Origin of the sequence: Parachryseolinea silvisoli (assembly GCF_021190955.1) — a bacterium.
Lineage (GTDB): Bacteria > Bacteroidota > Bacteroidia > Cytophagales > Cyclobacteriaceae > Ohtaekwangia > Ohtaekwangia silvisoli.
This window is the reverse complement of record NZ_JAIOAO010000001.1, coordinates 576,717-634,387: the sequence shown is the minus strand read 5'-3', so window position 1 is coordinate 634,387 and position 57,671 is coordinate 576,717. Positions and strand designations below refer to the sequence as shown.

Sequence of the window (57,671 nt, the reverse complement as noted above, 5' to 3'; positions counted from 1 at the left end):
TTTTTTTGCACGAAATATTTTGACTGATGACTGATGCACAATTACTGATTGTTTCAATTATTGGGATAATTGCCTTCTATTTTTTGACTCGATACATCAATAAACTGGCGACAGGGACAGCGCAAGAATTGAAAGTAAAAAAGGGAATAAGGAGAATCTCAATTATTTATGGAGCCGTGATGACAATCCAAATCATTTCAATACTTGGCAGACTCTTGGACAAAGGAAATTAATGACTTCGGTCTTTGGTTACGAGAGAAATTTGCGGAGTAGACAAAGAGTTGTGTCTGCCGATAATTTCGAATAAGAAATACAAACAAAGACGGACCATGCCACGACAAACACTTATCATACTGACGATTTTGATATCTTTATTTGGCTGCGACTTTAGGAAAGAGGTAAAGGAAAGAATAGACAACGGAGTAAAAGACGTTAAATCAAAAATGGAGTATGATATTTCACTAGCTAAGTCAGACTTAGCGAAATCATACAACCAAATGTTACAAGAGTCAAGCGACAGTGTTTTATCAATGAAGGCTACTGCCGTCTATTTGAGTTTAGTCAAGACATCAACGTATATTGATAGCTTAAGAGGCGAGATGAATAAACTTGATGACATGGACATAAGGAATGTGGAATTAGTAAAGAATATGTTTATAAATAATGGGCTTGGTGACAGCCTGTTTAATCAGGTGAGGAAATCATATTCGTTGGCCGTGGACATTGCACCTGCTGATACATTAAAATCAAGGCTTAAGAATGTAAGAGAAACATATTCAGAGGAGACAAAGAAACAATTCTTTGGATCGAATGGTCCTCTCGGAGTCAATATGGTTCTTTATGGAATTGAATCGGAATTAATCAAAGATGGATCAAGAAGTTTATCCGGATATTTGGAAAAATAGACTGCCGCCAAGATGCGCATCACCTCCGCCCTTAGGTCACATGTCAACCGAACGGTGCCGGGAGCTGACCTTGGGAACCTTTAAGATTACTGTTCATCTGGTCAGGTGTATGACAGGATGGCTAAAGCCTACGACAAAATTGGAATTGACGCGAAAATCTTACGCCAAAAAAGGGTGAATTTAGCCCACCGCGGATGTGAGAAGCCACTCTTTTATGCCGAAAAGACTACCTTAACCACCCGCGGGACGCTTCTAAGTATTCATGTACTATGGACAAAGAAACAGCCAACTATATTATAAATTATTTCAGCAACTTAATGACTGACGATGAAAAGCTAGCACTGAAGTATCACATGTATACTTACAAAACGGAGGACAACCCAAAAATGAGAAAATTGATGGTTGAGAAGGGTTGGATTAGTGAACAGCCTGAAATACAAAATTTTCTGAAGGATGGTTATGATGACTTTGAATTAAAAACTGCACTTCGAATAATTACGGTGAGTGCAGACAAAGTTTTCTTCAATAATTGTCCGAAATGTAAAAGGCTTGCAAGGACTCCGTATGCAAGACAATGCCGACATTGTGGGCATGCTTGGCACGAGTTGACAGCGGCTCAATTTAAAATTAAGAGTGCTTTTCAATTAACGAACAGAGAATTCTTTCTCTTGGGACAAATAACTAAAGGAGAAATTATAGAAGGCCAATTCATTGATTTAACAATGGTGGGACTAAATAAAAAATCTAAGATCGAAACAATTGAATTTGCACTTAAAAGGCAAAGCGGAAAAGTTTGGGAAGATATCGCACTTGGCACCAATGACCTAACAGAACAAGAGAAAGATTATTTGAAAAGAATTGGGACCTTTGAGACACCAATTGACATACTAAAAGAAAGATGGGACGGCAGCTACTAACAATGCATTATAAATCATGCCGGAAGAGTTAATGATTAATTATTAATTTGGATTGCCGGCACGCTTTATGCGAACTTTATAGCAATTTTTTTAAGGACGACAGTGCGAACTCGAACAAGAATGAAAAGAAATAGAGAACTAACCGATACTCCACATATTAAGGAAACCAAAAAGGGACAATGAGAATAAGCGAATTTGAATTCACTTCCGATAATCATTTTGTGGCAATGGAGTACTACTGGTTGATTTTAAACAGGACTTTTTTGGTCTTGATAACGGACGACCAATTGATTGGAATTAAAGTACACGGACTAATAGGTGCTGAAAGCAGTGACGCCTTGGCAAATTTGTTGCCGTTGACAGTTGACGGGGATCTTCAAAATCCCTATTCCTACATCAGCGCGAAATACATTGAGAGAATTAAGGGCATAGATTTGAAATCTCATGACTTTCTAAAAGCTAACGACTCCAATTTCAGAATTAACAAGTCGGACATTGTTGAGATCACGTATGACAAAAATAAAAAGTGGGGGATGGGACATTATCCACATGACGGCAAGGTTTATGTTAAGACGCGAGATAATAAGAAAAGAGAATTTATAATCCTGGGAGCGCAGTCGGGACAAGACATTAAAAGCAGATTGAGATAAAAAACTACGCATTCTGGGAAAAATACCATCGACCGAGACTTGGACTACAGAATTTGATAAAAACAAAAGAGAGATTAGAATGTCTAACGTTGTGCGACGAAGAATTCCCCTTCCGCGTCAGATAAAAAATATAAGATTAATAGCGAACACATGACAATTCAAGTAAACACTCACCATTCAGAAAAGGACAGAGTAGAAAAGGTGGATGGCGTTCCTCTTTACAGCGACAATTTGTAAGCGATTTTTTCGACTTTCTTAACACCTTTTCTTAACAGAACCTATTAAAACGAAAAAAAGGCAGCCACATTTATATGTAACTGCCTGATTTTCAGTGTGGGCCCCGCCGGGCACGATCCGGCGACCCTCTGATTATGAGTCAGATGCTCTAACCAGCTGAGCTAGGGGCCCTTACTTCCTGGTTGTTCTCAACCTCGAAAGGGGCTCAAAAATAAGTTTTTTTTCTATTTCACCATAGTGCATGCCCATCATTTGCGCGCGTCGCGCAGGAGATTGGTCGCAGACGCAAGCCTTGAGGACTCATTGTTTCTCGATAATCGGTGTCTGACCGATGGGACCATTCCACGGAATTGTCTGCGTGTAATACGGCAGACGCGCGCCGCTAACCCCTGAGTAAACCATCATCTTATCATTGCCGGGGAGCAGGACGCCGAAGTAGTCGATTAAGAGTGCGTTCGTTTCGTCGAAGCCCCGCATAATAACCATCGCACGCTTTTTCTGGTAAGCTGATTTTGCCAGGTTTCCGGGTGTTTGCGGCGTCATTTCAAATAGACGACCACCCCGACCATAATATGTATCGAACTGATCAAACACGATGGTACTTAGATCAGGATACGCAACCATGCCGGCGGTTGGACCCAGACCCGTCATAACGGGACCGCTCCAGACGGAGCCTGACAACGAAGCAAGCGGCGTGTCGTATAACTCCAACGTAAAAGGTACGGGCTTGTTTGCGTTGGTGGATATCGCCGTCAGTGTTCGTTTGTCCTTGATGGTCATCGTCACCTCACCGTAATGTTCGATGTTGGCCCTCACATCAATCGTGGCGTCGTCGACTTCAGTGATACTCGTAAGGCGTCCATTGACGCTATCGGGTCTGATCACATTTCCGTCTTCTACAAAGAAATGCGGTGCATAGACCACCAACTTATCATTTTCTTTAAACCGGAGGTATGCCGGAGGTGGATATTGGTAGCCGTTGCGGTCCAATACGCCTACCCATTCGGTATCCTGCGGGAATTCTTTAGCGCCCTGAGGCGCGTTGGCATCATCATCACTGCTGCAGGCTGCCAGCACAACGGCTAGGCAGAGGCTACATAGGGTCAATTTTTTCATGAGGTTATCTTTATCAATAGCACAGAAAAGGTTGTGCAATTTTCGGAGAAACGGGATAATAGCGCAATTACCCTTTTGGGTCATATCGCAGGTAACAGGTAAATTTGGCGAAGCGCTAAAATGTACGTCAACCTCAGTTCTCGTCTTACCGGGTCGATTTGGACGGCTTTTTTGATGCTTTGGCTTTCTTGTTAAATTCAAGGCACAGCGTTAGCCAGTATTCAAAGTTTGCTTTCGACTTGTACCCATCTTCGCTAACATAACAATATCCGCGGAGCTGTTTTCCTTTCATAATCATGGGCTGAAAGCCCGTTCTTTCGGCCACTTCCTCATCGTGAACAGGATCGTAGCGACACATCAGCTCTTCGCCACTCACATTTACGCACATTTTTCCATTCACTAAAAACGCAAGGCCCCTGAACATTTCCTTTTCCTCAATTTTAATCTTCGGAATACCGGCGAGGTAGGTTCTGATGCGATCGGCGAGTTTTGTACTATAGGCCATCTGAATCGACTTTACGTTTGTTATGAAAGTTACTGTATCGAAGTACAAAATCAATGATGGAAGCTTGCCATTTTTTACCGTGCATTATTATCGTTAATTTTCATTGACTGACGTAAGGGAGAATTTATGAATGATACATCAGAAGAAGCCGCCGCGCATTATGATCAATTTTTCGGCCCCTTATACTTTGAGCCCTATGCCATAGAAGTTGTAAAACGAATTAACCCCGCCCCGGATGCTATTGTCCTGGAAATTGCTGCCGGAACAGGCCGTGTTACCCGCCATATTCGGGAACGTATTTCACCCTCGGCAAAACTAATCGCTTCCGATATCAGCAAGGAGATGTTGGCCGTGGCCCAAAAGAAATTAAATCACCTGGATATTGACTGGCAAACGATAGATGCCCAGCAACTTCCTTTTCGTGACAATAGTATCGGGCTGGTTGTGTGTTGCTTTGGATACATGTTTGTTCCGGATAAGCCGAAAGCATTTGCGGAGGTATACCGGGTTCTAAAACCGGGTGGCTTATTTTTATTTACAACCTGGGATACGTTGGAGCGTAACGCTGCCTCCTATACCGCCAAATCGATAGCAAAGAATTATTTGGAAGAGCCGTTGCCGGAGTCCTATAATCTGGCGACCTCGATGAGTGATGAAGCGGTCATCACACCCTTATTAGAAGGGGCTGGGTTTGCAAAAATAGCAATTGAAAAAGTAGGACTTTTTGCCGTCAGTCCAACCGCGCAGGAAGCGGCATACAGTCTTGTCGCGGGGGGAATGTATGAGGAGATCAAAAAGCGTAATCCCGCCTGGATAGACGAAATAAGAACGAAGGTGGAGAAAGCGCTTGCCGAAAAATTCGGAGCTGCTCCCATGGTTGCTCCAATAAGCGCTGTCATCAGTCAGGCGTGGAAATAAATCGCTGGCATGTGGTTAAAGTGGTCCGCGTGAGTCGCGGTAGCACGTTGAAAGCGGAGTGATACCTGCACGTACGATCGCACGGACATTAAAATGCCTCTCCAATAAATATATAAACTCCGGTACCTTCACGTGTAAAGGCGAGGTCTAAGCGGGTATAAATATCCTTTTTAGGGAATAGCAAAAACCGTACTCCGGCGCCGCCCGACCAAACCAGATTGCTGGCCTTCAGCTGACGGAAATCATTGAACACGGATCCTGCACCGGCGAACACAGCGGCGCCCAATCGTTTTGTAAAACCGAGCGGCAAGGGTAGAAACCTGTATTCAGTTTGAAAAGCGACTTGGTTATTATCACGGTAACGCCCTAAATAGTAGCCGCGCATAATACTTTCACCGCCCAGCATGGCCAGTTGATGGAAGGGCGCGCCGCCGATGTTAAATTGTCCGATCAGCTGCATGGCCAGCACGTCACGTGCATTGATGGCACGGTATAGGCGCGTATCGGATAGGATGGAGGTAAATGAATGGTCACTGCCCCAGGCGTGGTGGTAGTTTAGAAAGGCGAGCTCTGAGAAGAATCCCTTGCGTACATTGAGTATGTTATGCCGGTTGTCAAACAAAATGCCGGCCCCAACACCCAGGTTCTGGGAGCCTTCACTCCCAAGCGGGTATTCCGCGACCTCGTGCTCGCGAGGTATGAACTCGACGGAGCTCAAATGCTGGTAATCGAGCTCAAGGCCCGTGTAAATGCTGCCGTGGACCTTGCGTAAGACCCTCTCTTTGATTTGGAGCAACGTAGCGTTTACCTGCGCCAGATGTTCTTCAGGGGACTCTGGACCTATACCATGATAGAGAAGTGGAAAGCTCTGAAACCGCACCCGCCCCAAAGAAAACCACCGGTTGTTCTGCGAATACAACGCATGATCGATCCAAATGCCATATTGCCGCTCCAGGGTCAGGAAGGTAAACGCGCTTACTTCACTCAGGCGGTTTGCAGTATCGCGGTTCGCATAGAACACAAAGACGCTGCTGGCTCCAAACTCCCAGCTTGTCTCGGGTGCGTAGGCCACGGTAGGGTAGACGAGTAATTGCGGTCTGGAGATGTCTGTAGTGTCGTAAAGTAAATGGTTGACATATCGCCTCAGGAAGCTGGGGTTATGTTTTTGCGCGGCCGACGGAAGCCAGGGGAGAAGCAAAAGCAGCGCTGTCAGCGTCGACAAACATCGATAAACAACACCTCGGCGAGGCTGACTGGGCATTCGTTGCATTTAGTAGAGGGTTTTTCGATAGCGCCGTGACGATTCGTTAGTCGTTCGCTGGTACGTCAGAGCACATGCGTAGAACGAAGCATTAAAAACATGTGCCCGAGATGCCCGGTGGACGCAACGCCCGGATTCCTTCAATTATGGTTGACCACTTGCCATTGCCTGAAAAGTGAGATGTACCGTCTACAAAAGGGCCTTCACGAAAAGCCTTGCCCATCAGTCTGTCAATCCTGCAGTGGGTGATCATCCAGAATTTTCATTTCCTGAATGCCTCGACATCGAATGGGTAATAGTAGATATCCTCGATCATTCGGGTGCCCTCTTTTTTCTGACGTGCGAAATATAGCCGTTTTTGTTTCAGGTGGAAGAATGGGCAAAATTCCGCGAGGGGCGTGTTGACCGGTCCGCCCAGGTTTTGAGGTTCCGTCCATTTTCCATTCTTTCTAAAGGTGATATACAGGTCGACATCGCCGGCGCCTGTGGGATCGGACGAAAAATAGAGCAGCGAGCTTTCATCGGGCAGGATATAGGGGTTGGATTCACGTTCGTCTGTATTGACAGGCAGTCCAATATTTTCGGGAACCTGGTACTCGCCGTTTACCAGTCTGGAGACATAAATATCCGAACGCCCCGTGCCGTTTTCATTCTCTTTCATGAAATATATATGCCCGCGGGTGGTGATGGAAGCGTATGACTCCGAGGCGTCGGAATTGATGGTGTTGCCAAGGTGATAAGGAGCTCCCCACGTATCTTTGGTTTTTTTGACGGCCCAAATATCAAAGCCTGTCCGGCCTGGCTTGCTTTCTACCGGGCGGGTGGATTGAAACAAGATCATGTCGCCGTCCGGCGAGAAGACCGGGTCGATGTCTTTCCATGCACCATTGCCTGAAAATGGCGCCGGGTGCGGCGTCTGCCACTGCCCCTTAACGAAGCGCGCGTGCAGAATGATCAACGTGTCGCGCTTCCCTTTCGACTGGACCCAGAACGCTTCCGTGCCATCGGGTGACAAGGTGAACCCAAAGACACCGCCGTTTGAAATGACGTCAGGTGCTAACATGATGGGGGCATCTTGTGCCAGGGATGATAAACTTCCAAGGAAGAATAGCAGGGTAAGACGGTACATAGGGACTTGGTTTAGTGCTTATACGGCGTCTTGTTTTGTATGTTTAGTGTTAACAAGTTTTTAACAGCGCCGCTGGACACGGAGGGTCCAACGCGCCACTACCGGACTAATGACCAGAATAGCCGCAATCAGAAAGTTGTACTTGTAACGCGGATTCCCCACCGAGGAGACAATCGACAGCCCTACGCCGATCAGAATAAACAGATTAATCAGATACTCCTCCCGGCGCCCCTTCGTCCGGATAAGCCGATACAATTGATAGAGGAAGATCACCATGATAACTGCATACAGCGCCTGCTGCCAGATGTTAAACACCCAGAACTTGACCTGCGTGAGCACCGGCAGCTGCTGAAACTCCTGCTTCACCGTTGCGCCGCCCTTCAGGTAGGTATTCAAATTCCAGTCAGACGAACCAAGCAGGTATTCCACCGCCCAACCATCAAACACAAACGTCGCGTAAATCTTCCGCGGCATCAGGCCAACCCATTCCAGGGGATGCTCGGCAATGTATTGCTTCGACCGCTTCATAAGATACGCATCCCGCTCGGGGTAGGTCTTGATGGCCCGGTAGGTGCTGTCGGTTTTAAAGAACTGCCCGTAGAACACGCCGTTGGCTTCCGGTATCGCCGACATGATAAGATTGGACGGACCCGTCGTGGAGGTATATTCGAATTGACCGATGTTGCGCTTACTCAGCATTCCCATCGCGAGGCAATAACAAGCCACTCCGGCCAGTATGAGCACGATCTGCTTGTGCTCATACTGGCGGGTATACACGTCATACAGGTAGATCAGGATGTAGACCAGGACCAGTGCCATGGCCGTTGGCCGGACCCCCAGCGCCAGGCCCGTCAATAGCCCGCAGAGAATAGCATTCGAAGTTTTCTTTTCGCCTGTGTAGTAATAGATCGACGCAAGCATAAAGACCCCAAACATCAGCTCCGTAACGTTCTGCATAACGATGCCGAGGTTGTTCAAATACAGCATATACAGGAACGCCGCGACGTAACCGGCGACGTCGCCGTACCACCGCCGCACAATGAACACTACCAGCGCAAGCTGGGTCAGATTCAGCACGATGTTAAACCAAAGTATAGCGTACGTGTCCTCAAAGACTTCCAGAATAACAGCCGTATAGTTGATGTACACCGGTGCCACAATCCAGGCGCTATACAGGCTCTGCGGATTCGGATAGTACGTATGCTCCTCCAGCGCCAGCCGCGCATAGCGAACGTAGTTAGCCGAGTCGGAAAGAAAAGGAATGGGGGAGGACACCAGCCACACCTGAATGCCAATGTATAGCACCAGGGATACAATGAACAGTGTCTTTAAACGCCGCGCACTGCGGTCAGGAGCAGATAACATAGTATTGCGCGCCAATCGGCACTTTAGTCAAAAATTTTTCCAGGGGCACAAACGCCTGAAGGGCCTTTGGAAAGAACAGTATAAAATTCGTTTTGATCTTCGTAAAGCCGCCCGCCCGCGCCTTTTTCCGAAAGGCAGGCGCCGGGATCATGATACATCCCTGGTCAAACTCGCACGTATTGAACGCGTGGCTCGTGAGTGGATTCCAGGGATTGTGCTCGAATACAAAAAGCTTCCCCCGTGGGGACAGCAATGATTTGAGCTTCGCCAGGGTTGCCACATGCTCCGTTGCCGGAATATGGTGAAACACATTCGCCACAAAGATGATGTCGAACGAAATGCCCGGGTTGAATTGCGCCGTCTCCGTAAAATGATGGTAGGTAACATTCACACCCTTGTTCTTTTCGGCCGCCTGCTTGAGCGATTCCTCGGAAGGATCAGCCCCATGGATCACAGCCTCGGGAAAGTACTTCCGGATATGCGGCTCACTTTTTCCAATGCCACACCCAAAATCCAGGAAGTTGATCTTCCCGGAATACTCTTTCCCGGCTACCCGGTGTAGCTCGCGTATTTTCTGCTGGTCGAAATAGGACGGATCATAGCCGGAGGCCTTGATGTTGGAGGCGTGAAGCTCCTGGTAGGACCTGGCGTATTGATCGAATTCAGCTGACATTTTTCTGATAGATTTTGTCGATGATGTAAAGGGGCCGGTTTTTTGATTCTTCGCTGATGCGGCCGATGTATTGACCAATAACCCCGAGCGTGATGAGGTTGATGCCCGACATAATGAGCGTAACGATCATAACCGATGCCCAGCCCTGGATCGTCTCGTTGGTAAAGATCTTGGCGTAGATGACATACAGACAATACAGAAATCCTACGGTGGCAATGGTAAACCCCAGGTAGGACACCATGCGCAGCGGCGACGTCGAGAATGCCGTGATGCCATCCCAGGCAAACCGCATCATTTTGATGAGGGGATATTTGGATTGTCCCGCAAAACGTTCTTTGCGATGATACAGCAGGCCTGTTTGTTTAAAGCCGACCCACGTCACCATGCCGCGGATGAACCGGTGTTTCTCTTTCATCGAATTGATCACATCCACTACGTTCCGGCCCATGATCCGGAAATCACCGGTGTCCAGCGGAATGTTCATGTTCGTGATGCGCTGCATGAGGCGGTAGAACATTTTGGCCGTGGCCAGTTTGAAGAAGTTCTCACCCTCGCGCCGTTGGCGAACGGCATAGACGACATCGTAGCCTTCTTTATATTTTGCGTACAGGTCGATGATAAACTCCGGCGGATCCTGCAGGTCGGCGTCGATCAGGACCACCGCATTCCCCACGGCCATTTCGATGCCGGCCGTGACCGCGATCTGGTGACCGAAGTTGCGCGAGAGGTTGATCACTTTGAAAGAGGCATGCTGTTGCGTAACGGAGATGAGGGATTGTAAAGTGTTGTCTTTCGAGCCGTCGTTGACAAAGATAAATTCTACGTTGTCGTTCGGAACGGCAAATTTTTCATGCAATAGCGTGAGCAATCCCAACAAACGTGTATACAGTTCGGGAATCGTCTCTTCCTCGTTATAGACGGGGATTACTATCGATATCTCGGTCATAACCGTGCCTCTTAATGTTGGGTTTACAGCTGTAAAACTATGATTTTTCGTCAAAGAAACGCTAGTCGGCACGGGTACTGGCCGCGTTCGTGCCGTGAATTCCGGGGGAGGGCCGCAGATCATCGGTCGGCCCTTTGAAAAGGGGGGCTATTATCACATCTTTGGGCATTGGAATAGTTAAAACGGTATTTGTGGCGCAGGAATCTTCAGTTAAAAACCTCATTTTCGATCTGGGTGGTGTTATCCTGGATCTTTCAGTCGATCATACACTCCAGGCATTTGCCGATATCTCGGGCTTAGACAAATCGGAAGTGACGAAGCGTTTCGTCACCGCCGAGGGCTTCCTGGCGTACGAGAAGGGCCTGATCAATGACGCCGGCTTCCGCGCCTTTGTACGCGACACCTACCCGGTGCAAGCGACCGACAACGCGCTGGATACCGCCTGGAACGCCATGTTGCGCGGACTGCCGCTGAACAAGCTGCAGTTGCTGCTCCGCCTCAAAGGCCAATACCAGGTCGTGCTGCTCAGCAACACCAACAACATTCACCTGGAGTATATCAACACGCAGCTGTTGCCGCCCGGCGACACATCCCTCGATCCCTACTTCCACCGCACGTACTATTCGCACCGCATGCACAAGCGCAAGCCCGATGCCGACATCTTTGAGCAGGTGCTGCAAGAGAATAACTTCCAACCGCACGAAACGTTGTTCCTGGACGACAACGCCGACAATATTGCCGGCGCGCGAACGCTGGGCATTCAAACCGTGCACGTAACAACTCCGGATCTGATAATCGATTACTTCCATGCCTGAGGAACGCCGCAGAATTCTGACCCAGATCGGATTGTTTATCGCCACTTTCGTGACCACCACCCTGGCAGGAACGGAATGGGTATACGGCAAATCTATCTGGCTGGGCAATTTCGCCTGGAACGATCAATACCGCTGGACCGATTTTGTAAACGGCATGTATTTCTCCGTGCCCTTTCTCCTGATTCTCACGGTGCACGAGTTCGGTCATTACTTTACAGCGATGTATCACAAGATCCGGTCGACGCTGCCCTACTATATTCCTTTTCCCCCGGGGATCTTCCTGTCACCGGGTACCATGGGCGCAGTTATTCGGATCAAAGACAGGGTGCGGAGCAATCGGCAACATTTCGACATTGGCATTGCCGGACCACTGGCCGGATTTGTGGTGGCCGTGGCCGTCATCGTCTACGGGTTTGCCACGCTGCCACCGGCGGAGTATGTGTATCAGTTTCATCCCGAGTATGAAAAATTCGGTCTGAACTATGCCGATAGCGTTTATACCAGGAGCTACGCCTTGAAATATACCCGCGAGCAGCTCGAGCTGCACAAAGACGAGCTGAACCTGACGGACGAGCAATTCGAAAAAGCAAAAGAGGAGCCCATAGGAATGGACGTGCAGGTGGGATCAACACTGCTCTTCGAAATCTGCAAGGTATTCGTAGCGGACAAATCGCGTATTCCCAACCCGCACGAGATGATGCACTATCCCTTATTGCTGGCGGGTTTCTTTGCACTGTTCTTCACAAGCCTTAACCTGTTGCCGATCGGGCAGCTGGATGGCGGCCATATTCTATACGGCCTTTTTGGCTGGCGCACGCACCGGCGCATCGCTTCCGTGGCCTTCGTGTTGCTGCTGTTTTATGCCGGCCTGGGCACAGTGCGTATAGGCACTCCGAAAGAGGGGCTTCCGCTCGTCGCCCTCTCCAGTCTGGGTATTATCGTGTTTTATTATCTGTGTTTCGGAGCCTTAGGCGGAAGCAGACGGGACCGGGGCATGTACGCCGTGCTGATGTTTGCCGTACAAGTATTATTGACGTGGGTATTTCCCGCGGTGGACGGTTATCCCGGCTGGATGTTGTTTGCGTTTGTGGTGGGTCGCTTCGTGGGCGTGCCGCATCCTCATTCCGATATTGAGCAGCCGCTGGATACCAAACGTGTAATACTCGGGTGGATTTCGCTACTCGTATTTATCCTGTCGTTTACCCCGGCTCCCTTACGCTTGGAGATCCTGGGCGGATAAGCGGTTCAACGTACTAAGACCTTTTGAGACCAGAAGCTATCGCCGCGGCGCAGCTGGAGAATGTACAGGCCCGGCACCGGCTGGCGTAATGTAATCTGCTGACCGTCGCCTTTGACTTCTGTTTCAAAGCTGATCGGCTGGCCGGTGATGCTGATCACGCGCACGACCTGGTAGTGGCGGCTGTCGATGTAGAATGAACCGTTGCTGGGGTTCGGATAGCAATGTACCGGCGTGACGGTCTCTTCGGGCGTAACGCCGACAACGCCTTCAATGCCCTTGCCAAAAATAGGCCGGATCATCAGGCTTCCCGTAATACGATCGTTGGGTTCCCAGATCTGATTGACGTAGTCAAAGATCTTGTCGTGGGTGTCCTGGCTCACGTCAAGGCCGAGTCCAGCGGCGGTGTTGCCGAAGGCTATGTAAAAGCGGTCGCGGACCAGGACCACCTCGGGTATATCGATGCGTTGAAATTGGTTTACCTCCCGGCGTTGGAGGGTCTTGCCGGTAATGGCATACAAAATCTTGTTGTTATCGGGTAAGCCGTCGGTCTCACCATAAATCGTAAAATCGGCCGAGCGGTTGCCGGTGAGGCCGGCGATGGGAAAGTAGGCATAGAAGCCCGCCAGTGTATCGGTCTGGCCCGGCGCCATGTCGAATGCATAGGCTACCTTGTTTTCGGGCGCTGCCATTCGGGCGGAATATTCCGCGGTACCATCGTCGTACGCATAGTAGTCTTTCAGCCAATAAACAACAGACAGGGTATCGTTGGCGGTGAAGTCTACCGGCGCAAAGCTGGGCGCTTGCGGGTCGTCGGTATCGCCGGTCACGCTCATGGTGAGCTTGATTCGAATCGAATCTGCGGCCGGGTCGAACATGCTGGTGTTGGTCGTATCGGGCAGATTCTCGTAGGGCACATTGACACGCACCCGCTCAAAAGGATCCATAAAACCACCGAGCTCGCCTTTGATGGTGGCCTGGCCCACGAGCGTGCTATACGGCGTCGTCGCGCCGCCGATATAATTCGAGAACGTACCGTTCACCACGTAGCTGATGGAAATAGCGTTCGCCTGGTTCTTCATGTTCTTGACATCGAACTGCACCGGACCAATGGTCTTATCGTACTCCCAGAAATGCTGGATCGGCACGGCATAATACTGACCAAACAGTTGTGTCGCGGGCGAAGCAATGGCCCGTTCGGGGAACGAGTTGTCGTTTAGCGCACGGTTTTTATTGAGGTATATATAGTCGATGTTCCAGGTATCAAACGGACCGGACTTGCGGCCATAGTTCAGGAAGCGAAATTGAAACTCGTCGTGGTAATACTTCGCGGCGGAGATCGGGATGATGGTGTCGTAGAACACATCCGGTTGGAAGGACTCTTTGGGCATGATGCGCATGACGTTCTCCCAGATACTGTCGCTGTTTAGGAATTGCAGCTGCAGGTAGTCGTTGGGATCGGGCGGCTCGCCGTGTCCCTGCCACTGGTAAAAGAAGCTTAAGAATACCGTGTTGCGTTGCGCTTCGGGCACCTCCGTCATCGCGAAGGCATGCGACATAAGCGTGTCGCGAAAACCATTCAGCATGTTGTCGTTGGAGTAGGGGATGCCCAGCACATCAAGACCGTCCAGGGTGGCGACGTTCACGCTCGGCGCGTTCCAGCCGCCGTTGCTGATCCGGACGCTCTTGCTGTTGTACCACATGGAGTCGAGCGGGTAGTCTGATATGTAGTCGTAGTGGCTGGTGTCGTTGATGACCGTAAACGAGAAGTCCTCCCAGAAAGGCAGTGAGCGCGTTTCGAGCACCTGCGGCGACACCCGGGCAGCCTGCAGGTTGCGCGGCGTAAGGGGCAAAGGCTGGCGGGTAAGCTGGGCCATGGACGCGGTGGTCAGTAAACACACCAACAGCAGGGCCAGGCCGGCGCCCGTGCGCAGGGTACGAAAAGGCCGCTCAGGCCGTGGGAATACGGTACATCGTTTTGTCATGCTTAGTCTTCGTCTTCAGGCGGTTCAGTTCCGGCTTTGCCTATCCATAGCGTAACGACGTCACCTACCTTTACATTTTCCCCGCCCTCTGGTTTTTGTTTTAGCACAATCGGTTTATAACCGACCGTATCGCCACCGACCAGTTCCACATCGCCCAGGTTGAGGTTAGCGCCAAGGATATACAGTTTGCCATCTTCAAATTCCTGGCCAACCAGGTCGTCAATTGGAAAGGGCCTGCCATTGTTTCCACTCTCCACCACCAGGTCGATCACCGATCCTTTGGGAACCCGTACGTCCGGCTCGATGTGGGCGCCTTTGTACTTCATTTCTTTTACGACGTTAAAAGGTCCCGGCACCTGCACAATGCGACCGCGCTTCAGCTCATTGCTTTGCAACACAGCCTCCGCATTCACGATCGAGCCATCGACCAGGTTGGGTACCGGCACCGTGGGCGGATTGATCCGGTTCACCGAGATAAAGATCTTGCGACCTTCTTTCACCTTGGCGCCCGCGTGTGGGTATTGTTTTAATACCGCCAGCGGTGGATGTTCCGATGAATACGAAGAATCGTTCACTTCAAACCGCAGATCCTTGGAACCGAGGAAACTCTCCAACTGGTTGATCTGCATCCCTTCGATGTTGGGCACCGTAATGGTCTCTCCATGATTGGTAGCACGGGGCAGATAGCTGAAGAAAAATATAACGATCAGCACCACAATGATGATCAGCGCCAGCAGGATGCTGAGTAAAATGCCCCCCAGGGTGTTGCGACCGTACTTTTTATAAATGAAATTCATGTATGCAGGAATATAAATAAACGGCGACTAGAATTTGAGCGACGACTTGAAATCGCGTTCAATACGCTTGCCGCGATCGTACCGTTCTTGCGCCAGTGTCAGCAGGCGGGTAATGAGCTTCGCAAAGCTTACGCCGCGCTCTTTCCACATCACCGGGAACATGCTGGAGTTGGTAAAGCCGGGGATCGTGTTGATCTCGTTGACATATACCTTGCCTTTTTTGTCGAGGAACAGGTCGACGCGCGAGAAGTCCTCGCAGTTCAGAGCCTCAAATGCTTTCACAGAAGCCTTGCGGATTTTTTCGGCCACAGGCTTTGAAAGCTTGGCGGGCACGTCGATGCGCACGGCATCCGGATCCACGTACTTGGCGTCGAAGGTATAGAACTCGTACTTGTCGCTGATCACCACCTCGCCCGGGTACGACGCTTCCGGCGGATAGTTGCCCAGGATGGCACACTCGATCTCACGGCCCGTGATATATTCTTCGACAATCACCTCGTTGTCGTAGCGGAAGGCATCGTCCAGCGCCTTCTTAAAGTCGTTGCGCGTCTTTACTTTCGAAACGCCCACCGACGAACCCAGGTTGGCAGCTTTCACCATGAAGGGCGCGCCCAGCTTTTTGGCAATGCTGTTGAACGTATACTTGTCTTTCTCGTCGTAGCGGAAGGTAAGGAAGTTGGTCACCGGCAGACCGGCCTCTTTTAATAGGCGTTTGGAAACGATCTTGCTCATCGACATGGCCGAGCCGGTCACACCCGTACCAACCATGGGAAGGTCCATGGCTTTCACCAGACCCTGAATGCTGCCGTCTTCGCCGTCGGTGCCGTGCAGCACCGGGAACACGATGTCGGCCTGAAAGCGCTCGCCGGTCTTCAGCACGATAAATTCCGGCTTGCCCGGGTTCAGCGAAAGTGCCAACGGCTGACCATCCTTCTGGATGTCTTTGCTGACACCGCTTGTCAGGAACCACTGTCCGGCAGTGTTGATACCGATGGGAAGAGGCTCGTATTTGTTCTTATCAATGAATTCAAAAATGTTGCGGGCTGAATTGATGGAGACGCCGTGCTCAACGGACCGGCCGCCATAGAGAATGGCTACTTTCTTCTTTTTAGGCATTCAAAAAATGTTTATTGCCGAAAGATAATGAAACCCTGCGCATAATGGCTCACAGAAAGCCAGAACCAGCAGTTTTCTCGCCTTTTTACCGGGGCATTGGATTATTGACCGCCGCGCACAAAACGCGTGCTCCACACCTGGGTGGAGGTACGGACACGCACGACATAAACACCCGGGCGAAGGGCATCTACCGGTACGGCGTGGTTCTGGTTGCGGGCATCACCCAACGACTCCTGGCGCACCAGCTTGCCCATGGCATCGATCACTTCAATGGAAGCGCTGGTCTCGTCCTGGAAGTTAAAGGCAATGTAGAAATTGTCGCTGGCAGGATTGGGATACAGCGTGAAGGGCTGGGGCACAAAGAAGTTGAGGTTGTCGAGGTAGAAGTTATTGCCGTTGCCATTGGTAAAGACAAACGCTATGCGCACCTGCTCCTGGCCGCCGTAGGCATCCAGGGTAACGGATTGGTTATTACTCCAGGCGCTGGCCGCCGTGGGCTTCCACTCCGTCGCTTGACTATCCCCGCTGTTTAAGGGCAGGGTATATAGCGTGGTAAAGGTCGTGCCGCAGTCGGAAGATGCCATGACCACCACGTTGTCGGAGAACCCCGGGCGGCGGCGGTACGACCAATCGAAGAACAACGTGGATTTGGCGGTCTGCGAAAAATCCAGCACCGGGCTTACGTACCATGCCTGGTCCGACAGCAGCGGGTCGTCGAAGCCGTTGAAATACACTGCTTGGTTGTCATTTGTCAGGTCGACTTTGCCGCTGTTGGTTTTTACATGTTCCCATACGTGCTGGCTGACCGGGTTCACCGTAGTCCAGAGAAGCGAATCCTGGTTCTCGAATGTTACCTGCATCGGTATGCTGCCGCGGGTATCGTCCCAATAGGTTGTCTGCGACCGGTCGTTGTCAAAGGGACTTTCGTCGTCCAGACCGTTAGGCTCCGTCAAGGTAAAAGATAGCTCGTTATGTAGTCGGGAAAAGGTGATGCCCGTGATGGTAATATCCAGGTGTTCTCCGGTAGCCAGGTTGAGATCCGAAAATGATCGGACGATCGGCGTGCCGCCATTGACGGTATAAGACAGGTTGAAAGAGGTAAGCGGCAGCGTACCGAGATTTGTCGCGCGCAGCTTCGGCGTGGGGGTGGCGTTGCAGGAGATGACGGGTAAGTCGAGGATGGACGTGATGGCAACGTCGTTCGGAACAGGATCGTGCGGCATCAGCCCATGCGATGTCAGCAGCGACTTCCGGCGCGGACTGTTTTCCAACACGGTCACCATGCGGCTGATTTGCCCCTGCGTAAACAGGTTCATGCAGGCGTCGTCGGTATAGTCCATGTAGTTTTGAAACATGGGCGCTTTGCTGTTACACCATTTGCCCGCGGGCGACAAGGGATGGCTGGGACAGTCATACGTCTCCGTACGTTGGGCCGGTGTATCGTCCACATAGTCGGTGCCGGCACAATTGTCAATATCGCCCCAGATATGGCGCAATCCTAAAAAGTGGCCGATCTCGTGCGTGGCCGTACGGCCGCGGTTATACTTTGTGTCGAGCCCGGGAAAAGTACCGTAGCCTTCGAAGGATGAGCCAAAGTCTTTGTAGCTGAAAACGACACCATCGGTGGCGGCTAATTCCTGTTGATAATCTTCCAGGCCGGCCAGATCAGAGATGGGGAATTGCGCATATCCCAGGTATCCCGATAATCGGCATACCCAAATGTTGAGATAGTCTTCCGACGGCCAATAGCTTTGCGCTTTGAGCTGCGTGTTGTCGTTGATGGACCAGGTGGCTTTCGAGCCTTTTACGCGCACGATGCCGTTGGTGGGGCCACCGTTCGGTGTTTGACGGGCTAATACAAATTCAACAGCGATACTTCCGGCCACGCCGGCGAAGTCGGAAGGCGTCTGGTCAGCGTCAGTATTCAGGCGATTGTAATCTTTGTTGAGGACGGCGATTTGAGAGAGTACCTGGTCGTCGGAGATGTTACCGCCGACTCCTACGGCCTCACCGTTGTGAACGATGTGTACCACGACGGGAATGTGATAGGTGGAAGCTTGCGTGCGTGCGCCGGCGCGTACGGCGATCTTTTTCTGAAGCCACGACTCGAAGTCGCGGTTGACGGGAAGTTTCCTTCCCTGTACCAGCTGCTGCTCATACTCCACCGTGGCACAGCGTTGCTGCGCAGAAAGATCCAATGAGAAGAGTAAAAGAAAGAGGCAACCGAGCGAGGTCGACCACCGGAGGCTGGAGTGTAGTACAGATAAGGCCTTCACAGAGTTAAGCGTTCAGCAGCATGCCATGGTTAATGGTTACAAGATACTAAGAGTAACCCGAATGGACGATGCTGAAGCCGGATAGTTCACCGGAAATATAGACGACTGGCGTCTTTTCCGCTACGGCTGAAAGGGTGAGCGAGACACAAGCAGGATCAGCGTACTACGGCCGTGAGGTTGATCACTTCGATCGACCGTACTTCCGGCACCGCTTTGCGGATGGCTTCTTCTACCCCCGCCTTAAAGGTCATGGTAGACATGGGGCAGCTGCCGCAGGCGCCCATAAACTCCAGCCGAACCACATGGTCTTCGGTGATCTCGTGGATCTTCACGTTGCCGCCGTCCGCCTCCAGGTAGGGGCGAATGGAGTCCAGAGAAGCTTCAATCTTTTGGGTGAGGTCGCTAATGGTATTCATCGGGTAATGTGTTCTGCCTGCTTGGTAATGTAAAGGTAGTACTTCTGCGCGGTTATCCTGCAACTTCCGTCAGTGCCGTAGGCTGCCCCGCATTGCGTATGGCGATTTGCCGGGCCAGTGTCTCCGCCAGCGTCTGGAAAGCTTCCGCCATCGGCCCTTCCTTCAAGGCGGCCGGCAGGCCGCTGTCGCCGCTTTCGCGGATGCTTTGCACCAGGGGGATCTGCCCCAGGAAAGGAACCTGATATTGCGCCGCTAAGTTCTTGCCGCCGTCTTTTCCGAAAATGTAGTACTTGTTGTCGGGAAGCTCTTCGGGTGTGAAATACGCCATGTTTTCAACAATGCCCAGGATTGGCACATTGATCTGAGGCTGCTTGAACATGCCGATGCCCTTTTTAACGTCTGCCAGGGCCACTTTTTGGGGTGTCGTCACGATCACGGCACCGGTCACCGGCACGGTCTGTACCATGGTCAGGTGAATGTCGCTGGTGCCGGGAGGAAGGTCGATCAGCAGGTAGTCCAGGTCGCCCCAATCGGCGTCGCTGAAAAATTGCTTCAGCGCCGAGCTGGCCATCGGGCCACGCCACACCACCGCGCTATCGGGCGGCGCCAGAAAGCCGATCGAGATCAGCTTCACACCGTATTGTTCAATGGGAATAATAATGTTCCGGCCGTTGATCTGTTTTACAGCAGGCTGCTCATGCTCGCAGTTAAACATGGTGGGTACTGAAGGACCATAAATGTCGGCATCGATCAACCCCACCTTGGCGCCCGCTTTGGCCAGCGATACGGCCAGGTTCGCGGTGATAGTTGATTTACCGACACCCCCTTTGCCAGAGGCCACCGCAATGATATTTTTTACCCCCGGCAGCAACGGCGCGTTGTCGCGCAGCGTCGTGACGGATGAGCTCATGGTTATGTCGAGCGCAACGTCCTGACCGATAACGGCTTCGACGGCGTTGACACAGTCCTGACGGATCTTCTCTTTTAAGGGACAGGCCGGCGTCGTCAAGACCACCGTGAAGCTCACCTTGCGGGGATCCACTTTCAGGTCTTTAATCATGCCCAGGGTTACCAGGTCGCGTTTCAGGTCGGGATCCTCTACCGTCGAAAGGGCTTTTAAAATATCGGATTGGGAAAAACTCATGTCTGGGGAAACAGCTAAATCATCAAAAAAGTCTCAAAACCGCTGCAAATTAGTACGAAAATTGTTTACACCGACCGACGCCCCTTGAATCATTGATTAGTATCTTTGAACCCGGCCTTGGTTCACCTATTTTCCCTCAGGCCGGAGCGAACCGACCAGCATGATCAGCCGTGAAACGATAGACGAAATCCGGAGCAGACTGGATATTGTGGATGTGGTAGGCGATTTCGTCACCCTGAAGCGCTCGGGACAGAACTACAAGGCCCTTAGCCCGTTCTCGAACGAAAAAACCGCTTCGTTTTACGTCGTTCCCTCCAAAGGCATTTTTAAAGACTTCAGCAGCGGCAAAGGCGGCGACGCCATCACCTTCGTCATGGAGCACGAGGGCATGAGCTATGTGGAGACCCTCCGCTACCTCGCCAAGCGTTACAGCATCGACCTGAAGGAGGACCACCAACGGTCCGCCGAAGAGCAATCGCAATACACTGAACGCGACAGCCTCTACGGGCTCATGAACTACGCCAAGGATCAGTTCAAGGACCTGTTGTTTAACACCGACGATGGCCGCGGCATCGGCTTGAGCTACTTTCGCGAACGCGGCTTCAACGACCGCACCATCGAGAAGTTCGAGCTGGGCTACACGCTCGACGCCTGGGACCACCTCAGTAAGAAAGCGCTCGGTATCGGCTATACCGACGACCTCCTGGCGAAAGCCGGCCTCATCGTCAAACGGGACGACGGCCGTTTCTACGACCGCTTCCGCGGCCGCGTCATCTTTCCCGTACACAACCTGTCGGGTAAGGTCATTGCGTTCGGCGCGCGCATACTCACTAAAGACAAGGACCAGCCCAAGTATATCAACTCGCCGGAAACGGACATCTACCACAAGAGCCATGTGCTCTACGGTATGTACCAGGCGAAGAACGCCATCCGCCGCGAAGACTTCTGCTACATCGTAGAAGGGTATACCGACGTGATCTCCATGCACCAGGCGGGTATCGACAACGTGGTGGCCTCGTCGGGTACGGCGTTTACCGAAGAGCAGATCAAGCTCATCCGTCGGTTCACGGAGAACGTCACCGTGATGTTCGACGGCGACGCCGCCGGTATCAAAGCGGCCCTGCGGGGTATTGACCTCGTGTTGAAGGGCGGTCTCAATGTGCGCGTGGTACTACTGCCCGACGGCGACGACCCCGACAGCTTCTCCCGCAAGATGGGCACCACCGAGCTGAAGCAGTACCTGAAAGACCACGCCAAGGACTTTATCTCGTTCAAGATCGACCTGCTGGCCCAGGAGTCGGGACACGATCCCATTCGTCGCGCCGAGGCGATCCGTGAGATCGTCACCAGCATATCGCACATACCCGATCCCATCAAACGGTCGGTCTATATACAAGAAACGAGCACCCTGCTGAAAATGCAGGAGGATGTATTACAGACCGAGCTCAACAAGATCACCTTAACCGAACGGCAGAAAACCGCGCCGGCAGAAAAAGGCCGCAACCGGAATGTGCCCGGACCGCCCCCGGACGATGCACCGCCGGTCTTTGTGCCCGGTGAAGACGAGCCGGTATCGACCAGAAGCATTGCCGCCAAGATCGAACGCCAGGAACGCGAGTCCGTGCGTCTGCTGTTATGCTATCCGGAAGAGGCCTTTGAGCCAGACGTGCGCGTGATCGATTATATGGTGGCTGAGCTGGAGGATGTCGAATTCGATAATTATATCTACAAAGAGATTTTTACCGCTTTCTTAGATAATTACCGCAACGGAGTGGTCATCGATCAGATGCACTTTATGGAACACGGCACCTCCGACATAAAGAGTATCGTGGCGGAATTAACAACGCGGCGCTATGAAGCCAGCAAGGGGTGGAGTGTGGAGAAAATCCACTTTCCAGAAGAGAAGGAAATTGTTCATGACGCTGTATATTCCTGCGTCATTCGGTTAAAGTACTATAAAGTTCAGGGCATGATGGAAGGCAAATTGCAGGAAATAAAGCAGGCCGCCACGCCGGAAGAGGAAGAGGAACATTTTACCATTTTTATACAGCTCAAAGGCGCTGAGCAAGAGCTCGCCGCCATCCTGGGTATTGTTGTGTCGAAGTAACGGAACGGACCTATATAATTTTTTGTTCACCACCTACAAGTACGAGATTTTTATATGAATCAGATAAAATTGAACACGATAGAAGAGGCACTGGAAGAGATTAAGAACGGGAAAGTGATTATCGTGGTGGACGACGAGGATCGTGAGAACGAAGGTGACTTTATCTGCGCGGCCGAGTGTGTAACGCCGGAAATCGTAAACTTTATGGCTACCCACGGCCGGGGGCTTATCTGTGCGCCGCTGATCGAAGACCGTTGTGAAGAGCTGGGGCTCGACCTGATGGTGGGCAAAAACACGGCCGCCTTCGAAACACCCTTTACCGTGTCAATCGATCTGATCGGCCACGGTTGCACCACGGGCATTTCCGCCCACGACCGGTTTAAAACCATCCGCGCCCTGGTCGACCCGGAAACAAAACCCGAAGAGCTCGGCAAGCCCGGTCACATCTTTCCGCTGAAAGCCAAGCGCGGCGGCGTGCTGCGGCGCAGTGGCCATACCGAGGCTGCCATTGACTTTGCCCGCCTGGCAGGGTTTAAACCGGCCGGGGTACTGGTCGAGATCATGAACGAAGACGGCTCCATGGCACGCCTGCCCGACCTGGTAAAGGTGGCCGAGCGTTTTAAGCTCAAACTGGTGTCGATAAAAGACCTGATTGAATACCGCCTGCAACAGGAGTCGCTCATCCGCCGCGAGATCGAAGTGGACATGCCAACCGAGCACGGCCACTTCCGCCTGGTAGCCTTCGAGCAGACCAATACCGGCGACGTACACATGGCCCTGGTCAAAGGCACGTGGGCCAAAGACGAGCCCGTGCTGGTGCGCGTACACTCCTCCTGCGTCACAGGCGACATCTTTGGCTCCTGCCGCTGCGACTGCGGCCCGCAGCTTCACCGCGCCATGGAAATTGTCGAACAAGAAGGAAAGGGCGTGATCCTGTACATGAAGCAAGAGGGGCGGGGCATCGGGTTGCTGAACAAGCTCAAGGCATACAAGCTGCAGGAGCAGGGACTCGACACCGTGGAGGCAAACCTGCAGCTCGGCTTCGACATGGACGAACGCGACTACGGCGTTGGCGCTCAGATTCTTCGCAGCCTGAACCTCTCCAAAATCCGGCTCATCACAAATAATCCTAAGAAAAGGGTTGGACTAATGGGCTACGGTCTTGAAATTGTGGATAATGTTCCGATCGAAATTGTACCCAATCCGCACAATGAACGTTATTTGTTAACGAAGCGCGATAAGCTCGGACATACTATATTGAGGACAACAAAAACTAAATGACAGGACAACGATTACCGGCCAGCCTCTCACATAAGAATTCGGTACTCCGTGCCGTCGGGTTGTTCCGGGTCGTTCCAGTATTGCTGTTATTTTGTGCCTGCTCCGGTGCCCGGGCGCAGGAGTGGCCGTTTGAGCTGTGGCACGAGGGCAAGGTCGTGCTGCTGGAAGGGGACACCCTGCGCGGCCTGGTGAAATACGATATGCAGCAAGACCTGCTGCAATACAACGGCGCCAGCGGTCAGAAGGTCGTGGCCTACTCCGCCCGTAAAGTGCTCTTTTTTGAGATCTTTGATGTCACCGTACATCGCTATCGCCAGTTTTTTGCATTGCCCTTTAATACGCCCGCCGGCTACAAGTCGGCCGTGTTCTTTGAGCTGCTCGAAGAAGGCAAGATGACGCTGTTGGTGCGCGAAGCACTCGAATATAGAACCTATACCAATCCGTACTATGTAGGCTCGTACTCCCGCCTGGTGTTGGTGTATAAATACTTTTTTATGGACGACAACGGTAAGATCGAAGAGTTTACCGGCGACAAACGCGACCTGCTGGACCTGATGGGGAAAAATGCAGACGACGTGGAGAAATATATCAAGACGAACCGGCTAAAAGTGGACGAAAAGTACGACTTTGCCAAGATTATAGCCTATTACAACTCACTGTACGGCACCTAGCCGACGACACCTTCCGCATGAGCAACGCCAAGCCCCTTATTCTGGTCTCCAACGACGACGGTATTACTTCCAAAGGCATCCTGACCCTGATCAATGTCATGAAAAGAATCGGCGATGTGCTGGTGGTAGCCCCCGACAGTCCGCAATCCGGTATGGGCCACGCCATTACAGTAGGGGAGTCGCTGCGACTGGAAGAGAACTTCATCTTTGAAAACGTTCAGGCCTTTGAATGCTCCGGCACACCGGCCGACTGTGTAAAGATGGCGCGCCACTTTGTATTGAAAGGCAAGCGCCAACCCGACGTTATTGTCAGCGGCATTAACCACGGCAGCAATACTTCCATCAGCGTATTGTACTCCGGTACCATGTCCGCGGCCATCGAAGGCGCCATTGAAGGTACACCCGCCATTGGCTTCTCGCTGTGTGACTACTCGCACGACGCCGACTTCTCGCATACGGAGGCTTACATCGAAAAGATCACCCGCGAGGTACTGGCCAAAGGCCTGCCCAAGGGCGTAGCCTTGAATGTTAACTTCCCGCCCGCCAGCCAGGGTGCGATACAAGGCATTCGTATCTGCCGGCAGGCCAACGCCAAGTGGGAGGAAGAATTCGACCAGCGCTTCGATCCGAACGGTCGCCGCTACTTCTGGATGGTCGGCGCCTTCGTAAATTTTGACAAAGGCGAAGACAACGACGAGTGGGCTATTGCGAATAACTATGTGTCCGTGGTGCCCTGCCAGTTCGACCTGACGGCCCACACCACCATACCACTTTTGAACGAGCAGTGGACGATCCTCGACCGCGCCGATAGTACCCACCCCGAGGTGAGTGAATACCGCCATCCGGGTAAAGAAGGCCACGCATAAAGAAAGAGATTGCTGGCGCAAGTCTTCCGACCGAAGGGAGGGCGACTTGTGACTACACCCGTAGGCAGTCTTCAGACTGCCGAAGCCCTGGTGGACATTGTTATCAATTCATAAGTTGTTTCTTCTAAAGCACTCTATATTCCCCAAAGTTTATCGCATTTCGTCCGTTGATGCGCCATAAAATATTCCGCACAATAACGATTGAACCATATTTTTTCGCAGCTTTTGAAGGGCCAATCTGACACCTTCATAATTTTCGCCCGGATGCCTTAAAAATTAACTAGTCGCAAACGTGTTCTTAACAAAAAGTTAAAATTCTGCCATCGTTTGTAGGGAAGGTGTTAAAAAAATGAAATAGATTTGGCCCCGTAGATCAATTTTACAACCACCTTATTACAACCATCCTATGGCGCATTTACGATTTGAAGCTCTGAAAAAACTGAGCGAACGCCCCCGGGTGCATGTTGACCTGCCCAACCCGAACGTTGCCAAATTCTTTGGCGAGAACGTATATGGTATGGAGCAGATGCGTGCCACACTGGCTCCGGCTCTCTTTAAGAAAGTAAGCCAGGCAATTAAGAACCACGAAAAAATTGACGAGACAACGGCTGACGCGGTGGCTTCTGCTGCCAAAGCATGGGCCGTTGCAAAAGGTGCTTCGCACTTCACACACTGGTTCCAGCCGATGACGGGTGGTACGGCTGAGAAGCACGACTCCTTCTTCGATGCCCTGGCCGGTATCGAAAAGTTCAAAGGCAGCGAGCTGGTACAGCAAGAGCCTGATGCTTCCTCGTTCCCGAGCGGTGGTATCCGCAGCACGTTTGAAGCACGTGGCTATACAGCGTGGGATCCTACCTCGCCGATGTTTGTATACGGCGCAACGCTGTGTATCCCGACGGTATTCGTTTCTTATACAGGCGAAACCCTCGACACCAAAGCACCCCTTCTGAAAGCCCTCAAAGCCGTTGACCTGGCCGCTACCAAAGTATGCCAGCTCTTCGACAAAGACATACAACACGTAGTAGCCTCCCTCGGCGCCGAGCAGGAATATTTCGCCGTCGACAAGGCCCTCTTCGACGCACGTCCTGACCTGGTCATGGCCGGCCGCTCTGTATTCGGTCATCCTCCTGCCCGCGGTCAGCAAATGGAAGACCACTATTTCGGCTCGATCCCTTCACGTATCTATACGTTCATGAAGGACTTTGAGATCGAATGCTGGAAACTGGGTATCCCCGTACGTACCCGTCACAACGAGGTGGCTCCCAGCCAGTTCGAAGTGGCTCCGCTGTTCGAGGAAGTAAACGTGGCCAACGACCACAACCAATTGATGATGGACGTGATGGCACGCGTAGGCGACCGCCACGACCTGCGCATCCTCTTCCACGAGAAGCCTTTCGCAGGCATCAACGGTAGCGGCAAGCACAACAACTGGTCCCTGATCACCGACACCGGTGTGAACCTGTACGCCCCGACCAGCAGCGCCCGCGACAACCTGATGTTCCTCACGTTCTTCGTGACGACCGTGAAGGCAGTACACGCACACGCCGACCTGCTGCGCGCCAGCATCGCGACGGCGGGTAACGACTTCCGCCTCGGTGCCAACGAAGCACCTCCGGCGATCATGTCGACCTTCATCGGTTCACAAATGTCGGCCGTACTCGACGAGCTCGAAAAGAACGGTAACGTGAAAATCGAGAAGGGTGACAACATGTACATGAAACTGGGTATCGACCAGATCCCGGAGATCATCCTCGACGCAACCGACCGTAACCGTACTTCGCCATTCGCTTTTACGGGTAACAAATTCGAATTCCGTGCCGTGGGCAGCAGCGACAACTGCGCGATTCCCATGACCGCCCTGAACACCATCGTGGCCGAACAGCTCGACCAGTTCTACACCGCGGTGAACAAGGAGATCGAAAAAGGTGAAGAAAAACGCCTCGCGATCGTAAACGTGCTGCGTCAATACATCAAAGAATCAAAAGCGATTCGCTTTGAAGGCGACGGATACTCTGACGAGTGGGTGAAAGAAGCCGCAAAACGTGGTCTGAGCAACGTTCAGAATACGCCTCGCGCCCTGGATTTTTACCTGACGAAGCAGTCCCTGGCCCTCTTCGAAAAACACGGCGTAATGTCACACAGAGAGACAGAAGCCCGCGTAGAGATCCGCCTCGAGAACTACATGAAGCGCGTGCAAATTGAAGCGCGTGTGATCGGCGACCTGGCGATGAACCACATCGTACCGACCGCCATTGCATACCAAACCAAGCTGATTGAAAACGCAAACGGCCTGAAAGGCCTGGGCGTAGACAACACTGCCGTGGTACAAACCATCAAGGAAATCTCCGGTCACATCGATACGATCAAAAACAACGTACGGGCCATGATCGAAGAGCGCAAGCGCATCAACAAAGAAACCGACGCTCACAAGCGCGCCATCGGCTACTGCGATGACATCAAAGAAAAATACTTTGAGACCATCCGCGACGCCGTCGACAAGCTCGAGCTGCTGGTAGACAACGAAGACTGGCCGCTGGTAAAATACCGCGAGCTCCTCTTCCTGCGCTAATGCCGCACACAGTATCTGCAAATAAAAGAACCCCGGCCAAAAGCCGGGGTTCTTTATTACAGCGTGAGTGTGAGCGCGAGAGCGAAGAAAAAACGGAACGTGTTCGCTCTCGCGCTCACACTCGCGCGTTTTTCCTACTGCATATTCAAAATCTTCTTATACTGAGCGCTACCATGAAGCACCTCCACAGCCTTCTTCACGTCATCATCATATTTAAACCCAGCCTCAATGCTCCCTTTCTCCAAATGATACCGTGATACAACATCTTCTTCCAGCAGCATCTTAATCTCGTCTTTATACATCATCAGCTCGTTCTTCTTACTTTCCGCAATTCGCGTCTGAATCTGGTCCAGCTGAGCTTTCAGATCCGTATAGTATTTTTCCTTCTTCGCCTCTTCCGCAAACTGCTGCAGCTCATATTCCAGGTACGACTTATACTGATAATTCTTATCCTTCATCCAAACGACAAAATCCTTATAGTCCTCATCGCTCAGCGTAAACGTCCGCGGATCCACTGCCTGCGGATGCTTCTGCACATACAGCGTAGCGTAGTTAAACAGCAACCCCCGCTCAAACAACATCTGCGTCAGCATATGCGCTTCAGGAGATTCTGTCTTAATATCCGGATCAATACCACCACCATCATATACAACTCGACCCGCAGAGGTCTTAAAAGCCTTCTTCAACGAATCCGGAATTGAACCCACACTACCATCTTCGCGACGATGTGTATAGTCCAGCACCTGGATGCAACGGCCGGTAGGCGTATAGTACTTCGCCGTCGTAACCTTTAGCTGTGCATTGTAAGAAAGCGGCCGGCTCACTTGCACAAGCCCTTTACCATACGACTTCTCGCCGATGATCACCCCGCGGTCATAATCTTGCAGCGTACCGGCTACAATCTCCGAAGCCGAAGCACTCCCGCGATTGATCAGTACACTCACTGGTATCTCCGTGTCCACCGGCGCGTTAAGCGTTTCATAGTTCAGGTTGTTCTCCGGTATTTTGCCTTTGGTGCTGACCACCAGCTTGCCCTTTGGCAGGAAGATGTTGGTGATATTCACGGCTTCGATCAAAAGCCCGCCCGGATTGCCGCGCAGGTCGAGGATGACACTTTTCGCACCCTGCTCTTTGAGGGAGATCAACGCGATCTTTACTTCTTTCGCGGCATCGGGTGTAAAGTCAGAAAGTTGAATATAGGCGACATCCGTGGCCACCATGCCGTAATACGGCACATTGTTAACCTTGATCTTCTCGCGCTTAAACTGCAGCGTTAAGGGTTGCTCCACGCCGGCACGTTTTACGGTAAGTGTTACCGGCGTGCCGACCTGACCTTTCATCAGGTGGCTGGATTGCTCGCGGGATAGTTTCGCCAGCTCGGCATCGTCAATTTTGAGGATCTCATCACCGATGCGCAGTCCGCCTTTCTGGGCGCCGAAGCCTTCCATGATCATGGTCACGACCGTGCGGTTGTTGATCTCGCGGGTAATGGCGCCGATGCCCCCGTACTGGCCGGTGTTGATCGTGCGGAAGTCTTCCACCTCATCTTCCGGAATATAGTTGGTATACGGGTCGAGCGAGTTCAGCATAGCATCAATGCCCGTGCGCACCAGCTTATTGGGGTTGACATCGTCTACGTACAAGGCGTTGACCTCCTTGAACAGGGTCGCGAAAATGTCGAGGTTCTTGGCTATTTCGAAATACCGCTCGGCAGGCTTGCTGGCGGCCAGCAGGGCCACGGTAATCAGCAGGGCGGAGGATAGGAGGATTTTTTTCTTGGTGTTCATGCACGGATACGGTCTACGCAGAATCGGCCTGGCGAGGCATCTTTCAGCTTGGGAAATTCATTATTTAAACGTTAAAATCAGTCCCGATGTATGTTATTCTTTCTTCTTTTCCAAAACCTGCCGAATTCGTTTCCAAAGCCTGTCCGCGTGGATTTTACCCACGTAATAACGCTGCGGTTTTTTACCCGTTTTTTACTTCCAGGCGTGGCGCAAAAACCGCAGCCAGTTGCCGTGCAGTATCTTTTCAATGTCAGCCTGGCTATACCCACGCTTGGCGAGCAAGGCCGGCAGCTTCTGCAGGTCGGCAATAGTCTCGATGTCGTAGGGACTTTGCTCGCGGCCAAAAGCACCGTCGAGGTCCGAGCCAATGGCAATGTGATCGGCGTTGCCGGCGATCTGGCAGATATGATCCATGTGGTCGATAAGCTTCTCCAGCCCGCAGTCCATGCTCAGTGGCGTCGAGACATTGCGAATCCACTCCGGCACCATCATCCAGGTATCCATCACCCCGCCGATCACGGCACCCCGACGGATGAGCTCGCGCAGCTGCTCGTCGCTGAACTGGCGGTTGTGGTCTACCAGGGCGCGGGTGTTGTTGTGGCTGGCCCACACGCGTCCGTGAAAGTGATCCATGGCTTCCCAGAAGCTGTCATCGCAGAGGTGTGTGGCGTCGAGTATAATGTTCAGTCGCTCCATTTCGGCGAGCAGCGCACGCCCGGCGTTGCCTATACCACCCGTTGCATTTGTGCCCTGGGCATAGCGACCCGGACCGTAGTGGCCGGGACCTACGGCACGCAGACCGTACGCGTGGGCACGCTCCAGGTGTTGTACCGTCACGAGCGAGTCCGCGCCTTCCAGGCTTAGGATATAACCGATGGGCTTCTTGTCATTGGGGGTACCGTCGTTCCACCACGCGACGTGTTTGTCGAGGCTCGCCAGGTCGGTGATCTGTACCAGCTCGCCGGCTTCTTCCATCGCTTTATACCAGGCCAGCTGCGCTTGCGTTTGCGCCCAGGCCTGTTCCGGCGAATGCCACCCCGGCAATGAATTATCGGGTGCTACATAGCGGGCAATCTGCGTGGCCACGACCAGGCCGATATTGCCCTTGCGCAGCTCGGGAAAACAAACCACACTGTTGCCACGATCGGGCTTGTCGGTCATGCCCTGCTCGCGCGCGCGGATTACGTCGATCGGTGTGCGGTAGTCGCGGTTCCATTCCATGGCGTTCATTGCCAGGTCGAGGTGTGCATCGATGATAAACATGCGTGTTGTTATTTTTATACCGTCAGGTATCGGTCGCGGGCGTGAGTATACCAAAACTGGTTCCACTGCCCGTCTTCGACGATGGCTGCGCGGTCGTGTAATGCTACGGTAGGACAAATATGGTGCGGCACGCCGTACAGAATGTCGCCCACCTGGTAACGATGGCCGGCGCCGGCGCGCAAGATCAGGTGCTCTTCGCTATGCCCTTCGGGCACCAGCTCGGGCGCATTCAGAAAATATACCCGGTTGTTCAGCGGGCTCTCCGACGCGATGGACTTATGCCCCAGGTCGACACAAATCGTGTCGGCAGTAGGCAACGACACTACCCGGCTGACCACAAGCGCGGCAAACAAAAAGGGCTGCTCTGGTAAAATGCTCTGGTAGCCTTTGTCCCAATAGACAAACGTACCGGGACTGCATTCTACATCCGGCCGTTGTGCGTGTATCGGGAACGTGGGTGTACCACCGGCGATGATGCGCGGTGTAATGCCTGTCTTGCTAATAATGGTATTGCGCAGTGCTGCTACGGAGGCAAAGGCTTCGTGACACTTTTCCGTGCGTACCGCCAGGTCCGTGTCGCGCAAGTGGCCGTCGTACGCATGAAGGCCGGCGACCACGATCCCGGGAAGGTCTAATAAAGCGATATATAAATCGAAGGCTGCCGCTGGCAACACACCGGTACGGTTCATGCCGACGTTCAAATCGATGTATAAACTGATGGTTAAAGACGCCCGCTGAAAGACATGGGAGAGATGCTGACCGGCCGTCAGGTTGTCGACCAGGCAGGAAAATATTGTCTGAGGAAACCTGGCGACCAGCGCGGCCAGGCGCTCCGCTTTGGGGCCTACAGGTTGGTATGCCAGTAGCACGTCGGGTGCTCCAGCCGTTGCCAGCATTTCGGCCTCGGCAATGGTAGCGCATTTAAACTTGCGAATACCGGCTTCCAGGAGCAGGGCGGCTACCTCGGGCGACTTGCTGGTCTTCATATGCGGTCGCAGGTTGTCGACGTTCTTTACGAAGGTCTTCAATATCCGAATGTTCTCGCGTACGCGTTCGGGGTATATCGCCAACGCGGGGGTGTCCAGCGTCTCAGCGTTCAGGATCTTGTACCACTCAACGAAATTCATTGCCGCCGTCGTTGGTAAGCTCGAACATCGCTTCGATCTCGACGGGAATGTTGTCGGGCAGTGTGCCCATGCCGACCGCGCTGCGTACGCCAATGCCCATCTCGTCACCCCATACCGACGCAAACAATTCGCTGCAGCCGTTGATCACAAAGGGGTGGCGCTCAAACTCCGACACGGCGTTGACCATGCCCAATACTTTCACCACACGTTTGATCTTATTAAAGCTGCCGAGGTTGGCTTTCAACGTGGCCAGAATGGCGAGGCCTACTTGCCGGGCGGCGAGCTTGCCTTCTTCCATGTTCATGTCTTTGCCAATGCGGCCGATGATGAGTGTGCCATCGTCTTTTACCGTACCGTGCCCCGATACATAGGCCATGTTGCCAACGATCAGGAACGGTTTATATACGCCGATGGGTTTGGGCGCGGGAGGAAGTTTGAGACCCAGCTTCTCAAAGCGCTGGTCCGGAGTGAGTGATTGCATGAGCGTATCGTTTTAAGCCTGAATTTCAGGCAAAAGATAAGCAATCGCCCGTCACACCAGCAATCCTACGATCGAAAAGAAGTGAGCGGCACTGCCTGCCAGCACAAACAGGTGCCAGATGCCATGAAAGTACCGAATGTTGTCACGCACAAAGAAGAGTGTGCCCGCGGTATAAAACGCCCCACCCAGCAATAAGAAAATAAAGCTCTGTGTCGACAGGGTATCGTACAGCGGCTTCACCGCCAGCATGCCCATCCAACCCATGACCACATAGAGTATGGTCGATAACATCTCCTTCTTGCCGGTATAGAATGCCTTCAGCACAACACCGAAGATGGCACAGCCCCAGATCACGCCGAAGATCGTCCAGCCTACCCAACCGTTTAGCGCCGTGAGGCAGAACGGTGTATAGGTGCCCGCAATGAGCAGGTAGATGGACATGTGGTCAAACTTCCGGAACAGGAACTTGGCCCGGTCGTGCGTCAGACTGTGATACAGGGTGGAGGCGATGTATAATAGCAACATGGTGGCGCCGAAAATGGAAAAGCTCACCACGTGCCAGGCCGTACCTTTCACGGCGGCAACGAGGATCAAAAAGACCAGAGCAACAGCGGCCAGTACGGCGCCGAGCCCATGGGTGATGGCATTCGCAATTTCCTCTCCTTTCGTTTGAATCCCTTTCATGGCGACGCAAAAATTAAGTCTACGTTGGACAAAACGCCGCGATGCGGCAAAAAGTCCACGCGGTCCCCAAATTTATTACAGAATCGCCTGCAAAATCATGACGCCGATCAGTCCGCACACGGAAACAATCGTTTCCATGAGTGACCACGACCGAATTGTCTCGCGAATCGTGAGATTAAAATATTCTTTGAAAAGCCAGAAGCCCGTGTCGTTTACATGCGAGAACATCAGGCTGCCGGCACCGACCGAGATCACCATCAGATTCGGATCGACGTGCAACGTCCCCATCAGGGGTGCGAGCACGCCCGCAGCGGTCAAACCGGCAACCGTAGCCGAACCAACGCATACCCGGATCACACTCGCAATGCCCCAGCCCAACACAAGCGGATGAATGTCCAGCGCGCCCAGCATTCCGGCAATCTCATCACTCACACCACTGGCTATCAAAATCTGTTTGAGCGCCCCCGCGCCGCTCGTGATCATCAGGATCATGGCGACATCTTTAACGGCATCGCCATACACATCCATGATGCGCGTCATCGTCATCTTTTGTCCCAGGCCCAGGGTGAATGTCGCTACCCCCAGGGATAGGAGCATGACCATGGAAGGATCGGCAACGAAGGCCACCACGGGGTTCTTCGCGGCGGTAGGTTCGATGGCGGCAATGAGCGATGTGACGCCCAGCAGAATGACCGGTAGCAGCGAGGTAAAGATGCTCGTAAAGAGCCCCGGCAATTTGTCTTCCGGCAGCGGCGCGGCGTGCGCGATCTTGCTGAAGGGAGGATTGATATCGCGTAAGGTACGCGCAAAGACGGGGCCGGCCAGGATCAACGTGGGAATGGCAATGACAACACCATAGATCAGGGTCGTGCTGATGTCGGCGTTAAACTGGGCTGCCAGGGCAGTAGGCGAGGGGTGCGGCGGCAGGAAGCCATGGGTGACCGATAGCGAAGCGATCATGGGCAAGCCGATATATACCGCCGGCAATTTATAGCGATAGGCAACAGAGAAGATCAGCGGCACGACCAGCATAAACCCCACGTTGTAAAACAACGGTATACCGATCATAAAGCCCGTGGCCATCAATGCCCACAGCACATTCTTTTCGCCAAACAAGCGTACCATCGACGACGCGATCTGTTGCGCCGCGCCGCTTTCTGCCACGAGCTTACCCAGCATGGCTCCGCCCACGATAATAATGAGCAAGCCGCCCAGCATATCACCAACGCCTTTTTGCACAGCACCGGCGACCATCGCCGGGGGCATCTTGAGCAATAAGCCCGCGAGAATGGAAATAATCAGAAAAGAGAGAAACGCATTGATCTTGCACAGGGAGATCAGCACCACCAGCAAGGCAATGCAAAAGAAGATAATAATCAGCGACATCGTTCGGTAACCTTGGGTTTAGGGTGATGGTTATGCAAACGAAATCTACAGAAAAAAGCAGAAAGTCGTCTAACCATCTATCCTGCCCGGCGGCCTCCGGACGTGCCTGCGCTTAGAACTTGTCGGGTATCTGGATGATCCGCAGCACGATCTCGTGCGGGTCGCCGTCTTTGTCCAGCAGGCTGAACTTGACCATCGGGTTGTCGCGGCGAATGTTGCTTTCAACGTGAATCACCTGGTTGTCCTGCAGGTGTTTTTCCAGTTCCTTTTGGAGTATGTAGAGCGCGTTGGCGAAATCGACTTCAAGGGGACTGGGATTGTAGGAGGAGGTCTTCATGCTGGGGGTTTAGAGGGTTACCACCGTATCAGGGCCGAAGCCCACGTAAAGCCGCTACCAAACGCAGCTAAACAAATTAAGTCATTTTCTTTGATTTTACCTTCGGCCCAAGCCTCGCTCAACGCAATCGGTATGGACGCAGCAGTAGTATTGCCGTAGCGCATGATGTTGTTGTACACCTGTGCGTCGCTTAGCGCCAGCTTCTCCTGGATGTACTGGCTGATGCGTAAATTTGCCTGGTGCGGCACCAGCAGGTTAATATCTTCTTTGCGCAGCTTGTTGGCGTCGAGAGCCTCCTGGATCACCTCCATAAAACGCACCACCGCGTGTTTGAACACCTGGTTGCCGTTCATCACCACCTTGTACGTGGTAGTGTCCAGGATCTGGTCTGGCTGGCGCTCGGAGTGTGGCCGGCTGCTGCCCGGGTCTTTGATATAAAGCTCTTCCGCAAAGCGGCCATCAGAGTGCAAATGAGTGGAAAGCACACCGGGTTTGTCCGATGCTTGCAGGATGACGGCGCCCGCGCCATCGCCGAAGATCACGGCGGTATTACGACCGCGGGTAGAGATGTCCAATGCGGTTGATTGGATCTCGGCACCGACAACCAGCACATTTTTATACATGCCGGTCTTGATAAACTGATCGGCTATCGACACAGCGTAAATGAAGCCCGAACAGGCGTTGCGTATATCCAGCGCGGCAATACTTCCATCCAGGCCCAGCTCACGCTGCAGCAACACACCCGAGCCGGGGAAGAAGTAATCGGGGGTGATCGTGGCAAAGACGATAAAGTCGATGTCCGTCTCTTTCAGCCTGGCACGTTCCAGCGCCATGCGCGTAGCCTTGGCTGCCATGTTCGCCACGGTGTCTTGCGCTGGGTCCACCCACCGCCGCTCATGGATACCCGTCCGCTCGACAATCCAGGCGTCGTTGGTGTCCATGACAGTAGACAGGTAATCATTAGTAATGACCTTGTCCGGCACGTGGTGCCCCAAACCTATGATCCTGGAGTAGCGCATTCGATTGAGTTTAACTATAAAAATAGGGAAATGTCGTGGCTTTTTTTACTAAACCACGATGTTCACGATCCGCCCCGGCACAATGATGACCTTTTTCGGAGCCTTGCCTTCTGTCCATTTCAGCACCGCTTCCGACGCCATCACCACCTTCTCCATTTCTCCCGCAGGCACATCCAGCGCAAAGTTCATCTTCACCCGCACCTTGCCGTTGATCGAAATAGGATACTCGAACGAGCTTTCCGTCAGGTATTGCTCGTCCACCTTCGGGTACGTAGTCTTCAGGATCGATTCCGTATGCCCCAGCTTGCTCCACAACTCTTCGCTGATGTGCGGAGCAAACGGCGACAACGCAATGACCAGCGGCTCCAGCGCACCACGCTTGTTACATTTCAGCGCGCTCAGCTCGTTGCTGCAGATCATAAACTCGCTCACAGAGGTGTTGAATGAGAAACGCTCGATGTCTTCGGCAACTTTCTTCAAGGTCTTGTGTACCACCTTCAGCTCGTCGCGTGTAGGTTCTTCTTCACTCACCGCGACGTTGCCTTGCTGATCATGGAAGAGGTTCCAGAAACGGCGCAGGAATTTATAGACGCCATCAATACCGGCCGTGTTCCACGGCTTGGACAGCTCCAGCGGACCGAGGAACATCTCGTACATGCGCAATGTATCGGCACCGTAGCTGCTGACGATGTCGTCGGGGTTTACCACGTTGTAGTAACGCTTCGACATCTTGTCGACTTCCGAGCCGCAGAGATATTTGCCGTTCTCCAGGATCAGCTCGATGTCTTTCAAATCGTCACGCCAGTTTTTGAATTTCTCAATATCCAGTACATCGCCGTCGACAAAGGTTACATCGACGTGCAGGGGCGTTACTTCATATTGCTTGCGCAGATTATAGGAAACAAATTTATTCGTGCCATTGACCCGGTAAGCCAGTTTGGAAACACCCTGTATATGTCCCTGGTTGATCAGCTTGCGGAAAGGTTCTTCCGACTTCACATAGCCCAGGTCTTTCAATACTTTACACCAGAAGCGTGAATACAATAAGTGTCCTGTGGCATGCTCGGAGCCGCCCATATACAGGTCTACATCTTGCCAATAGTCAATCGCTTCCCGGCTGGCAAAAGCCTTGTTGTTTTGAGGATCCATATACCGGAACCAGTACCAGCTCGAGCCAGCCCAACCGGGCATCGTCGTCAGCTCGTAGGAGAAGCCATTATAGTTCCAGTCTTTCGCGCGCCCCAGTGGCGGTTCGCCCGTCTCCGTCGGCTTATAGGCATCGATCTCCGGCAACGTCACCGGCAGATCTTTTTCCGCGACCAGCTTGGGTATACCGTCTTCGAAATATACCGGGAACGGCTCACCCCAATAACGCTGCCGACCGAAGATCGCGTCGCGCATACGGAAATTGATCTTCCGTACGCCGATGCCCTGCGTCTCTACTTTCTGCAGTGCCTTCTCGATCGCCTGGTTCCACGGCAAGCCGTTCAGAAAATCAGAGTTGATCATCTTACCCGACTTGGGGTCGAAGTTGTCTTTTGTGATGTCGCTGGTCGGACCTTCCAGCACGTCAATGATGGGAAGGTTGAAGTGTTTGGCAAAAGCGTAGTCGCGTGTGTCACTCGATGGCACGGCCATGACCGCGCCGGTACCATATCCCGCCAGTACATAGTCGGCGATCCACACAGGCACTTTAGCCTGGTTAAACGGATTGATCACATACGCGCCGGTAAAGGCGCCGGAGATGCGCTTGACCTCACTCATGCGGTCACGCTCACTACGATTCTTCGCGACCTCTACATACTTGTCTACTTCCGCGCGTTGCTCCGCCGTGGTGATCTTCTCGACCAGCTCGTGCTCCGGCGCAAGCACCATAAAGCTCACGCCGTAAATGGTATCGATGCGCGTGGTGAACACGCGGATGGTCTCGTCCGAGCCGGCCACCGGGAAGTCGAGCTCGCAACCCGTCGACTTACCAATCCAGTTGCGCTGCATTTCCCGTACAGGCTCGGGCCAGTCAATGGTGTCCAGTCCCTTCAGCAAGCGCTCGGCATACGCCGTGATCCGCATGCTCCACTGCATCATTTTGATGCGTTCCACCGGGTAGCCCCCACGTTCCGACACACCGTCTTTGATCTCATCGTTCGACAATACGGTGCCCAGCGCCGCGCACCAGTTCACCATTGTCTCGCTCAGATACGCGATGCGGTATTGTTGTAAAACATTTTCTTGTTCCCGGGCATCCCAGGCTTGCCACTGCGCCGCGGTGAAAGGCTGGGCGTTGTCGTCGCATACCGCTTCAACACCCTGATTGCCCTGTTTCTCAAAGGCAGCGATCAGGGTCTCGATCGGTTCGGCCGCGCCGTCCGGTGCCGGTTGGCCATGCACGGTGCGCGACTTTTTGTTATACCAGCTGTTGAACAGCTGCATAAAGATCCACTGCGTCCATTGATAGTAGGCGGGGTCGGAAGTTTGAACTTCGCGGTCCCAGTCATAGGAAAAGCCGATTTGGCGCAGCTGGCGTTTGTAGGTCTCGATGTTTTTGGCCGTCGTTACCGCCGGGTGTTGCCCCGTTTGGATGGCATATTGTTCGGCAGGAAGTCCGAATGCGTCAAAGCCCATCGGGTGCAACACATTGAAGCCCTGAATGCGCTTGTAGCGCGAGACGATGTCTGAAGCAATGTAGCCGAGCGGGTGCCCTACGTGAAGACCCGCGCCCGAAGGGTAGGGGAACATGTCCAACACATAGTATTTGGGCTTGGAAGTGTCGTTCGAGACTTTGTAAGCCCCGGTTTTTGCCCACGTCTCCTGCCATTTCTGCTCAATGCGTTTGATCTCGTCTTTACTGTAATCGGCCATTTTTGAAGAATCTATTAATAACGAACGGCAAAAATAAACGAATTCCTGGTACTGTAAGGGCCTGTTGCCGGCGAATCCTGCCCCGCCCGCGGTGTATCGTAGCCCCGCCAGCAACCTGCTTTCTCGCCCGCTTCGCCCGAAGGGATGAACGCCCGGTGCGGGGATTTTACAGTTGATCGCGCCGGTCCGACAGTTCGGTAACACTTTTTTGAGAAGGAGGCCTCAAACGTGAATTTTTGGATCATAATCAACGGAAAAATCCAAAACACATAGCCCTATGAGACTCCTGATCCTCCTCGTCTTTGTCTTCTTCATCACCACGGCTGCGCAGGCGCAAATGGACGAACGTTTTTACTTCCCCGTCAAAGAATGGAAGTCCCTGGACGGCGTGCCCTACGAAGAGGTGACACTGCCGCACGACAGCGTGTCACTGAGTGCTATCTTTTTAAAACCAGCCGGTAAGCCGAAGGGCACCATTCTGTTCCTGCACGGTGCCGGTGGCAATGTCACCTCGTATGTGTTTATCACGAAGCCGCTGGTAGAGCATGGCTATCAGGTATTCATGATCGACTTCCGTGGCTACGGCAAATCCACCGGCAAGCCCACCCATACCTCCGTAGCAGCCGATGGTGAATTTGTCTTCAACTACCTGGTGAACCGCCCCGATGTAAAAGGCACGAAGCTGTTGCTGTTCGGTACATCGCTGGGTACGCAGATCGCCGCACACCTGGCCCGCAACCAGAGTACACAGGTAAATGGTTTGGTGCTGGAGGGCGGTATGAGCTCGCTCACGGATATTGCCCTGGCGTATGCGCCGGCAGAGCATCACGCCATGATCCGTCAAATCCCGATGCCGTATGCCGCGAAAGAAGATGTGAAGTTTTTGAAGACGGTACCGGTGCTGGTCGTGCACAGCCGGGAAGACAAAGAGGTACCCTTTGCGCAAGGCGAAGTACTTTACAGCAATGCCGCCGGCCGCAAGAATCTATTGGTTTATAGTGGTGGCCACCTGGAAGGAATGAAAGCAAACACGCAGGAATATCTGACCCGCATCGACGCCCTGTTGAAATAACAATGCAGCTCACAACGCTTACCAAATGACCATGCGACTACTCTTTACTCCGCTGCTATTCATCATCATGCTGCCTGCCCTCGCACAAACCAAACTTGCCGGTCGTGTAACCGACCGGCAAGGTCAGGGAATACCTCTGGCGAATGTAATCCTGGCCGGTACCTACGATGGTGCCACCACCGACAATGAAGGCGCATTCAGCTTCGAGACGTTCGAAACGGGCACGCACAAGCTGGTCGTTAAGTACGTAGGATATAAAGATTTCGAGCAAGAGGTAGTGCTGGCAGGAAGGCCCGTGGTCTTACACGCCGCGCTCGAAGAAACGATCAACGAGCTGGACGCGGTGGAGATCACGGCCGGCTCGTTCATGGCCAGCGACGAGTCACGCCGCACCGTACTCAAGGCGATTGATATCGCTACCACAGCCGGCGCGACGGCTGACATTGCAGGCGCCCTGAATACATTGCCCGGAACACAAAAAGTCGGCGAGAGCGGTCGCCTGTTTGTACGCGGCGGCGATGGCAACGAAACCAAAACATTCATCGACGGCATGTTGGTGTTGGATGCCTACGGACCTGCCGCACCCAATACACCCTCCCGCGGTCGGTTCCTGCCCTTTATGTTTAAGGGCACCAGCTTTAGCACCGGCGGGTATTCCGCCGAGTACGGCCAGGCGTTGTCTTCGGCGCTGGTGCTGGACTCGCGCGACAAAGCCGAGATGACGCGCACAGACATCGGGTTGTTATCGGTAGGTGGCGACGTGACGCATACACAAGCCTGGGAACGTGGTTCGGTAGCCGGTAAGTTGCAATACACCAACATCCGTCCCTACTTCGGTTTAATAAACCAGGAGATCGATTGGCGAACGCCACCTGCATCCTGGGAAGGCGTCGGCGCCTTCCGCCACGAGGTAGGCAAGACCGGCATGGTGAAAGTATATGGCAACATGAGCCGCACCGATTTCTCGTTGTATGAACACGATATCGACAACCCCGCCAGCCGGGTTGCCTATGCCTTGCAAAATGACTACCGCTATATCAACGCCTTCTACAAAGATGTGTTGAGCGAGCGCTGGACGGTACGCGGTGGCGCCGCCTATACCTACCAGCAAAACGATTCTCACGCCGGCACCACGGCAACGCTGGAAACAGAAAAAGGTGTTCACGCCAAGACGGTATTCGAAGGCTCGCTTACCGACAAGGTAGAGCTGAAAACCGGCGCTGAAGTGCTGCAACGCCGCTACAGCCAGGATATTCACACAGAAGGCATGCCCACCGCCATCCGGGCATTTGACGAGACGTGCATCGCCGTGTTCACAGAAGCCGACGTGTACGCCAGCAACCGGTTTGTCACGCGCGCCGGGGCACGCGGCGAGTATAATACATTAACGGGCAAGACTTCCGTAGACCCGCGCCTGTCCATGGCCTACAAGACGGGCAACGTCGGACAGGTATCACTGGCCTATGGCATCTTCCGGCAAACGGCGAACAATACATGGGTACGTCTGAACGCCAACCTGGAGGCCGAGAAGGCTGAGCACTACATCCTGAACTATCAACACGTCACCGGTGGGCGAACCTTTCGCGTGGAAACATACTACAAGCGCTACCGCGACCTGGTAAAATATACCGGCACCACCGAGCCAACACAATTAAACAATACCGGCCGCGGCAGCGCGCAGGGGGTAGAGCTTTTCTGGCGCGACAATGAAACGGTGCGTGGCGTGGACTATTGGGTATCATATTCTTTTCTCGATACACGGCGCAACTACCTGAACTACCCGGAATCAGCCATGCCCGCCTTTGCCTCCCGGCACAACGCCTCGCTGGTAGTAAAATATTTTATCGAGCCCCTGAAAAGCCAGGTAGGCACTACCTATTCCTATACCAGCGGCCGTCCCTACAACAACCCCAACAAGACATCGTTCAACAGCGAACGTACACCGTACTATAGCGACCTGAGCCTGAACTGGAGTTACCTGCCCAAACCCTACCTCATTGTATATTTCTCTTGTACCAACGTGCTGGGCCGCGATAACATCTTTGGCTATACCTATAGCGACACGCCTACGGGGGACGGTTTTTACAACAGTCGCCCCGTACGCCAGGCGGCACCGCGTTTTTTGTTCGTCGGTATCTTCCTGACGCTGTCCAAAGACAAATCCGTAAACCAGCTGCCAACACTCTAAATAACGATACACGCTTATAACCCCTTACGATTATGAAACATCTACATCTTTATCTCATCGCCCTGCTCGCCTGGAACATCACGCAACCTGCCGTCGCCCAGGGTGACCGCTACACGGCCGCGATGCAGCCGCATATCCGTACCGTCTATACAGCCGATACCGTGCCGCCGCTGCAAAATGCTGTGAATGCCCTGGAGCGGATCGCGACGGCCGAGAAGACTCGCTGGGAACCGTACTACTATACATCCTTTGGTTATGTCATGATGATGAACTACGAAAACGACAAGCTCCAAAAAGATCGTTACCTCGACCTGGCATCGAAAGCCCTGGCGCACGCCAGCGCGTTGGTACCGCAGGAGTCGGAAGTCGTGGCGCTGGAAGGTTTTATCCTGATGATGCGCGTAAGCATTGACCCGGCTTCGCGCGGGCAACAGTATGCCGGTCAGGCTACACAGACACTGGCCCGTGCCGTTGCGTTGAATCCCGAAAACCCCCGGGCCCTCGCGTTGTTGGCGCAAATGCAATACGGCATGGCGCAGTTCTTCGGATCATCCACCGCAGAAGCTTGCGCCAACGCGCGGAGCGCTACAGAAAAGTTTGCTACCTTCCAGCCTGCAAATCCGCTGGCGCCACAATGGGGGCGGTCCATGGCGGAAAAATTGCAGGGTACCTGTAAAGAATGATACTGACCAGAAAGATCATATTGCTTGAGTTACGCGACATGGCGATCCTGCTGCTGATCGGATTTGTGATGACATATACCGGGCTGAGCTGCCGCGCATGTGACATTCAAACACAACGATTCTGGATTATTGCCTCTTTTACCGGCTTTTCGTGGATCCTGCTTTTCAAAGGCAATTCGTACCTGGCAGACGCCGTGTCACTCAAGATCTCCTGGCTCGAGTATCCCATACGCCGTGTGTTGGTCGGATTACTGGTGACGGTTGCCTACACGACACTGGCCATGTATTTATTAAATGTCATCTACCTCCGTACGTTTGATGTCAAATTCGGGAACAGTGCCTACTATACCATCGGCTTTACACTCGTCATCTCCCTGTTCATGCATGGACGTGCCTTTCTGTTGGGCTGGCGCCAGTCGGCGATCGACACCGAACGTCTGCAAAAAGAGAACATCGCGGCCCGGTATGAAAACCTGAAGAGCCAGGTCAACCCGCACTTCCTGTTCAATACCCTGAACGTACTTTCCAACCTGGTATACGAAGACCAGGACAAGGCCGTCAAGTTTATCAAACACCTGTCGGAGGTGTATCGCTACGTGCTCGACACCCATAACCAGGAAGTGGTCACGCTCGAAGAGGAGGAAAAATTCCTCAACGCCTTCCTGTATTTACAGCAAATGCGGTTCGGCAATAAACTGATGGTAGATATTCGTTTGCAGGGTGTACAGAGTATGGTCCCCCCGTTGGTGTTGCAGATGCTTGTTGAGAACGCCATCAAACACAACATCGTTTCCGAGGAAAATCCACTCACGGTCCGGGTATATGCGCAAGATGCTTACCTGGTGGTGGAGAATAACTTCCAGAAAAAGATGGTCTTGCCCGAAGAATCCACAGGATTGGGCCTGGAAAACATTCGCCACCGCTACGAGTTCCTCACCAAATTGCCGGTGGAGGTAATTCAAAACGATAAATTTACAGTAAAGCTCCCCATCATTCCGGTAACGACATGACGGTATTGATCATTGAAGACGAGCCCCTGGCGGCCCAACGACTGGAAAATCTCGTAAAAAGCCTCGAGCCCACGGCCGTGCTACTGGACAAGCTCGACACCGTCAAACGTGCCGTGGCCTGGCTGGAGGAGAATCCGCCACCCGACCTGATCTTTATGGACATCCAGCTGGCAGACGGCATCAGCTTTATGATCTTTGACCAGGTGCAGGTAAGGTCGCCGGTAATCTTTACCACGGCGTACGATGCCTATGCGCTAAAGGCCTTTAAAGTCAACAGCATCGACTACATTCTCAAACCCGTAGACAAAGACGAGCTCGGGGCGGCATTAACCAAATTTCGCAGCCTAAACCGAAACGAGTCCGATACACGTCACATGCTGACGAATCTCTCACAAACCATTCAGGGCCTGACCAAAAAGCACAAAACACGGTTTGTGATCAAAGTAGGGGAGCATCTGCGTACGGTGGAGGTGGACACCATTCTGTATTTCTATAGTCAGGATAAGACCACCTTCTGTTGCACGACCGACAACCGTAGCCACATCCTGGATTACACGTTGGAGCAGGTAGAGGAACTGTTGGACCCCGCACGTTTCTTTCGTATTAGCCGGAAGTACCTGGTGGCGGCGCCTGCTATTCAAGACATCATCAGCTATACCAATAGCCGACTACGCTTGGTATTAAAGGCATCGCAGGACAATGACATTATCGTGGCCCGGGAACGTGTGCAGGAATTTAAGGATTGGCTGGATCGGTAGCCCCGCAGCGGGAAAGAAGACGGGAATTACGCCTTCACGATCATCAATTTCAGCTCTTCAATGTCTTTTTGCTTGAGGGGCTTGGTGATAAATTGGATCACGTTGTCGTAGGAGAAAGCCTCTTCGCGGTCTTTGAGATTGTTAGAGCTCGTAAGAACAACAATCCTGGATTTGGATCGCACGGCCTGCGGAAGCTCGGAAAACGTCTTCAGGAACGCAAAACCGTCGGTTTCAGGCATATTGAGGTCGAGGAAGATAATATCGGGCGCGGCATCTTCCGTGAGACCCCGCAACCAGTCGAGCGCATCGTCAGCCGACTTGTAGAGCACCAGTTGATTGGAGAAATTGTAAACCTCCAGGAATCTACGTTGGATGAACAGATCAATGTCGCTATCATCGATCAATACTGTTTTATCAACTAGTCTTGCCATAACATCTATTTCGAGGGTGCATCACTAAACTTACAAAAAAGTAACCGAAGGCGGAAAAAATCACCCGAATTTGTAATCAGTCCGTTTTAAAGGACTGAAAAATGTGTTAAACTTGAAACTCTAAAAACCTAAGCTTCTGTGTATGAAATTTAAACGACTGATTTTCTTCTGTTTGAGTGGGGCGTTGGCGGTCACGCTGGCCTCCTGTGGTGGTTCTTCCGATAAGAAAAACAATGCTGACGAGTTTACGGCTCCGGAAGATAGCCTGAAAGAGCAGATTGAAGAAGTGGTTTATAATATACCTTCTCCTTCTGAAATTCCCTACCTGCTCCAGACTACTGGTGCAGAATTTAACGAGTCACTGCTGAATCCGCGCACGAAAGTGGACCAGTATGCTGCTCGTACGGATAAAGCAGCCCTTAACCTGGGGGTATATGCAGCCGACATCGGTTACCTTACATCATACGATAAAACGCAGGAAGCAATCGATTACCTGGGCGCCTGCAAAACGCTGGCCGACAACCTGGGCATTATCGGTTCTTTTGATGGCGAGATCCTGAAGAAGTTCGAAGCCAACATTTCGAATAAAGATTCCCTGACACACCTGCTGGATAAGTCGATCAAAAAGACAGAGATTTTCCTGAAGGATGACAGCCGTAACAAACTGTCGTCGCTCATCGTAGCCGGTAGCTTTATCGAAGGCCTGCACATCTCTACCGGCCTGATTAAAACCTATCCCCAAAACCTGCTGCCGACCGACCAGCGCATCCAGGTACTGACCCCGCTCACCCGCGTGGTACTGGAACAAAAGAAATCGGTTAGCGAGCTGTTGAAGATGCTTCAAACAGTAGAGCAAACAGAGCCTGTAACGACCATGGTAGCCGACCTGACCGCGCTCGAAAAAGCTTATGCGGCACTGAATATCGAAGAGAAGATCAAAGAAAACCGCGGTGACCTGATTCTGTCTGACAAGAACCTCGTGGAAATTACCTCGATCGTAGAGAAGCTCAGAAAGGGTATTACTGAATAATAGCTTAGCGTACATAGCGTAATGAATACAAAGAGGACTGGCCAACACCAGTCCTCTTCTATTAGCAGCACATCTTTGATTATCTTCGTATACCGAACCTAAGCGTATGAGCGAACCTTTACTGAAAGCCATTTTGCGGCTGTTTGCCGTGGTAGCCAAAGAAGATGATGTAACGTCCCAGGAGCGGGAACACATCCGCACATTTGTAGAAGATCACATCAGTCGCTCAGCCGTAGCCCGGTACCTGGCGTTGTTCGACGAATACGTGCAGGCCCTGCCGCCTCAAACGGGTGACCTACAGGCCACCGTCCAACGTGTACAAACATTGTGCGCCGAAGTGAGCCCCGAGCTTACCCAAAAACAAAAGGTAGTCATCCTGTTAGAGCTCATCAACATTGTACAGGCTGATGGCGCCATCTCGGCACGCGAAGAAGAGCTTGTGCAGGCGATCGGCACTGCCTTCAAAGTGTCGACCGCGTCAGTCGATGCTATCAAAACATTCGTCCTGGGCAACGAATCCCGCCAGCTGGACCACGACCACATCCTGGTGATCGACGCTTCCAGGCAGGGAACTTTTCAACAGGCCCACCACCTGTACCGCCCCGCGCTTAACGGCTTCGTGGCCGTGGTATACATCGAACAAGTCGAGATCTACTTCATACGCTACCTGGGTAATACCGATGTGTACCTCAACGGGGTGCCTGTCAAAAGCGGCAAGATCGCCGTGCTCGCCGTCGGTAGCATGCTGCGGTGGGAGAAAGATGAACCGGTATACTATGGCGACCTGCTCAACCGCTTCAAGAAATTCGGCGGCTATCCGCGGCTGTCATTCGAAGGCAAAGGTCTGACCTATAAATTCAAAAACGGCCGCCTGGGCCTGCGGGAAGTAAACGTAACCGAAGAGTCCGGTAACCTCGTAGCCCTGATGGGCGCCAGCGGCGCCGGGAAATCGACCTTGCTGCACGTGCTCAATGGCTCGGAAAAACCCTCGGGTGGCCAGGTACTGATCAACGGTATCGACATACACCGGTCACCCCAACAGGTTGAAGGCGTGATCGGCTTTGTACCGCAGGACGACCTGTTGATTGAAGACCTGACCGTATACCAAAATTTATACTACGCCGCCAAGCTTTGCTTCAGCACAAAACCCGAAGCGGAGATCGATGCGCTGGTGCTGCGCGTACTCGAAGACCTGGGCCTGGAGCAAACCAAAGACCTGAAAGTAGGCTCGCCCTTGCACAAGACCATCAGCGGGGGCCAACGTAAGCGCCTGAACATCGGCCTGGAGCTGTTGCGCGAGCCGGCCGTACTATTCTGCGACGAGCCTACCAGTGGCCTGTCGTCGCGCGACTCTGAAAATATCATCGACCTGCTCAAAGAGCTTTCGTTCAAAGGCAAGCTTGTATTTGCCGTGATCCATCAGCCGTCGTCTGACATCTTTAAGATGTTTGACAAGTTGCTCATACTCGATTCCGGCGGCTACCAGATCTACTACGGCAACCCGGTCGATGCCGTGGTATATTTCAAACGCAGCATCAGCCTGGTCAACAGCGACGAAGGCGAGTGTCATTCGTGCGGCAACGTAAATCCCGAGCAGATCTTTAACATCATCGAGACAAAGGTCATTAACGAATACGGCCACTTCACAAACGAGCGCAAGATTACCGCCGAGCAGTGGAACACCGTGTTCAAACAAAACTACCGGCCCTTTGCCGTCGAAACATCCCGGGAGGTACCGCACTCGACGCTGAATATTCCCACGCGCCTCAAACAAACACACCTGTTCTCGCTGCGCGACCTGCAGGCCAAGCTGCACAACCAGCAATACCTCATCATCAACCTGTTGGAAGCTCCGCTGCTGGCGTTCATCCTCGCATTCATTGTACGATACTACAACCTGGACGATACCTCGCTGGCCGGCTATGTGTTTGGCAAGAACCTGAACATCCCGGCCTACCTCTTCATGAGTGTGATCGTGGCGTTGTTTATGGGACTAACGGTGAGCGCCGAGGAGATCATCCGCGACCGTAAAATTCTGAAGCGCGAAGCATTTCTGCACCTGAGCCGCAGTAGCTACATCCTTTCGAAAATATCGATCCTGTTTATGCTGTCGGCCATTCAGACCTGTATGTTTGTGCTGGTCGGCAATTATATCCTGGAGATCCAGGGCATGTTCCTGAACCACTGGCTGATTCTCTTCACCACGTCCTGCTTCGCCAACCTGTTGGGGCTAAACATCTCTTCCGGTTTTAATTCAGCCGTGACGATCTATATACTCATTCCGCTGCTGCTTATTCCGCAATTGATCCTGAGTGGGGTAGTGGTGAAATTTGACAAGCTCAATCCCAGCATTGGCAATACTGCCACGGTTCCTTTTGTCGGTGACCTGATGGCGTCGCGGTGGGCCTTTGAGGCCGCCATGGTCACCCAGTTTAAAGACAACCCGTTCGAGAAAGAGTTCTTTCTATACGACAAAGCCATGGCGGGCGCCGACTATAAGAAGGTATATTACCTGCCGGAGCTCGAAACACGGCTGCAGTATGCGCTCAATAACTTTGAGTCAAAAGACGAAGCCGTACGGACCCGCCTCACGGCTGACCTGGCCCTGATCCGCCACGAGGTCGGCAAAGAGCTGGAAGCCGCGGGGCAGACGCTTCGGGCTGCCGATGCACTGGTGTTGGGCAAGTTCGATTCGACAACCTATGCTGAAGTATCGCGCTTCATCGATGCCCGTAAACATTTCTATATAAAACGCTACAACCTGGCCGACGATAAACGCGAGCAGCTTGTCAAGCGCTATACCGACACACCGGAGAAAGATGCTGCGTTCAGTGCCTTTCGCGAAGCTTATCACAACGACGCCATTACCGACCTGGTGAAGAACATCTCGGAAGGGCACCGCATTGTCGCCGTGGAGGGTAAACTTGTGCAGAAAATCTTCCCGATCTACAAAGACCCGGATCCCGAGCATAAGATCGACTTTGATGCACAGTTTTACATGCCGGCCAAACACTTCCTCGGCCGGAACATTGATACCTTGTATTTTAATATGGGGGTAATCTGGTCCATGTGCCTGGTACTGGCGCTGACGTTGTACTTTGATGTGCCGCGTCGCGTCATCGAGGGACTGGGCAACCTGTCAAATCCTTTGTATAAAAAATCGTAATATCATTTCGTAGGCTATGTTCTTCTTTCTGTCCAAGACCCTGAGCTACCTGGTCATGCCGTTGACCATCGTCTTTATCCTGCTGGTGCTGGCGCTCGTACTGCGCAATGCCCGGTGGAAAAAGATCTCGTTGTGGACGGGCATCGGGTTGCTATACTTCTTCTGCAACAGCTTCCTGGCCAATGAAGCCATGCACGCCTGGGAGATCGACACCGTACCCTACGCCGACATGCGCCCGCACGAGCTGGGCATTGTACTGACCGGTGCGACCATCCCATTCCGCACGCCCAACGATCGGGTATACTTTCAGCGCGGCGCCGACCGTGTAACGCATACTGTACAGTTGTATAAACTGGGGTTGATCAAAAAGATCCTGATCAGCGGCGGCAGCGGCATGTTGTTGCGGGAGGAAGAACCGGAGGCTAACAAGTTTAAGAAAGCGATGATCATGATGGGTGTCGACTCGACCAATATCCTGATCGAGAATGAGACCCGTAACACTGCCGAGTCGGCCCGGGAAGTTGTCAAGCTGCTCGACTCCCTGCACTACCGTTCGGAAGATTGCCTGCTGATCACTTCGGCCTTCCACATGCGCCGTTCGCTGGCATGCTACCGCAAGGTGGGCCTGGCGTTAGAACCGTTCACGACAGACTTTTATTCGCACCCGGAGCACTACTACCTGGACGCGTACCTGCTGCCCAAGCTCGAAGCATTAGTGATTTGGCAGAAGCTCTTCAAAGAATGGATGGGGCTGGCGGCGTATAAGGCAGCAGGATATGTATAAAAAAAAGGCCGTCCTCGCGAACGGCCCTTTCTCATAGGTAGGTAGTATTATTTTTTATAGCCCGGCAGGAGACACCGGCAACGGCGTACCGCCATGAGCCCCAATGTTCACCAGCGGTATTGTTGATCCAAACTTAGCATTAATTGCATTGATAAAGATGTTCGCGGTATACGCGTATCCGCGGCTGTTCGGGTGCACGCCGTCTTCCGAAAAAGCGCCGGTAGGAGGGGCAAAGTTGGGCGTGATGGTCACGTTGTTTTGTGACTGCGCACCGGCCGTCACCAACCCGGTGAACGTAGCGTTTACATCCGCCAGCGCTATGCGCGAGCTTTGCGCAGCAGCGGTTTTGATGATGTTGTTAAAGGCTGTCGTGCGGGCACGTACTACCTCAACCTCTGTTTTGGTCAGCGAATACTGGTCTGCCAGCGGCACCGTTACGCCGATGATGGTGTTTGCGTTTCCACCATTCGGGATTGTGCCCAATACGGAGGCAGCCGAAAGTGGAAAGAGATCCTCGGCCGTGGCCTGGCGTGCTTGCTCATACGGTGCAAGCGCAGCCCGCTGCGCGTCATCGATGGCATTGGCGGCGCGGAGCATGTCGAACTCGTCGCCGAGATCGGCCAGGCTCTCGTCCTGAATCACAATGGCATTGTTACCCGCGGCAAAGTTTATCTTCCGCCGGGCAGCGTCGGCAGCGTTGTGACCTAAATATGCTACAGTCGCATCCAGAGCATTATTAAATCCCGCGAAACCGGCATTCAACATCGTGACGGTAGCAGCGTCCAGTGGAATGTTGTTATACTTCACCGTGGTGAAATGCGGAATGGATGTCACATCGGGTACGTTGCCGACCACACCTTTTATTGTTTCGCTGGAGCCGAGGAGCGAAGAAATGATAATGTTGTAACGCGTTTGGAAATCAGCCTCGCTGGTTAATATTCCTTCGTTAGATCCGCCTGAAACCGCATACCCCAACACATCGTTGTTGCCACCCCAGAACAGGAAGAACGTGGGCTGCGTAGCCAGAGCGTCGCCGAGGATCGTAGACGTACCAGGGTTGCTGGCGAAACGTGCATACAAAGGGTTGTAGGCAGGGTTTTCAGGAACACCGGGTCCGCCGGTCTGTGGTGCAATAAATTGGACTAGCTGAACCCCGGGCACCGCGAAGTTGTTGAGCTTCGTTTTGTCGCCCGTATAGGCGCCCGGAATATCCGCGGTATTGTACGGTGCCGGTACGCCGGGTGCGCCTGCTGGTGTCGGCAGCGGCCCCTTCGGGCCCGTACCGTCAGAATCGAACAGGATCAAACGCCCCCGCACGACTCCCCCCCCAGGGTTGGAATACGTAGCGTTATAGCCGTTCACCGAGTTGATGTCCGGCTGATTAAAGGTCGCTGCACCACCGACGCACTTTAGTTTATCGGCAATGATCAACCCCAAGGAATGATTTTGTCCTTCGGTGAACAACGCACCGGCCTGGAATCCGGCGACAAGCGACTCGCCAATGGTCACAAACTTCGAGAAGTTGGCAGCACCGGGCAACGCATCTTCACATGCGGTGTCGGCCACCGTTTCCGGCTGCTGCAGGTCGATCACGTCCTGGTCGCAGGCGCTGACCAGAAGCATGAGCGAAAGGGTATAACCCAGGTATATAATCTTTTTCATGATCGTCAGAGTTGAAGCTTATTTAAAGAATTCATCGAACGTGAGGGAAATATAGTATTGCTGTCCTACAAAAGGACCACCCAGGTTGGTGCGATAGTCGCCACCACCAATGTTGGAGCCACCAATTTTCGCGATGGTTTTGATTGCCGTGATCTTATAGCTCAACTGTGCGTCGATTACGCCAAACTCCGGCACGTTCCACGCACCAAAGTCAGACTCCCACAGGAATTCATCCTGCCAGCGGTAAGTCACGTTAAATCCAAGGGTCTTCGTCAGCTTCCGATTGCCGATGCCGACGTTGAACTTGTGTTTGGGTGTGTTGAAACCCGAACGGAAGTTGGGATCCTGATCTTTGTCTTCGTCCAGCGTGGCATAGTTATAGTTACCCGTCAGCTGATAGCCTTTCGGCAGGTTGTACGTAACGCCTGCACCGACACCAAACGAGCTTACGGTAGCCGCCGAGTTAACATAGGGCGAGTATACAGTGCCCGCAGGGACTGTGTTGCCCTGGTGGCTGGTCGGACGTTTGTTGACAATATCCAGCGAGCCGATAAAGTCTTCGTAGGCATTGTAATAGGCGTTCAGATCGAGCAGCAGGCCGCCGCCGAAGATGCCCTTATAGCCCACTTCAAATGCGCGCAGTTGCTCGGGCTCCACATACTTCACATTTGCTTCCACCAGGCGCGAAGCATCGCCGCTGGCAACAGAGCCGTCGGTATTGAGCGTGCCGCCGTTCGAGCGGAAGTCTTCATATGAAGCGCGCGTCCAGGCACCACCGTTGTGTACACCGTAGCGTTCGGCATTTTTCTTCGCGCTGCCCAGCAGGATGTTCGTGCCGGCAGGGAAATAAATGAACTGTGCTTGGGTGTCGGGGTTACGGAAGCCGGTTTGGAACGATGCACGGATGTTGTGGTTTTCATTCATAGTATACACCGCCGATACGCGGGGTGTTATACGGCCGTCAAAGTTTTGATTCTTATCAAAACGCAACGATCCCGTCAGCTTGAGCGCATCGGCCACGGTTTTGGAAATCTGACCGTAGACACCAAATTCATCGATGTCAATACGCTTGAAGTTGACGCCGTCTGCGGGCGCTTCGTTGAAGATCGTGCCGTCAGAGAAGAGGCTATACCGCCGGAAGTTGCCACCCAGTTGGATCTCGGCAAACTTGATGAGTTCGGCAAAGTTGTAGTTGAACTCGGCATGGTACAGACGCGACTGGTCCTTGAATTTTGCACCGGCAGGATTGCGTTGGAAGTAGTCGTTGCGCACAGACTCCACTAAGGTTTTATACTCGGTAGAGCCAATCGCAGGGCGATTGCGGTCCGCATAGGCGCGGGCAGCCTGGTGTGCCGCGGCCATATCACCACCGGTTACACCGGGAATATAACCTTGCATGGCGAGGATATAACGCTGCGCGTACTCGGGTGCCCACTGGGTTGCCGTAGGGCTGATGCGTTCATTCATGAGTCCGCCAAGGGCGGCCATGTTATAGGAGTCACCGGCGTCGGTAGCCGTTACATACCCACGCACAAAGAAGTTCTTGCCACGCAATTCTACTTTGTGGAACTGCTGCGTGAAGTCACGCAGCGCATATTTCTGCGAGCCCTGGTATACGGAGCTACCGCCACCGTAGCGGTAGTTATACAAGGCTTCGATCTTGTCCGTAATGCGATAATGCAATGCTACATCGGCCTTGATACTTTTAGCATCGTAGTTATCGACAATATCTTCTTCTCTCCAGCCCGTGCGACGCAGATCAAGCGGTGCATAGCCGGGTACCGGCAGGGGCACCGGTATGACGGCTTCGTCACCATAGGTATTCACCCCGTTGAAGTTCGGCTGGCCGCTGAGGTCTATAGAAGACTCCGGACGGTTTACATCCATTTTATAGTCGTTGCTATGCCAGTCTTCGGCATCCATCATCGAGAAGTTAACTTTAAAGGCAAACTTGTTATTGAATGCCTTGGCGTAGCGAATGCCAAAACTTGTCATCGGGTACGATTTACCTTGCGCGTCTGATGTCGTCAATCCACCCTTGAACTGGGCGCTAAGGCCCTGGTACTCAAACGGGCTTTTGCTCTTCATAATCAGGATACCGTTAAACGCATTGGGACCGTAGAGCGCCGACGCCGCGCCCGGCACCAGTTCCATACTTTCCGCATCGAGCTCGCCGATACCGATGATGTTCCCGGTAGGGAAGTTCAGCAGAGGAGCTTGTGTATCCATACCATCCACCAATTGTACAAAGCGCACGTTGGCAATGGTCGCAAAGCCGCGGGTGTTGACCTGTGGAAAGTTGAGACTGCTCGAAGTATACTGCACACCCTTTACATTGGCCAGCGCGTCGTAAAAATCGGGCGCGGGGGTCTGTTGAATGGCCAGCAGATCGACTTTCTCGATCGTTACGGGTGAGCGCATAATGCTCTCTTCCACACGCGAAGCGGAAATAACCACCTCTTGACCAAGTACGGTCTGCTCTTCCAATTTGACATCCAGGCCCGTGGTATTGGCGTTGGTGACTTCTACCTCCACCGTCTGGTAGCCGACAAACGAGAAGGCAAGGGTAAGGGGTGGTGCATCGCTGGCTTTAAGCGAAAACTCGCCCCCTGCATCGGAAATGGTACCGATAACTCGTCCTTTGACGAGAATGTTGACCCCAGCCAGGGGTTCGCCAGTGGCAGCATCCGTAACTTTTCCGGAAATAGCGGTTTGAGCGTGAACGGAGGCCGACAACAGCGCCATCAGCACGATCGCTAACGAAGCTTTGTAGATTTTTTTCATGGGTTCAATACGGAAATAGGTTAAGTGAAAGGGGGCCTTATCGAAGCCCGATTTGTTATGCATACCGAGCTTTCCTATGGTAAAGTACAAAAAATATCAAAATAACAAACGTTTGAAGGCGTCGTTTTCATAATATGAAATCGTTACCAATTCATTTTAGATTTATCGGATTTTTCAGGGATAGGGCTAACGTAACGCCATTGAAGGAGGTCAGATGATTAAAATTTACACAAAGGGCATAAAAAAAGCAGGTATTTTTACAAATACCTGCCGAATTTGGCATATCGTGGTTCGGCTATTCCGGATTCTTGAGAACGTGCTTCACCAGGCGTTCACACAAGGCGTTAATCTCACTGCTCATGGCTTCGTCGTTGGTCGCCTCTAAAATGCTCTGACCGATGCCGCCAATGCAGTCTACATAGAACCGCTTCATGTCCTCTACCGGCATGTCCTTGGTCCACAGGGCAATGCGTAATGTGTTTTTCTGTTTATGATCCCACAGTGACACCATCATGGATTTGGTGTCACTCATGCCCGGATCGGGCTTGTCGGTAGCGTCCCACTGTATTTTTTCGGGTATGTTTTTGTCGTCAAGCTCTACGCTGAACTGAATCGATGATTTTTTCATAGCCCAAATATAACAGGTGTCGGCCGTTTAGTGTTCCTGACTTTAATAGCTTGTTTCGTCTAATGTCACCTTGCCCTTAAAGGTCCAGAATACAAAGGTGGTGTAGGCCGCCACCAGCGGCACACCAATCGCCGCCACGGTCAGCATAATGCCCAGCGTCTTCTCCGACGAGGACGCGTTATACACCGTCAGGCTATTTTCGGGCGCCCCCGCCGAATAGAGGATTACCGGAAATAATTCCAAACAGACAATCATCAACGACACACTGATCACCAGGGCGGACGACAGGAATGCCAGCAGGTATTTGCGCTTGGCCACCATGCGGGTAATGTTGGCAATCGCCAGGATCATAATCACCGGCAGCACAAACATCGACGGACTGTCGTGTATCTGGTCGGCCATGTGGGGTATATACAGTACGGTGTAGAACGAGGTAATAACAAAGCTGATCACAAAGAAGATGGTCGCGCGCCGCACGATGATCGTCAGCTTGGCATATAACCGGTCCTCGGTTTTCATGACCAGGTAAATCGCGCCGTGCATCATAAAGAGCGCCAGCGCGGTGACGCCCACCATGCACGCATAGGGATTGAGAAACGCCATGTCGGTGCCACGGTATATATGGTCTTTGTCGAGTGGTAGGCCCTGGGCCACATTGCCTAGCATCATGCCCAGCAGAAATGCCAGCAGCGCGCTGGAGAGACAATAGCTGACATCCCACATGCGCCGCCACCACAACATCGGCTCTTTGCTGCGGAATTCGATTGATACCGCACGGAAGATAAGGGCCACCAGGAAGATCATGAAGGGCGTATAAAATGCCGACAGCAACGAAGCATATACTTCCGGAAAGCCGGCAAACAACGCTCCGCCACCAATGACCAGCCAGACTTCGTTACCGTCCCACACCGGACCAATGGCATTCAGCGCAATGCGCCGGCTGTTCTCTTTATTCAGAAAGAGGTGCAGCGCCCCGGCCCCCAGGTCGAAGCCGTCCAGGATGGCGTAGCCCGTAAAGACGGCGCCGATCACGAGGAACCACCAGGTAGCATAATCAATACCGGCAAAAGTTTCCATGCGCTAGGAGGGGTTAGTAGGGTGTGAAGATTTAACAGCATCGGCCATTTCCAGGTGTCGCGGGCTGTGGTCTTCGTTGTGCGTGTCGTACGGCCCGTGTGTGATCTTTTTGTTGAGCAGATACACAAATAATGTAAACAGCAGGATGTATACCAGGGTAAAAAGAATAAGCGACGACAATACCTGGTTGGCCGTAACAGCTTCCGACAGCGCATCGGACGTGCGCAATAATTTATAGACCACCCACGGTTGTCGTCCTACTTCGGCCGTGTACCAACCCACCTGGTTTCCGATCTGCGGCAACAGCACCGCCCACACAAACAGCCACAACAACCAGCGTTTGTTGAACAACGTACCCCGCCACCACAAGAATGTAGCGTATAGCGACAACGCGATCAGGAACATGCCGATGACGATCATGGTGTGATAGGTCTGGAAGACAAAGTTTACCGCTCCCGGCCGGTCCTTTTCAGGAATGCTGTTAAGGCCGGGCACCGGCGCATTGAAATCACCGTGCGTCATGAACGAGAGCCCGCCCGGTATGGAGAGCCCTGAAGTCTTTTGTTCTTCTTTGTTTACCCACCCGAACAAATACATATCCGCCACCGCCAGGGAATCAAAATGTCCCTCCATGGCAGCAAGCTTTGCCGGTTGGTAGTGTGCTACAATGTCAGCCGAACGGTGACCGCTAAAGAGCTGAAACAAGGACGCGCCCAGGGCAACCGTCAATGCGATCTTAAAGGATGCACGCGACAGCTCGATATATTTACCTTTTAAGATATACCATGCACTGACACTGGTCACCAGAAATGCACCTGCCAGAAAAGAACCTGACCACACGTGCAGAATACGATCAACCGACGAAGGGTTAAAGACCATCGCCCAGAAGTCGGTGATCTCCGCGCGGGCATGGATGCCTTCGCCCACAATGTGATATCCGGTGGGTGTCTGTTGCCAGGAATTGGCCACCACGATCCAGATGGCCGAGAACATCGAGCCCAGCGTCACCATGATGGTCGAGAAGAAGTGTACCCGCGGGCCAACCCGATTCCAGCCAAAGATGAGAATACCGAGGAAACCCGACTCCAATGCAAAAGCAAATATACCTTCGGCCGCCAGTGCACTGCCAAACACATCGCCAACATACCGCGAGTAAACAGCCCAGTTCGTACCGAACTCAAACTCCATGACAATGCCGGTGGCGACACCAATGCCGAAGATCAGCGCAAAGATCTTTACCCAGAAGCGGGTCATCTTTTCATAGATGACATTGCCGGTCTTCAGGTACATGCCTTCCATGAACACCATCACTAATCCCAGGCCGATACTCAACGGCGGATAGATATAGTGAAAGGCAATTGTAAAGGCGAATTGTATACGGGAGAGAATTTCTACGTCCATCGGGGCCTAAAGCTACAGCCTGAACGATTAAGGGACAAGGGGGAATAGGGATGTTGTGAGAGGCGCAAAAGGAACGAAACAATTCGTACCGAGACTTCGTTTGTTCGAACGAGTGCATGATTTTGCGGGGTCCCGGAGAGGTCGGGAAGAGG

Annotated in this window: 47 protein-coding genes and 1 tRNA gene; 19 read left to right on the top strand and 29 right to left on the bottom strand. The window is 52.6% G+C overall.

Annotation, left to right across the window (positions count from 1 at the left end):
* Window positions 1-329: 329 nt before the first annotated feature.
* The 3 genes from K7P01_RS02665 to K7P01_RS02655 all read left to right on the top strand — a co-directional run bounded on the left by K7P01_RS02665 (window position 330) and on the right by K7P01_RS02655 (window position 2,472).
* Window positions 330-905: a hypothetical protein gene (locus K7P01_RS02665; protein WP_267289546.1), complete on the top strand. Its 576-nt coding sequence runs from the start codon at window positions 330-332 to the stop codon at window positions 903-905.
* Window positions 906-1,174: 269 nt separating this feature from the next.
* Entirely contained in the window at window positions 1,175-1,822 is a 648-nt protein-coding gene (locus K7P01_RS02660) for a hypothetical protein (RefSeq protein ID WP_267289544.1), read from the top strand.
* A 179-nt stretch (window positions 1,823-2,001) separates the two neighbouring features.
* Window positions 2,002-2,472 (top strand): hypothetical protein, encoded by a 471-nt coding sequence (locus K7P01_RS02655; RefSeq protein WP_267289542.1) that lies wholly within the window; start codon window positions 2,002-2,004, stop codon window positions 2,470-2,472.
* A 334-nt stretch (window positions 2,473-2,806) separates the two neighbouring features.
* Here the strand turns inward: K7P01_RS02655 and K7P01_RS02650 are convergent.
* From K7P01_RS02650 to K7P01_RS02640, 3 genes are all read right to left on the bottom strand, one after another.
* Window positions 2,807-2,880, bottom strand: a tRNA-Ile gene (locus tag K7P01_RS02650).
* 129 nt (window positions 2,881-3,009) lie between these two features.
* Complete coding sequence (locus K7P01_RS02645) at window positions 3,010-3,825, bottom strand: hypothetical protein (RefSeq protein WP_267289540.1); 816 nt, start codon at window positions 3,823-3,825, stop codon at window positions 3,010-3,012.
* 145 nt (window positions 3,826-3,970) lie between these two features.
* Window positions 3,971-4,330: a TfoX/Sxy family protein gene (locus K7P01_RS02640; RefSeq protein WP_267289538.1), complete on the bottom strand. Its 360-nt coding sequence runs from the start codon at window positions 4,328-4,330 to the stop codon at window positions 3,971-3,973.
* A 126-nt stretch (window positions 4,331-4,456) separates the two neighbouring features.
* Between K7P01_RS02640 and K7P01_RS02635 the strand changes: the two genes are divergently transcribed.
* Window positions 4,457-5,248, top strand: coding sequence for a class I SAM-dependent methyltransferase (locus K7P01_RS02635; RefSeq protein WP_267289536.1), 792 nt, complete (start codon window positions 4,457-4,459; stop codon window positions 5,246-5,248).
* Between the two features lie 88 nt (window positions 5,249-5,336).
* Here the strand turns inward: K7P01_RS02635 and K7P01_RS02630 are convergent, their stop codons facing one another.
* The 5 genes from K7P01_RS02630 to K7P01_RS02610 all read right to left on the bottom strand — a co-directional run bounded on the left by K7P01_RS02630 (window position 5,337) and on the right by K7P01_RS02610 (window position 10,622).
* Entirely contained in the window at window positions 5,337-6,518 is a 1,182-nt protein-coding gene (locus tag K7P01_RS02630) for an outer membrane protein assembly factor (RefSeq protein ID WP_267289534.1), read from the bottom strand.
* A gap of 253 nt (window positions 6,519-6,771) precedes the next feature.
* Window positions 6,772-7,638 carry a TolB family protein gene (locus K7P01_RS02625; RefSeq protein ID WP_267289532.1) on the bottom strand — a complete coding sequence of 289 codons (867 nt, stop codon included), beginning with the start codon at window positions 7,636-7,638 and terminating at the stop codon, window positions 6,772-6,774.
* Window positions 7,639-7,698: 60 nt separating this feature from the next.
* Window positions 7,699-9,003 (bottom strand): glycosyltransferase family 39 protein, encoded by a 1,305-nt coding sequence (locus tag K7P01_RS02620; RefSeq protein ID WP_267289530.1) that lies wholly within the window; start codon window positions 9,001-9,003, stop codon window positions 7,699-7,701.
* Complete coding sequence (locus K7P01_RS02615; protein WP_267289528.1) at window positions 8,987-9,676, bottom strand: class I SAM-dependent methyltransferase; 690 nt, start codon at window positions 9,674-9,676, stop codon at window positions 8,987-8,989. Before K7P01_RS02615 ends, K7P01_RS02620 begins: the two co-directional genes overlap by 17 nt.
* Window positions 9,666-10,622, bottom strand: a complete 957-nt coding sequence (locus K7P01_RS02610) for a glycosyltransferase family 2 protein (protein ID WP_267289526.1) — start codon at window positions 10,620-10,622, stop codon at window positions 9,666-9,668. Before K7P01_RS02610 ends, K7P01_RS02615 begins: the two co-directional genes overlap by 11 nt.
* A 191-nt stretch (window positions 10,623-10,813) precedes the next feature.
* On the opposite strand from K7P01_RS02610, the gene K7P01_RS02605 reads away from it, so the two are divergent.
* Together K7P01_RS02605 and K7P01_RS02600 are read left to right on the top strand one after the other, a co-directional pair.
* Window positions 10,814-11,437: an HAD family hydrolase gene (locus K7P01_RS02605; protein ID WP_267289524.1), complete on the top strand. Its 624-nt coding sequence runs from the start codon at window positions 10,814-10,816 to the stop codon at window positions 11,435-11,437.
* Window positions 11,430-12,677 (top strand): site-2 protease family protein, encoded by a 1,248-nt coding sequence (locus tag K7P01_RS02600; RefSeq protein ID WP_267289522.1) that lies wholly within the window; start codon window positions 11,430-11,432, stop codon window positions 12,675-12,677. Before K7P01_RS02605 ends, K7P01_RS02600 begins: the two co-directional genes overlap by 8 nt.
* Window positions 12,678-12,682: 5 nt before the next feature.
* Here K7P01_RS02600 and K7P01_RS02595 read toward each other — a convergent pair whose 3' ends face one another.
* The 6 genes from K7P01_RS02595 to K7P01_RS02570 all read right to left on the bottom strand — a co-directional run bounded on the left by K7P01_RS02595 (window position 12,683) and on the right by K7P01_RS02570 (window position 20,408).
* The gene (locus K7P01_RS02595) at window positions 12,683-14,659 is read right to left on the bottom strand and encodes a T9SS type A sorting domain-containing protein (RefSeq protein WP_267289520.1); all 1,977 of its coding nucleotides are present in this window, start codon (window positions 14,657-14,659) and stop codon (window positions 12,683-12,685) included.
* A gap of 2 nt (window positions 14,660-14,661) precedes the next feature.
* Window positions 14,662-15,456, bottom strand: coding sequence for a PASTA domain-containing protein (locus K7P01_RS02590; RefSeq protein WP_267289518.1), 795 nt, complete (start codon window positions 15,454-15,456; stop codon window positions 14,662-14,664).
* A 27-nt stretch (window positions 15,457-15,483) separates the two neighbouring features.
* Window positions 15,484-16,572 carry a D-alanine--D-alanine ligase family protein gene (locus tag K7P01_RS02585; protein WP_267289516.1) on the bottom strand — a complete coding sequence of 363 codons (1,089 nt, stop codon included), beginning with the start codon at window positions 16,570-16,572 and terminating at the stop codon, window positions 15,484-15,486.
* A gap of 101 nt (window positions 16,573-16,673) precedes the next feature.
* Window positions 16,674-18,848, bottom strand: coding sequence for a M43 family zinc metalloprotease (locus tag K7P01_RS02580; protein WP_267289515.1), 2,175 nt, complete (start codon window positions 18,846-18,848; stop codon window positions 16,674-16,676).
* 155 nt (window positions 18,849-19,003) lie between these two features.
* Entirely contained in the window at window positions 19,004-19,264 is a 261-nt protein-coding gene (locus K7P01_RS02575) for a NifU family protein (protein WP_254087689.1), read from the bottom strand.
* 52 nt (window positions 19,265-19,316) lie between these two features.
* Complete coding sequence (locus tag K7P01_RS02570; RefSeq protein WP_267289510.1) at window positions 19,317-20,408, bottom strand: Mrp/NBP35 family ATP-binding protein; 1,092 nt, start codon at window positions 20,406-20,408, stop codon at window positions 19,317-19,319.
* A 160-nt stretch (window positions 20,409-20,568) separates the two neighbouring features.
* Between K7P01_RS02570 and dnaG the strand changes: the two genes are divergently transcribed.
* The 5 genes from dnaG (at window position 20,569) to K7P01_RS02545 (ending at window position 27,902) form a co-directional block, all read left to right on the top strand.
* On the top strand, window positions 20,569-22,515 hold the full coding sequence (gene dnaG, locus K7P01_RS02565; RefSeq protein WP_267289508.1) for a DNA primase: 1,947 nt from the start codon (window positions 20,569-20,571) through the stop codon (window positions 22,513-22,515).
* 54 nt (window positions 22,516-22,569) lie between these two features.
* Window positions 22,570-23,796: a bifunctional 3,4-dihydroxy-2-butanone-4-phosphate synthase/GTP cyclohydrolase II gene (locus K7P01_RS02560; RefSeq protein ID WP_267289506.1), complete on the top strand. Its 1,227-nt coding sequence runs from the start codon at window positions 22,570-22,572 to the stop codon at window positions 23,794-23,796.
* Window positions 23,793-24,467: a hypothetical protein gene (locus K7P01_RS02555; protein ID WP_267289504.1), complete on the top strand. Its 675-nt coding sequence runs from the start codon at window positions 23,793-23,795 to the stop codon at window positions 24,465-24,467. Before K7P01_RS02560 ends, K7P01_RS02555 begins: the two co-directional genes overlap by 4 nt.
* A gap of 17 nt (window positions 24,468-24,484) precedes the next feature.
* Complete coding sequence (gene surE / locus K7P01_RS02550; RefSeq protein WP_267289502.1) at window positions 24,485-25,333, top strand: 5'/3'-nucleotidase SurE; 849 nt, start codon at window positions 24,485-24,487, stop codon at window positions 25,331-25,333.
* Between the two features lie 406 nt (window positions 25,334-25,739).
* Window positions 25,740-27,902, top strand: a complete 2,163-nt coding sequence (locus tag K7P01_RS02545; protein ID WP_267289500.1) for a glutamine synthetase III family protein — start codon at window positions 25,740-25,742, stop codon at window positions 27,900-27,902.
* Between the two features lie 134 nt (window positions 27,903-28,036).
* Here the strand turns inward: K7P01_RS02545 and K7P01_RS02540 are convergent, their stop codons facing one another.
* The 9 genes from K7P01_RS02540 to leuS all read right to left on the bottom strand — a co-directional run bounded on the left by K7P01_RS02540 (window position 28,037) and on the right by leuS (window position 38,845).
* Window positions 28,037-29,689: a S41 family peptidase gene (locus K7P01_RS02540; protein ID WP_267289498.1), complete on the bottom strand. Its 1,653-nt coding sequence runs from the start codon at window positions 29,687-29,689 to the stop codon at window positions 28,037-28,039.
* Between the two features lie 192 nt (window positions 29,690-29,881).
* Window positions 29,882-30,952, bottom strand: coding sequence for a dipeptidase (locus tag K7P01_RS02535; protein WP_267289496.1), 1,071 nt, complete (start codon window positions 30,950-30,952; stop codon window positions 29,882-29,884).
* Window positions 30,953-30,966: 14 nt separating this feature from the next.
* Window positions 30,967-32,079: a D-TA family PLP-dependent enzyme gene (locus K7P01_RS02530; protein ID WP_267289494.1), complete on the bottom strand. Its 1,113-nt coding sequence runs from the start codon at window positions 32,077-32,079 to the stop codon at window positions 30,967-30,969.
* Window positions 32,066-32,560, bottom strand: a complete 495-nt coding sequence (locus tag K7P01_RS02525; protein WP_267289492.1) for a RidA family protein — start codon at window positions 32,558-32,560, stop codon at window positions 32,066-32,068. The genes K7P01_RS02530 and K7P01_RS02525 overlap by 14 nt, the downstream gene beginning before the upstream one ends.
* Window positions 32,561-32,611: 51 nt before the next feature.
* Entirely contained in the window at window positions 32,612-33,244 is a 633-nt protein-coding gene (gene trhA / locus K7P01_RS02520) for a PAQR family membrane homeostasis protein TrhA (RefSeq protein ID WP_267289490.1), read from the bottom strand.
* A 75-nt stretch (window positions 33,245-33,319) separates the two neighbouring features.
* Window positions 33,320-34,630, bottom strand: a complete 1,311-nt coding sequence (locus tag K7P01_RS02515) for a gluconate:H+ symporter (protein WP_267289488.1) — start codon at window positions 34,628-34,630, stop codon at window positions 33,320-33,322.
* A 112-nt stretch (window positions 34,631-34,742) separates the two neighbouring features.
* On the bottom strand, window positions 34,743-34,967 hold the full coding sequence (locus K7P01_RS02510) for a hypothetical protein (RefSeq protein WP_254084956.1): 225 nt from the start codon (window positions 34,965-34,967) through the stop codon (window positions 34,743-34,745).
* 17 nt (window positions 34,968-34,984) lie between these two features.
* The gene (locus K7P01_RS02505; RefSeq protein ID WP_267289485.1) at window positions 34,985-35,986 is read right to left on the bottom strand and encodes a 3-oxoacyl-ACP synthase III family protein; all 1,002 of its coding nucleotides are present in this window, start codon (window positions 35,984-35,986) and stop codon (window positions 34,985-34,987) included.
* A 48-nt stretch (window positions 35,987-36,034) separates the two neighbouring features.
* Window positions 36,035-38,845 carry a leucine--tRNA ligase gene (leuS, locus tag K7P01_RS02500; RefSeq protein WP_267289483.1) on the bottom strand — a complete coding sequence of 937 codons (2,811 nt, stop codon included), beginning with the start codon at window positions 38,843-38,845 and terminating at the stop codon, window positions 36,035-36,037.
* Window positions 38,846-39,122: 277 nt separating this feature from the next.
* Between leuS and K7P01_RS02495 the strand changes: the two genes are divergently transcribed.
* Genes K7P01_RS02495 through K7P01_RS02475 form a run of 5 tightly spaced genes read left to right on the top strand, consistent with a single transcriptional unit; the run spans window position 39,123 to window position 44,556 of the window.
* The gene (locus K7P01_RS02495; RefSeq protein WP_267289482.1) at window positions 39,123-39,917 is read left to right on the top strand and encodes an alpha/beta hydrolase; all 795 of its coding nucleotides are present in this window, start codon (window positions 39,123-39,125) and stop codon (window positions 39,915-39,917) included.
* Window positions 39,918-39,948: 31 nt separating this feature from the next.
* Window positions 39,949-42,105, top strand: a complete 2,157-nt coding sequence (locus K7P01_RS02490; RefSeq protein ID WP_267289480.1) for a TonB-dependent receptor — start codon at window positions 39,949-39,951, stop codon at window positions 42,103-42,105.
* Window positions 42,106-42,137: 32 nt separating this feature from the next.
* Window positions 42,138-42,788 (top strand): tetratricopeptide repeat protein, encoded by a 651-nt coding sequence (locus tag K7P01_RS02485; protein WP_267289478.1) that lies wholly within the window; start codon window positions 42,138-42,140, stop codon window positions 42,786-42,788.
* Window positions 42,785-43,798: a sensor histidine kinase gene (locus tag K7P01_RS02480; RefSeq protein WP_267289476.1), complete on the top strand. Its 1,014-nt coding sequence runs from the start codon at window positions 42,785-42,787 to the stop codon at window positions 43,796-43,798. The genes K7P01_RS02485 and K7P01_RS02480 overlap by 4 nt, the downstream gene beginning before the upstream one ends.
* Entirely contained in the window at window positions 43,795-44,556 is a 762-nt protein-coding gene (locus tag K7P01_RS02475) for a LytR/AlgR family response regulator transcription factor (protein WP_267289474.1), read from the top strand. The genes K7P01_RS02480 and K7P01_RS02475 overlap by 4 nt, the downstream gene beginning before the upstream one ends.
* Window positions 44,557-44,582: 26 nt before the next feature.
* On the opposite strand, the gene K7P01_RS02470 is transcribed toward K7P01_RS02475, so the two are convergent.
* Window positions 44,583-44,987: a response regulator gene (locus K7P01_RS02470; RefSeq protein ID WP_267289472.1), complete on the bottom strand. Its 405-nt coding sequence runs from the start codon at window positions 44,985-44,987 to the stop codon at window positions 44,583-44,585.
* 142 nt (window positions 44,988-45,129) lie between these two features.
* On the opposite strand from K7P01_RS02470, the gene K7P01_RS02465 reads away from it, so the two are divergent.
* From K7P01_RS02465 to K7P01_RS02455, 3 genes are all read left to right on the top strand, one after another.
* A complete protein-coding gene (locus K7P01_RS02465) occupies window positions 45,130-46,017 on the top strand; it encodes a hypothetical protein (protein ID WP_267289470.1) in 888 nt (295 codons plus the stop codon).
* Window positions 46,018-46,123: 106 nt separating this feature from the next.
* Window positions 46,124-49,183: an ATP-binding cassette domain-containing protein gene (locus tag K7P01_RS02460; protein WP_267289468.1), complete on the top strand. Its 3,060-nt coding sequence runs from the start codon at window positions 46,124-46,126 to the stop codon at window positions 49,181-49,183.
* A 16-nt stretch (window positions 49,184-49,199) separates the two neighbouring features.
* Window positions 49,200-49,967: a YdcF family protein gene (locus K7P01_RS02455; RefSeq protein WP_267289466.1), complete on the top strand. Its 768-nt coding sequence runs from the start codon at window positions 49,200-49,202 to the stop codon at window positions 49,965-49,967.
* A gap of 54 nt (window positions 49,968-50,021) precedes the next feature.
* On the opposite strand, the gene K7P01_RS02450 is transcribed toward K7P01_RS02455, so the two are convergent.
* From K7P01_RS02450 to K7P01_RS02430, 5 genes are all read right to left on the bottom strand, one after another.
* Window positions 50,022-51,629, bottom strand: a complete 1,608-nt coding sequence (locus K7P01_RS02450) for an SGNH/GDSL hydrolase family protein (RefSeq protein WP_267289464.1) — start codon at window positions 51,627-51,629, stop codon at window positions 50,022-50,024.
* An 18-nt stretch (window positions 51,630-51,647) separates the two neighbouring features.
* Window positions 51,648-54,413 carry a TonB-dependent receptor gene (locus tag K7P01_RS02445; protein WP_267289462.1) on the bottom strand — a complete coding sequence of 922 codons (2,766 nt, stop codon included), beginning with the start codon at window positions 54,411-54,413 and terminating at the stop codon, window positions 51,648-51,650.
* A gap of 295 nt (window positions 54,414-54,708) precedes the next feature.
* Window positions 54,709-55,041 (bottom strand): gliding motility protein GldC, encoded by a 333-nt coding sequence (gene gldC, locus K7P01_RS02440; protein ID WP_254084941.1) that lies wholly within the window; start codon window positions 55,039-55,041, stop codon window positions 54,709-54,711.
* Between the two features lie 42 nt (window positions 55,042-55,083).
* Window positions 55,084-56,118: a cytochrome d ubiquinol oxidase subunit II gene (gene cydB, locus K7P01_RS02435; RefSeq protein WP_267289458.1), complete on the bottom strand. Its 1,035-nt coding sequence runs from the start codon at window positions 56,116-56,118 to the stop codon at window positions 55,084-55,086.
* Window positions 56,119-56,121: 3 nt separating this feature from the next.
* Window positions 56,122-57,519: a cytochrome ubiquinol oxidase subunit I gene (locus tag K7P01_RS02430; protein ID WP_267289456.1), complete on the bottom strand. Its 1,398-nt coding sequence runs from the start codon at window positions 57,517-57,519 to the stop codon at window positions 56,122-56,124.
* Window positions 57,520-57,671 lie beyond the last annotated feature (152 nt).

Excerpts from the sequence above, each read along its gene's own strand:
- K7P01_RS02665 (WP_267289546.1), top strand. The coding sequence starts at position 330 with ATGCCACGACAAACACTTATCATACTGACGATTTTGATATCTTTATTT.
- K7P01_RS02660 (WP_267289544.1), top strand. The coding sequence starts at position 1,175 with ATGGACAAAGAAACAGCCAACTATATTATAAATTATTTCAGCAACTTA.
- K7P01_RS02655 (WP_267289542.1), top strand. The coding sequence starts at position 2,002 with ATGAGAATAAGCGAATTTGAATTCACTTCCGATAATCATTTTGTGGCA.
- K7P01_RS02645 (WP_267289540.1), bottom strand. The coding sequence starts at position 3,825 with ATGAAAAAATTGACCCTATGTAGCCTCTGCCTAGCCGTTGTGCTGGCA.
- K7P01_RS02640 (WP_267289538.1), bottom strand. The coding sequence starts at position 4,330 with ATGGCCTATAGTACAAAACTCGCCGATCGCATCAGAACCTACCTCGCC.
- K7P01_RS02635 (WP_267289536.1), top strand. The coding sequence starts at position 4,457 with ATGAATGATACATCAGAAGAAGCCGCCGCGCATTATGATCAATTTTTC.
- K7P01_RS02630 (WP_267289534.1), bottom strand. The coding sequence starts at position 6,518 with ATGCAACGAATGCCCAGTCAGCCTCGCCGAGGTGTTGTTTATCGATGT.
- K7P01_RS02625 (WP_267289532.1), bottom strand. The coding sequence starts at position 7,638 with ATGTACCGTCTTACCCTGCTATTCTTCCTTGGAAGTTTATCATCCCTG.
- K7P01_RS02620 (WP_267289530.1), bottom strand. The coding sequence starts at position 9,003 with ATGTTATCTGCTCCTGACCGCAGTGCGCGGCGTTTAAAGACACTGTTC.
- K7P01_RS02615 (WP_267289528.1), bottom strand. The coding sequence starts at position 9,676 with ATGTCAGCTGAATTCGATCAATACGCCAGGTCCTACCAGGAGCTTCAC.
- K7P01_RS02610 (WP_267289526.1), bottom strand. The coding sequence starts at position 10,622 with ATGACCGAGATATCGATAGTAATCCCCGTCTATAACGAGGAAGAGACG.
- K7P01_RS02600 (WP_267289522.1), top strand. The coding sequence starts at position 11,430 with ATGCCTGAGGAACGCCGCAGAATTCTGACCCAGATCGGATTGTTTATC.
- K7P01_RS02595 (WP_267289520.1), bottom strand. The coding sequence starts at position 14,659 with ATGACAAAACGATGTACCGTATTCCCACGGCCTGAGCGGCCTTTTCGT.
- K7P01_RS02590 (WP_267289518.1), bottom strand. The coding sequence starts at position 15,456 with ATGAATTTCATTTATAAAAAGTACGGTCGCAACACCCTGGGGGGCATT.
- K7P01_RS02585 (WP_267289516.1), bottom strand. The coding sequence starts at position 16,572 with ATGCCTAAAAAGAAGAAAGTAGCCATTCTCTATGGCGGCCGGTCCGTT.
- K7P01_RS02575 (WP_254087689.1), bottom strand. The coding sequence starts at position 19,264 with ATGAATACCATTAGCGACCTCACCCAAAAGATTGAAGCTTCTCTGGAC.
- K7P01_RS02570 (WP_267289510.1), bottom strand. The coding sequence starts at position 20,408 with ATGAGTTTTTCCCAATCCGATATTTTAAAAGCCCTTTCGACGGTAGAG.
- dnaG (WP_267289508.1), top strand. The coding sequence starts at position 20,569 with ATGATCAGCCGTGAAACGATAGACGAAATCCGGAGCAGACTGGATATT.
- K7P01_RS02560 (WP_267289506.1), top strand. The coding sequence starts at position 22,570 with ATGAATCAGATAAAATTGAACACGATAGAAGAGGCACTGGAAGAGATT.
- K7P01_RS02555 (WP_267289504.1), top strand. The coding sequence starts at position 23,793 with ATGACAGGACAACGATTACCGGCCAGCCTCTCACATAAGAATTCGGTA.
- surE (WP_267289502.1), top strand. The coding sequence starts at position 24,485 with ATGAGCAACGCCAAGCCCCTTATTCTGGTCTCCAACGACGACGGTATT.
- K7P01_RS02545 (WP_267289500.1), top strand. The coding sequence starts at position 25,740 with ATGGCGCATTTACGATTTGAAGCTCTGAAAAAACTGAGCGAACGCCCC.
- K7P01_RS02540 (WP_267289498.1), bottom strand. The coding sequence starts at position 29,689 with ATGAACACCAAGAAAAAAATCCTCCTATCCTCCGCCCTGCTGATTACC.
- K7P01_RS02535 (WP_267289496.1), bottom strand. The coding sequence starts at position 30,952 with ATGTTTATCATCGATGCACACCTCGACCTGGCAATGAACGCCATGGAA.
- K7P01_RS02530 (WP_267289494.1), bottom strand. The coding sequence starts at position 32,079 with ATGAATTTCGTTGAGTGGTACAAGATCCTGAACGCTGAGACGCTGGAC.
- K7P01_RS02525 (WP_267289492.1), bottom strand. The coding sequence starts at position 32,560 with ATGCAATCACTCACTCCGGACCAGCGCTTTGAGAAGCTGGGTCTCAAA.
- trhA (WP_267289490.1), bottom strand. The coding sequence starts at position 33,244 with ATGAAAGGGATTCAAACGAAAGGAGAGGAAATTGCGAATGCCATCACC.
- K7P01_RS02515 (WP_267289488.1), bottom strand. The coding sequence starts at position 34,630 with ATGTCGCTGATTATTATCTTCTTTTGCATTGCCTTGCTGGTGGTGCTG.
- K7P01_RS02510 (WP_254084956.1), bottom strand. The coding sequence starts at position 34,967 with ATGAAGACCTCCTCCTACAATCCCAGTCCCCTTGAAGTCGATTTCGCC.
- K7P01_RS02505 (WP_267289485.1), bottom strand. The coding sequence starts at position 35,986 with ATGCGCTACTCCAGGATCATAGGTTTGGGGCACCACGTGCCGGACAAG.
- leuS (WP_267289483.1), bottom strand. The coding sequence starts at position 38,845 with ATGGCCGATTACAGTAAAGACGAGATCAAACGCATTGAGCAGAAATGG.
- K7P01_RS02495 (WP_267289482.1), top strand. The coding sequence starts at position 39,123 with ATGAGACTCCTGATCCTCCTCGTCTTTGTCTTCTTCATCACCACGGCT.
- K7P01_RS02490 (WP_267289480.1), top strand. The coding sequence starts at position 39,949 with ATGCGACTACTCTTTACTCCGCTGCTATTCATCATCATGCTGCCTGCC.
- K7P01_RS02485 (WP_267289478.1), top strand. The coding sequence starts at position 42,138 with ATGAAACATCTACATCTTTATCTCATCGCCCTGCTCGCCTGGAACATC.
- K7P01_RS02480 (WP_267289476.1), top strand. The coding sequence starts at position 42,785 with ATGATACTGACCAGAAAGATCATATTGCTTGAGTTACGCGACATGGCG.
- K7P01_RS02475 (WP_267289474.1), top strand. The coding sequence starts at position 43,795 with ATGACGGTATTGATCATTGAAGACGAGCCCCTGGCGGCCCAACGACTG.
- K7P01_RS02470 (WP_267289472.1), bottom strand. The coding sequence starts at position 44,987 with ATGGCAAGACTAGTTGATAAAACAGTATTGATCGATGATAGCGACATT.
- K7P01_RS02465 (WP_267289470.1), top strand. The coding sequence starts at position 45,130 with ATGAAATTTAAACGACTGATTTTCTTCTGTTTGAGTGGGGCGTTGGCG.
- K7P01_RS02460 (WP_267289468.1), top strand. The coding sequence starts at position 46,124 with ATGAGCGAACCTTTACTGAAAGCCATTTTGCGGCTGTTTGCCGTGGTA.
- K7P01_RS02455 (WP_267289466.1), top strand. The coding sequence starts at position 49,200 with ATGTTCTTCTTTCTGTCCAAGACCCTGAGCTACCTGGTCATGCCGTTG.
- K7P01_RS02450 (WP_267289464.1), bottom strand. The coding sequence starts at position 51,629 with ATGAAAAAGATTATATACCTGGGTTATACCCTTTCGCTCATGCTTCTG.
- K7P01_RS02445 (WP_267289462.1), bottom strand. The coding sequence starts at position 54,413 with ATGAAAAAAATCTACAAAGCTTCGTTAGCGATCGTGCTGATGGCGCTG.
- gldC (WP_254084941.1), bottom strand. The coding sequence starts at position 55,041 with ATGAAAAAATCATCGATTCAGTTCAGCGTAGAGCTTGACGACAAAAAC.
- cydB (WP_267289458.1), bottom strand. The coding sequence starts at position 56,118 with ATGGAAACTTTTGCCGGTATTGATTATGCTACCTGGTGGTTCCTCGTG.
- K7P01_RS02430 (WP_267289456.1), bottom strand. The coding sequence starts at position 57,519 with ATGGACGTAGAAATTCTCTCCCGTATACAATTCGCCTTTACAATTGCC.